Origin of the sequence: Solibacillus sp. CAU 1738, from assembly GCF_039888725.1 — a bacterium.
Classification (GTDB): domain Bacteria; phylum Bacillota; class Bacilli; order Bacillales_A; family Planococcaceae; genus Metasolibacillus.
Window position 1 is genome coordinate 1 of the sequence record NZ_JBDQQN010000011.1, and the last position, 56,145, is coordinate 56,145.

Genomic DNA, 56,145 nt, shown 5'->3' on the forward strand with positions numbered 1-56,145 from the left:
GTCGGTGCAAGCACCAACAAAACGTCCGCTCGACTTGCATGTATTAGGCACGCCGCCAGCGTTCGTCCTGAGCCAGGATCAAACTCTCCATAAAAGAGAAAATTTGATTAGCTCAAATTTTTGCTGGCATCAATTTTGATGTCCAAAATTTTTGTTTCATAATTAAATGAAACTTTATTGATTAACGTTTTGCTTGTTCAGTTTTCAAAGTTCATCGCGTCAACTAACTCGTTAGCGACAGCTTTTATATTTTAACACTTACCGAAGTTTGTGTCAACAACTTTTTTAAAGTTTTTAAGTTTCATTCAGTTGCTCGTTTTAGCAACTTTATTATCTTACCACTTGGACAAGTTCAAGTCAACAACTTTTTTAAAAGTTTTTCATTTGCGTCGTTGTGTTTCAGCGACGTTTATTAATTTAACACGAATTATTATATAACGCAAGAGTTTTTCATAAATTATTATTGTTTTTTTATTCGTAGCGCAGCAACCAATGAGAAAATCTATTTCAAACGTTGATAATCTAGTACAATTACACTTTCTCTACATTAAAGGTCCTTATCCATGCCTAATATAATCATATAATTTGCGAAAAGGCTGAGAACAACATACAACCTATTCTCTAACAACAAAAGAGTCGTACCTTTTCCTCACTCGTTGAATTCCCCGTCTACTGTTAACAATGATAATAAAGTTGTGCGGAAAACAGGTTTATTTGACGTTTCCACCCCAACATAAAAAACCGAATTTAATTCTACTCATTATAAATTCCTGTTTCATCTGGCGCCACGGCTCATTTTACAAGCTCTGACCAATTTCTGCTCAGTACGCCTAAAATGCAAAACAGGAGTCAGAGCGCTTCTTCTGCACCTTGACTCCTGCTTATTCATGATTGTCCCTTATAATGAAGCAATTCTATTTTCTATTATATAGTACCGCTTTTTTATGCCGTTATATAACGGTATGAAAAAAAGAAAATAGATTCACTAATGGGTTTTCTTTATCGTTGACGGAACTCAACATTGAAAGTATGTTTTCTCAAACTAAAATATAAAAAGCCCGCATATTAATTAATCATTTTGAGTATCAACTATACTTAGGCACCAAGAGAAATTATCCCATGCAGAATACCAGCCGCTGAATATTTCAGAAGAATCATCCCAACGGACATCGAATTTCTTCTGACCGTCTATATCGACTAAATATAAAGTAAGGGTCGCATCTTTCTTAGAAACCGCTAATTTCATACCATCTTTAAGTTCTTCTTCAGTGAATTCAACATCTGAAACTGAACGTAACTGTGCCTGCTCAAATACTTGTTTGTTAATGATTTTGTAATTCATTATAAGCCCCCAATAAAACTTCTGTTAATGTCTATTTCTATTTTATCTGCAAACATAGAACTCTAAAAGTATAACCTAAATTCATTCATCGTTTAAACAATTAACTTAATTCTTTTCAAAATTAATTTTCCCGTGCATTAAACCCCCAATCCGAAATGCTAAAATTTCATGGCTAAATATGAAGAGAATCTTAGCTCGAATAACTGAAATATATAATACTTAATGGTTTATAAAGTTTATTCTTAAAAAGCAAACTATTTTGTGCTTCGATGTTTGTAATTACAACTTACAAGCTAGCCCTGTATTGCTTAACATATATTCGCCTTAATACACTCCCCCTCTAGGTAAACACCGAAAATGTTTATCTCCGCGCTTTTCAGGTTCTTTCTGTATCAAAATAATACCTGACACTTTTCCCATACAAAAACAGGAGTCAAAGTGCACATCCTGCACCTCGACTCCTGCTCTCTTACGTATTGCTCCACGCACGAAGCAAATGTTTATTGTGTTTTCCGCACAACTTATTCTCTCCAGCAGCAATTTATTTCGCCGCACAAGACTATAAGTTATTTAGTAATATGACGCATAGTAGGGAATAATAATACGTCACGAATAGATGGTGAGTTTGTTAATAGCATAATTAAACGGTCGATACCGATACCTAAACCACCTGTTGGAGGCATACCGTATTCTAATGCTTCAATGAAGTCGTTATCCATTTCATGGGCTTCGTCATTACCAGCTGCTTTTTCAGCCATTTGTGCTTCAAAGCGCTCGCGTTGATCGATTGGATCGTTTAACTCCGTGAAAGCATTAGCATGCTCACGACGAACAATAAATAATTCGAAACGGTCAGTGAAGCGCTCGTCCTCTGGATTTTTCTTCGCTAACGGAGAGATTTCCACTGGGTGCCCTGTTACGAAAGTTGGCTGAACTAATGTTTCTTCTACTTTTTGCTCGAAGAATTCATTAATAATATGCCCTACTTCATGAGATGGTTTAATTTCTACACCATGCTCAGCAGCAAGTGCACGTGCTTCTTCTACCGTCATTGGCGCCCAGAAATCTACACCTGTTGCTTCTTTAACTGCATCAACCATGTGGATTCGTTTCCAGCCTACACCAAGCTCAATAGTATCCTCACCATATTGAACCGTTGTAGTACCTAAAACTTCTTTCGCAACGTGTGCAATTAAATTTTCCGTTAAATCCATGATGTCATTGTAATCTGCATACGCTTCATATAATTCGATCATTGTAAACTCAGGATTGTGTCGTGTTGAAATCCCTTCATTACGGAATACGCGACCGATTTCGTATACTTTTTCTAAACCACCAACGATTAAACGTTTTAAGTGTAACTCAATTGCAATACGCATATACAATTCCATGTCTAACGCATTGTGATGTGTAATAAAAGGACGTGCTGCTGCACCACCCGCGATTGTGTGTAGCATTGGTGTTTCTACTTCTAAATAACCGTGGTTATCTAAATAGTTGCGGATTGCACGAATAATTTTAGAACGAGTAATAAACGTTACTTTACTTTCTTCATTCGTCATTAAATCTAAATAACGTTGGCGGTAACGTTGTTCTACATCTTGTAAACCGTGGAATTTCTCCGGCATTGGACGTAATGCTTTCGATAAGAATGTGAATTCCGTCGCTTTAACAGATAGCTCACCTACTTGTGTACGGAATACGTTACCTGTAACACCGACGATATCCCCTAGGTCCGCTTTGTTAAATAGTTCATACGCTTCGTCACCAACAGCATCTTTACGTACATAAATTTGAATTTGGCCACCTAGGTCTTGAATATGCGCAAAGCCCGCTTTTCCTTTACCGCGCTTTGTCATAATACGTCCAGCAATCGTTACTGATTGAGGCGTTTCTTCTAATTGTTCTTTGTCGAACTCATCAAACTGTGCTACTACTTCGTTTGATAAATGCGTGCGTTCGAAACGGCTACCGAATGGGTCCATTCCGTTTTCGCGAATATCTGTCATCTTTTGGCGTCTCACCAAAAGTTGGTCGTTTAATTCTTCGATGTTTGACACGTTTTTCACTCCTTATTTAATTGGTCTGCGATTGCAGCTCACTTGTCCATAATGTTATTATTGTACACAATTTCGAACAGGGAATCATCTCTTTAAGATGAATTCGTATTGTTTTCGAAATGTTTTATTATTCTAACAATTGAGGTAGGTACAAAAAAAGGCAACACAAATTGTGATGCCCTTTCCAATTATATTACTTCAATCTTCGTTTCTTGCACCATCGCTTCGAGCTCTTCAAGTTCTGATACAATGCCGTTTAATAGCATTAACAATTCTTCCTTTGTTTCTGCTTGGTTAATGGCGTTACGAATTTTACCATTACCACGAATACCTTTTAAATACCAAGAAGCATGTTTTCGCATTTCGCGAACTGCAACTACTTCACCTTTTAATTGCATTAAGCGCTCAAAGTGAAGTATACATACATCAATTTTCTCACGCACAGATGGTTCTTCTTTTAATTCACCAGTTTCAAGATATTGTACTGTGCGATAAATCATCCATGGGTTACCTAATGCCGCGCGTCCGATCATAACAGCATCTACACCTGTTGTTTCAAGCATGCGTTTTGCGTCCTGTGGTGTTTCTACGTCACCATTACCCAGTACAGGAATATTAACATTTTGCTTCACATCGCGAATAATATCCCAGTTTGCTTTACCTTCGTACATTTGTACACGAGTACGACCATGTACAGCAACCGCTGCTGCACCGGCGCGTTCTACTGCTTGGGCATTTTCTACAGCGAAAACATGCTGATCATCCCAACCGATACGCATTTTTACTGATACCGGCTTTTTCACAGCGTCCACTACCGCCGCTACCATTTCGTATACTTTATTCGGATCTAATAGTAATCTAGCTCCTGCTTCACACTTAATAATTTTGTTTACAGGGCAGCCCATATTAATGTCGATAATATCAGCGTTTGTATTTTCGTCTACATACTTTGCTGCTTCCACTAATGTTTCTTTGTCCCCACCGAAAATTTGTAATGATAACGGATTTTCACGTTCATCGATATAGAGCATACCTAATGTTTTTTCGTTGCGTTGTACAATCCCTTTATCACTGATCATTTCTGCATATACTAAACCGGCACCGAATTCCTTTACCGTTAGACGGAAAGCCGAATTACATATACCTGCCATAGGTGCCAGTACAACACGGTTGCCCATGACAATGTCTGCAATTTGGAATGGCTTTTGCTGTACATTACCCATCGCTGTATCCTCCTTGTTAGGTTATTCACCTATTAATTCTGTTAACTCTATCTTTAGCTCATCAGCAATTTTTTGTAGCAAATCTTGTGAAGGCTCTTTCTCTCCTCGTTCAATTCGCCCTAAAATTGTAGTTGAGACATTAATACGTTTTGCGAATTCCACTTGCTGTATACGTTTTAGCTTTCGGAACGCACGAATTCGTCTACCGTAGCGATCGTCTTCCATTGTGTTATGCCTTCTTTCTCTCTATCTAATGTGTCAAGCTTTTGGCGTGCTTGAGCCAACTGCTCACATGCAAAGTTAGGTGCAATTTCAACAAGCGGCACTAATACGAAAGCGCGTTCGTACATACGTGGATGCGGAACAATTAAATTCTCCGCTTCAATATTTTCATGATTATAAAGTAAAATGTCAAGGTCAATAATTCGAGGACCCCAGCGAATATCTCGCACACGACCTAATTCATTTTCAATTGCTTGGCAAGTAAATAACGTATCAAAAGGAGACTTCGACGTTTTCACATGCACAGCGATATTTAAAAAAGATGGCTGATCTAAATAGCCAACAGGCGCCGTCTCATATATAGAAGAAACATTTATGACCTCAAACTGATGTTGCAATAATCGGACAGCCTGCTTTAAATTATTTTCGCGCTCACCTATATTTGTACCGATCGATAAAAAGACATCGTTCATGAAAATGTACCTCGCACAATTTCTACTGCTACTTCCTTATAGTGCCCCGGAATTGGTGGGTCTGGCTTAATAACTTCTACACGACAGCCAAATACAGCCCCTTCATACTGCTGTAAAATGCGTGTGGCAATTGATTCTGCTACCGCTTCAATTAATTTAAACGGCGTCCCTTCAATTATTTCTTTACAAATATCATATACGCCGACATAGCTCACTGTATTATCCAACTCATCTGTTTGTCCAGCACGCTGAATATCCACCGCTAGCGACACCGAAGCACGAAAGCGTTGACCTAACACTGTTTCTTCTTTAAGAACACCGTGGTAACCGAAAAACTGCATATCACGTAAATGTATGTAATCCATTATAATTCTCCCTCCACAGTCGATTTACCGACTAATGCATCCAGCACTTTCACCGTACGCGCTACTTCTTTCACGTCATGGACACGCATTATATGACAACCCTTTTGCACACCAAATGCACATGTAGCAGCTGTTCCTTCAACACGCTCATCTACCGGTAAATTTAAAATTGCCCCAATCATACGCTTACGAGAAGTAGCTAATAATACCGGATAACCGAATGCGACAAGCTCATCTAAACGTTGCATCGTTTCAATACTTTGTTGTAAGTCTTTCACAAAGCCTATACCAGGGTCCAAAATAATATGTTCGTTCGGTACACCTGCTGCTTTTGCAATAGCAATACTTGTTTGCATATCTGCCTTAAAATCTGACCAAAAATTATCGTATGCTTCGTCTGTACGGTTGTGCATTAAAATAATCGGTACGCCCATTTCAGCTGCTACTTTCGCAATAGCGGGTTCGCTTTTCGCACCCCAAATATCGTTAATCATATGCGCGCCTGCCTCTATAGCCGCTCGCGCAACTTTTTCTTTATACGTATCAATCGAAATAATTGCTCGCACTTCTTTTACAAGCGCTCGAATAACGGGTACAACACGCGCAATTTCTTCTTCGTTTGAAATACGTACATGCCCAGGACGCGTTGACTCTCCGCCAACATCAATAATTTTCGCTCCGTCTGCTACCATCTTTTTTGCCTGCGCTACAGCCGCATCAACCGAATTAAATTTTCCACCGTCTGAAAATGAATCTGGCGTGACATTTAAAATGCCCATAATATAAGTTTCTTTGGAATAGTCTAGTTCAATCCCGTTTAAAACAAGTGGGGTTGTGTAGTGTTCTAGCATAATTTAACTCCTTCTAACAATTTGCATAATTTCATCTACATACGCACGATGAATGCGTTGATAAACCGGGCCTTCCTCGCCAGCAAAACAAACATTACCAATTTGAGAAATCGGCACTAGTTCTTGTACAGAATTCGTAATAAAGCACTCGTGCGCATCTTCTAATTCAAAGCGATTAAAAAAGCCTTCGCGCACGTTATAACCAAGTTCCTCTGCCATCTTTAGCACCCATCCTCGTGTAATTCCCGGCAAAATGCCTGTGTCAATCGAAGGTGTATAGAGTATATCATTTCTCGCCCAAAAAATATTTGACGTAATGCCTTCTGTTACAATACCATTGTCCGTGCAAAAGAAGCCTTCATAATGCGCTAAATTCGGCAGCTCCATGCGCGCTCGCACATTATTGCCGTAATGGTGACTTTTATGCCGAATATCTGTTTCTGGAGTGTTTCTAGACGTTTGTAGCCACACCCCACTTTTTTCAGTCCCACGCGCACTAATAACTAATGGTTTTCTAAAAACAATGACGTTCGGCTTCGGATAGTGTGTCGGTGCTAGCCCTAAATCATGCACACCTGCAGAAACATTAATGCGAAAATAGCCGTCCTCGCCGCCATTACGCACATCTAACTCCTTTATTACTTCACGCAAGTCACTTAATGTATAGGGCATCTGAATCCGATACTCCGCTAAAGCCTCACTTAAACGATTGAAATGTTCTTGTAAAAATACAGGCTCCTGTTCATACGTTCTCAAAGTTTCAAAAAAACCTAAGCCATATAAAAAGCCGTGATCAAACGGTGATATAGTTAGCTCACTCGCATCCATGTAACTTCCGTTCATCCAGCAAATCATAATTCAGCCTCCTTACAATACAGCTCAATAAACTGCTTAAGTAGCTCTTTACCATCCTCTGTCATTATCGATTCCGGATGATATTGCACACCTTCTATTGGTAATTCTTTATGACGAATCCCCATAATCTCGCCTTCAGCTGTCCAAGATGTCACTTCTAAGCAATCTGGTAATGAATGCTTTTCTACAATAAGCGAATGGTAGCGTGTCGCAGAAAAAGGACTCGCATTTTTTCTGTGCAAACCAATTCCACTATGAAAAACAGGTGACGTTTTACCATGCATTAGACGCTCTGCACGAATGACATTACCGCCAAATACTTGCGCAATTGCCTGGTGTCCCAAACACACACCTAAAATCGGTATTTCCCCTGCAAAATGCGCAATAATATTTAAGCTTTCTCCCGCTTCATTCGGACTACAAGGCCCCGGTGAAATGACAATCATTTTAGGTGCAAGCCCTTCAATTTCTTGTAGCGTAATTTCATCATTGCGTCTAACTATTAGCTCTTGTCCTAGTTCCCCTAAATATTGCACCAAATTATACGTAAACGAATCATAGTTATCAATCATTAAAATCATTGTGTTACCCCCTCAGCCATGCCTTTTGCTTGCCACATCGCTTTCGCTTTATTAAGCGACTCAATATATTCATTTTCCGGAACAGAATCAATAACAATCCCTGCGCCCGCTTGAATATAGGCCATACCATCCTTAATATACGCTGTGCGAATAACGATATTGAGTTCCATATCTCCGTTAAAACCAAGCCAGCCTATAGATCCTGTATATAACCCACGTCGAACCGGTTCTAATTCTTCAATAATTTCCATCGTACGTATTTTAGGCGCACCGGTAATCGTACCGCCTGGGAACATCGCCCGAACAACATCAGCATTTGTTTTGTCCAGCGCAAGTTCACCGCGTACATTGGAAACAATATGCATCACATGGGAATAGCGTTCAATGACCATAAATTCATCCACTTCAACCGTGCCATACTTACTTACTTTCCCTAAATCATTGCGCTCCAAGTCGACAAGCATAACATGTTCTGCTCGTTCCTTTTCATTGTCAATCAATTCATTTGCTAGTCTAATATCTTCGGCTTCCGATTGACCGCGTGGACGTGTCCCTGCAATAGGACGCGTCGATAATGCTGTCCCGCTCCGTTTTACAAGTAACTCAGGTGAGCCGCTAACGACCGCAAAATCAGGCGAGGCAATAAACGCCATGTATGGTGATGGATTAAAAGAACGCACCGCTTCATACATAGTAATAGGTGATGCCTGTAACGACTTTGCTTGGCGCGTCGATAAATTCACTTGAAATACATCACCTTGCGCGATATAGTTCTGAATTTTCCGTACTGCTTGCTCAAATTCTTCCCCTAAAAACGATACAAATAGTTCACTCTCATCATTTTTCACTTCTACCGCGGCTTCTGCCTGAAATAGACGGGATGCTAATCCGCGCTCTGACGCTTCCTTCCACTGCTCAGCCCAATCAAGTAAATTAATATCACTTTCCACACGCTTCATTAATGTCACAGTATTATTTTCCATATCAAGCACTGCCCAGTAATCAAATATATAAAAATATATATCTGGCACTTGTAAATCATCTACAGCAAGCGTTGGTAGCTGTTCAATTTGTCGTGCATAGTCATACGAAACAAAACCTATCGCACCGCCTTGGAAATCTGGCAAGCTATGATCCCGCTCAATCTCAAAGTTACGTAAATAATTTTCTAGTAACATAAGCGGCTCTCCCTCTTGCCATTCAAAGCCGCCTTGCTTTTCAATATGTAACCCTGCATCTTGTGAAAAAACTGTCGCAAATGGATGCCATGCCGCAATTGAATAACGTCCACCGCGCCCACTTTCTAAAAACACATGGCGTGTTTGCTCTTTCGTTTGTTCTTTATAGCTATAAAAAAATTCATCTTTTGTCATTGAAAATGTAACCGTTTCAAGCTGCGCCATATTACAACACTCCTTTTTCTACTATTAAACTCGAAACAACCGAATAATGCGAATAATAAAGGAGGCGTCCGGAAAGCTATTTGGGACGCCTCCTTCGTGATGAGGATGGTGACATATTATGTGACCACTGCAGGAGCAATGATTTTTAGTAAATACTCATTACCAAAAAGAAAGGCTATCCAGGAAATTTTTCTTTCTGGATAGCCTCTAAAAAAATAACATTAGTCTTCAAATTGGTAAAGAGGCGTTGATAAGTAACGCTCACCGTTGGATGGTACGATCGCAAGGACGTTTGAGCCTGCACCTAAACGTTTTGCTGTTTCTATTGCTGCATGGATGGCTGCACCAGAAGAAATACCACATAAAATACCTTCTTCACGCGCCACTTTACGAGCCACATCGAATGCTGTTTCGTTTTCAACTGGGAATATTGAAGTGTAAATGTCCGTATTTAATACTTTCGGCACGAAACCAGCACCGATACCTTGGATTTTGTGTGGACCTGGGTTGCCTCCTGAAAGAACAGGTGAGTCTTTAGGCTCAACCGCAATAATTTCGATTTCCGGATATGTCTCTTTTAATACTTCTCCCGCACCCGTAATTGTACCACCTGTGCCAATACCCGCGACAAATGCATCAAGCTTTAAACCGTCAAACGCTTCAACGATTTCTGGACCTGTCGTTAAGCGGTGGATTTCTGCGTTTGCAGCATTTTCGAATTGCTGTGGCAAGAAGTAGCCGTGCTCTTTTGATAACTCCTCTGCTTTTGCGATAGCACCTTTCATTCCTTCTGGGCCAGGTGTTAACACTAAGTCCGCTCCATAAGCACGAAGTAAATTACGGCGCTCTAAGCTCATCGTTTCAGGCATAACTAAAATCGCCTTATAGCGTTTTGCAGCCGCAATCATTGCAAGACCAATGCCTGTGTTTCCGCTCGTCGGCTCAATAATTGTGCCGCCAGGTTGTAATGTACCATCTTTTTCAGCTGCTTCAATCATCGCTAACGCTAGACGGTCTTTTACTGAACTACCCGGGTTAAAGTATTCTAATTTCACATAAACTGTACCTTCGTTTTCGCCAGTTGCATTGTTTAATTTTACTATAGGTGTGCGGCCTACTAAATCCGCCACTGAATTAGCTAATTTACTCATCGTATCCATTCCCCCTAAATCCCTACTAAGTTTATAGGTTTTACTTATGTCTTATGTTACCAATTGCCGATACTCGTTGTCAACGAAAAATCTCTTATACTCCAAAATAAATTTTCAGAATATTTTTATTATCAAAAAAATCGGCAAAACAATCGTAATTGCTCTGCCGACCAGCTTATTTTGATTCGCCATAAAACCACGTTGCATGAAACTCTTCCCAAAAATTCTCTGGGGCAACTGCAGATGGTAATTGCTCTACCGCAAGCTCTCGCTCAATATGGCCTTTTACCTCTTCATATGTAAACGACTGACCTTCCAATACTTCTTCTACGTAAACAATTCCATAACGACCGTCACTTAATACAAACGGTTTACTCGTTTCTTTTACTTTTACTTTTTGTACTGCTGCTGAAATTGCCGGATCCATATTAGTTTGCTGTGATGTAATAAAACCAATATCTCCACCTAAACTAGCCGATGAAGTGTGTAGCGAGCGTTCACGTGCTAGTACTGAAAACTCCGAACCGTTTTCTAACTCCTTCAGTGCACTTTCTGCATCTTCCTTAGATTCTGTAACAATTAAGCTCGTACGGTAGGAAGTCGGGATATTGAAAAGCGATTGGTTTTCATTATAGAAGCTTTCGATCGCCTCTTCTTTGATAACAATATCTTTCGCCAGTACTTTTTCTAAAATAAGCTGCGCACGGATTTTTTGACGCAGTTCCTTATCAGATAAATTTTGAATCGTTGTATCTGTCCCATCTTGAGACGATCGCATGAAGGCTAGCTCTAAATCAACCTCTTCTTCAGCTACTTTAATTTTATATTGTGCAGCCGCCTTGTCCATCACGGCTTCATTTACTAAACCTTGCAATGTCTCTTTCCCATAACGGGTTTCCATTGCAGAAAGCCACTGCTGGCGTGTTATGACTTCACCGTCAACAGTAGCGACTATTTCGTCGCCACTTGCATGATTCTTTGACGGTAAGAGCCACAGAATAAACCAAAATAAATTCCCTACTAACAATATAGCGATCAATATGAGTACCGGCTTTGTTTTTAAACGGCGCTGTGTAATGGGCGTATTGGTTGGTGGTGTTGATGTTGTGCGAAAATTACGCGTTGATTTCATCAATGAATCCTTCAAGCTCTTCTTTGCTAAATTGATATGCTTCTAAACAGAAATGGCATTGTGCTTCTGCTGCACCATCTTCATCTATCATTTCTTGAATTTCATCTACACCTAAGCCAATAATCGCCGCACCAAAACGCTCTTTTGAACATTGACATTTAAATTGAACTGGCATTGAATCTAAAATTTGAACATTCCCTGCACCTAAAACCACTTCTAATATATGCTCTGGTGTGTAACCTTTTTCAATCATCTTCGATACAGGCTCGATTGTTGCAAGATGTGCTTCAATAGCATCAATTGTCTCTTCCTCACAGCCCGGCATTAATTGCAGAATAAAACCACCCGCAGCTAAAATAGTATTATCAGGATTTACAAGTACACCTAGTCCTACAGATGAAGGCACCTGTTCACTCGATGCAAAATAGTATGTGAAGTCTTCGGCAATTTCGCCAGACACGATTGGTGTTTGACCCGAGAACATATCACGCATTCCTAAGTCCTTAACAATCGTTAATGTTCCTTCTGTTCCGACAGCACGGCGTACATCTAATTTACCTTGCTCGTTTAAATCGAAATGTACTTGTCCATTCGTTACGTAACCGCGCACATCACCTTTTGCATCTGCATCAATAATCATTGGACCAATTGGACCGTTGCCTTCGATTTTTACCGTTATTTTGTCTTCTCCTTTTAACATTGCACCCATCATAACAGAAGCCGTCATTGAACGACCTAACGCTGCTGATACGACCGGCCATGTATTATGGCGGCGCTGTGCTTCTCCTACTGTCTCTGTCGTACGTGCAGCAAATGCTCGTACTTGCCCGTTATATCCAATCGCTCTTACTAAATAATCTGTCATATTGCTATATCCTCTTTTCTATTGATTACGTTTATATATGATGTGTAACCCTTTTAATGTTAAATACGGATCCACTACATCAATCATTTGTGTTTCGTTTGCAATTAAGCTTGCCAAACCACCTGTTGCTATAACGAGCGGCTCTAGTTTACTTTGCTTCTTCATGCGACCGACTATACCTTCTACTTGTCCGATAAAGCCGTAAAAAATGCCGGCTTGCATAGCATTGACGGTATTTTTCCCAACAATTTGCTGAGGTCGCGCAATTTCAATACGAGGTAATTTCGAAGCACGTGTATAAAGCGCTTCGGTTGAAATCGCGATACCCGGCGCAATCGCCCCGCCCATATAGTCACCTGTTTCATTTAAATAACAGTACGTAATTGCTGTACCGAAGTCGACAATAATAAGCGGCTGTCCTCCACCGCCATACTCTGCAAGCGCTGATGTCGCATTCACGATCCGGTCCGCACCGACTTCTCTTGGATTTTCGTATTTAATATTGAGACCTGTTTTTACACCTGGACCAACTACGAGTGGTTTGATGCGAAAATATTTTTCAAACATTGTTTGCAGTTCAAACATTATAGGCGGTACAACTGAGGATATAATAGCCCCTTCGATTTGTTCAAATGAAATGCCCTCGTGGTTAAAAAATGCCTTTACTTGCATTGCATACTCATCTTCGGTTTTATGGCGATCTGTTTCCATACGCCAATTATATACAAGGTTATCGTTATCATACACACCGAGTATAATATTCGAATTTCCTGCATCCATTACTAAAATCATTTGTACTCACACCTATTCACTCAAATTTCACCATTTTACCTGTACAAAATAATACCATATGAAGTGATGCCTCTACTAATAAAAAAACTGATTGCCTGCGAACAGACAATCAGTTTAAATTATTTACGATCTTCATCTAATCCTGTTGGACCTTCTGAAGATGTATCTTCTTTTGGTAAATCTCCAGTCGTTGGTGCTGGCTTTTGACCGATCACTTCTTCGTTAATCGATGCCGAACCTGTAGTTTCGATAATCGGCTGTATTTTGATAGTCTCCTCTTCAGCCTCTACCTCTTCAATCGGCTCGTCCGGTAATTTCCCGAAATCACGTAAATGTTCAATTTCTTGCGCATTTAATGTTTCTTTTTCCATTAAAGTGTTCGCAATTAAATTTAATAATTCGCGTTTTTCAGTAAGAATACGTTTTGTTCGTGCATATTGTGAATCAACAATACTTTGCATTTCTTTGTCGATTTCATAGGCGATTGAATCTGAATAGTTTTGATCAGAATTGAAATCACGACCTAGGAATACATTTCCACCTTGGCTTGAACCATATTGTACGGCACCAAGATTTTCACTCATACCATATTCTGTTACCATCGCACGTGCAATGCTTGTTACTTTTTGGAAGTCATTATGTGCACCTGTTGACACTTCACCAAGTACAATTTCTTCTGCTACACGACCACCAAGAAGACCGGCAATACGATCTAATAATTCTTGTCTTGTCGTGAAGAAACGCTCTTCCTTCGGTAACATAATCGCATAACCCCCCGCTTGACCACGAGGAACGATTGTTACTTTGTGTACTGTATCTGCTTCGTCTAGCTCTAAACCGACAACTACGTGACCCGCTTCATGGAAGGCAACAAGTTTCTTCTCTTTTGCTGAATACACGCGGCTCGCTTTTGCTGGACCCGCAATAACGCGGTCAGATGCTTCGTCAATATCTGCCATGTTAATTGTTTTTTTACTTTTACGAGCAGCAACAAGTGCCGCTTCGTTTAATAAGTTTTCAAGGTCAGCCCCTGAGAAACCTGGTGTACGTTGCGCTACCGCTCCTAAATCGACTGAATCTGATAGAGGCTTATTGCGTGCATGTACTTTAAGAATTGCTTCACGTCCTTTTACATCAGGGTGTCCCACTGTAATTTGACGGTCAAAACGACCAGGACGTAATAACGCTTTATCTAGAATATCTGGGCGGTTTGTTGCAGCGATAATAATAATCCCTTCATTTGCACCGAAACCATCCATTTCAACTAGTAATTGGTTTAATGTTTGTTCACGCTCATCGTGACCGCCACCTAGACCTGCGCCACGTTGACGACCTACCGCATCAATCTCATCAATAAAGATAATACATGGTGCGTTTTTCTTCGCGTTTTCGAATAAATCTCGAACACGTGATGCCCCGACACCAACGAACATTTCTACGAAGTCAGAACCTGAAATCGAGAAGAATGGAACGCCAGCTTCACCTGCAACAGCACGAGCAAGCAATGTTTTACCTGTACCCGGAGGACCAACAAGTAAAATACCTTTCGGGATACGAGCCCCGATTTCAGTAAACTTGCGGTGATCCTTTAAGAAATCGACTACTTCAACTAGCTCGGCTTTTTCTTCATCAGCACCAGCTACATCATTGAAGCGTACTTTTTTCTTTTCTTGATCGTACAGTTTTGCTTTGGATTTACCAAAGTTCATCACTTTATTACCGCCACCTTGAGATTGACTCAGTAGGAAGAAGAATAAAATGATAATAATGATGAATGGGATAATCCCTGTAAAGAAGCTTACCCATCCGCTTGTTTCTGGTGCTTTTTTAATGGTTACCTCTGGATAGTTATCTTTAATGTCTAACACTCGATCCAGTGATGATGGGTTATTTAAAAGGTTGACTGTAAATCTTTGACCTTCCTCTGCCCCTTTGAACGCACCTTCTACGACATTGACGCCTTTATCAGGTTGAATAGTTATCCAATCAACCTTTCCAGCATCTAATGCTTCAAAAAACTCATAATAGCTGACTTCTTTAACAGCTTGTTTGCCGCCGTTAAATGTGCCAAAAATCCCGATAATTACTAGAAAAATTAATAAATAAAATATGGTGTATCGAAATATTCGATTCATCCCCAGCCTCCTCACAACATAACAGAAAAACTATAAGTAAAATCTTAACATACGTTTATTTTTTCATACAACGAAAAGCACTGAGTAAAATGTATTCGCGAAGATTTATGTCTAAATCGTCACACATATTTAGTTAAAAAGAGTACACTTCGCGTTTTAAAATCCCGATGTAAGGTAAGTTACGATATTTTTCTGAGTAATCTAAACCATAACCAACTACAAATCCGTCTGGTACTTCGAAGCCTACAACATCCGCATTTAATTCTACTTTACGACCAGATGGTTTATCTAAAAGCGTCACGATTTTAATCGATTTTGCTTTACGATATTTGAATAAGTCTACAAGGTAGCTTAATGTTAAACCGCTATCAATAATGTCTTCAATAATAATAACATCGCGGCCCTCTACACTTGTGTTTAAATCCTTTAAAATTTTAACTTCCCCTGAAGAAACTGTTGCGTTACCATAGCTTGAAACATCCATGAAATCTACTTCGATGTATGAATCAAAGCGTTTCATTAAATCAGTCATAAATGGCATCGCGCCTTTTAATACACCAACAGCAAGTGGAAATTTATTGTCATATTCTGCTGTTAGCTGCGCACCTAGCTCTTTAACGCGCTCTTGAATTTGTTCTTCCGTAATCATAATTTTTTCAATATCATTTTGAATCATCACCGATTCCTCCTCGAGTTGTTCAAACGCTCTATTCAGTTAAACGCGTAATGAGTACATAATCGTCATCCGCACGCCGCTGTTTAGAAAATTTGTTATTTACACGCACACCGAGTACGGCCAGTATGTCATCTTCCTCATTGACAAGTAGCGGCCATATATCACGCTTTACTAAAGGAATCTTGTCATCAATAAATAATCGTGACAATCGTTTGTCATGCTCCATACCTGCAAGTTTGATACGGTCTCCCTGTTTCCTCGTACGGACATAGAGAGGAAACTTTACCTTGCTTGCATTAAAGTAATAGCAATCACCATCTAGCGGTTCGCAACATGGTCCGACGAATACATCCACATTGGCGTACTTATTCCATTTATTTAGAACAAGTGTGTAAGGTGCTTCAACTAAAGCTTGCTGCGCAGGACCAAACGTCACAACACCATATTCCCGTCTCGCTATGAACTGGGCGGGCAAATGAATTGTTGCAGTGCCGTTTTTTGTCTCAAATAAGGTGAAAATAGATGAAATCAATGACTGACTATGAAGTGTGCTTAAATCGTTATAAATATAGTTTAATAGTATTAAAATGAGCCTTCTTTGTAAAGCAAGTGGTTCCTTTTGATAAGCACATATTTCCACTGAGTATAAATTTTCTCCCTTTTTATTCACAATACGGTGAAAAGCCTGCTGTGCGAGCTCCATTAAATAATCATTATCTTGTTGTAATTGCATCGATAATTGTGATGCGTGTAGTGCAACATGTTTATTTTCTTCGACTAAAAGTGGAATCATATGATGACGAAAACGATTACGTGTGTAACTATCCTTCGTATTACTTACATCTTCTCGATAGGAACCGCCTTTATGTTCTAAATATTGCCCTATTTCAAGTTTTGTAACCTGTAAAAATGGTCGAATTAACATGCCGCGCGAAAAATTTCTACATGCGCGCATTCCTAGTATGCCATTAATCGTCGATGCCTTCGTAATCCCCATTAACATGGTTTCCAATTGATCGTCCGCATGATGTGCTGTAGCGAGCTTAGTAAAGTGTCCCTCTTTCATTACTTCGTCAAAAAAACGATAGCGCTCCCTGCGACAAATTGCTTGGGTATTGCCTCCTTCATCCTCTAATATTGTTGGAATAGAGATAGCCGTACTATAAACTTTAATGTCCCTTTTCATGCAAAATGTTTCTACGAATGCTCGGTCTTGTGCGGAAACATTTCCTCGAAGCATATGGTCGACATGTACCACTGCAAGCTCAATTTGTAAGTAATCTTTTGCAGCATCAAAAAAATGCAGAAGTGCCATCGAATCAACGCCACCAGAACAAGCGATGAGAAGACGGTCTCCTGCTATTAATAATTGTTGCTTTTTTATTTGGCGTAAGACACGTTCTTCAAATGGTTCCACCTTCCCACCTCCACTATTTCATTGTTACGGTTGTCCACTTTGGAATGACATGTTGCATGATAAAGCCAATCATCGTACAATCATCCTCTATTGTATAGCGACGTTTAAATTGTTCCATTACATCATACAATAACACATCTATCGGCATTTTTTCTGTAATTCGCTGTTTTATTAAATCCAGAAAATATGTTTCCTGCTCATCCCAATTAGCTGTACTTGAAAATAGCCCATCCGACACCATAAAAATAGCATCATCTGCGCGTAGTTTAATTTTTTGTGTTTCCACTGTAAACTGTGGCATGAAGCCAACTGGTGCACTTACACCATCAATTTTCAAGACTGTTTGCCCACGTACGATATACGTAGACATCCCACCCGCCTTCCAAGACCAAAGTGTACCTGTTTGTAAATCAACAAGTGCAAAATCAATCGTCGCATACATATCCATCTCGCGCTTCAAAGACATTACATAGTGCATCGTATGCATTGCCGTTTCTGGATTCATATTGTAGTGCAGACATTCGCGCATCATGCGAATGAGGCGTCTGCTCTCACGCTCTGCTTCCTTATTTTGCCCCATACCGTCTGACAGCATAATAGCCGTCAATCCTGCATGCAGCGGGAAAATAGCATGAGAATCTCCAGAACTAAGTGCTAGTTCCTTCGCCTGACTATAGCTATTATACGCAAGCTCATAGCGCACAGCCGAACGGAAACGTACTTGCATATGGACAAACGGCTCTTGCTTCATTTCATAATGCTCAATAAAGAGCGGCTCCTGCCAAAGCTCATAAAAAATCGGTAATATTAGGCGATCGCACAGTTGCAGCATATCGTATTCGCTGCTGTTTTTCGGCGTGAGTAAGCAAACGATTTCACGTTCTCCTGGCTTACTATGCAATATATCAATTTGAAAACACGGCACATAAGCACGTTTTAGCTCCATCATCAACTCTTCCTCCACCGATTGGAAGGAAAGCGCCTCCTCCTTTATTTCAGTCATTAACAATTCTAAATGGCGACTTAAATCGCGTAATTGTAAAGCAATCATTTTTTTGCCGTGATAAAATTGACCATTCATTTGTTCTTGGTAAAGTTGTAGCTCAAGCTCCTCTAATAATTTTGAGGATTTTACACATTTTTGTTTTAATCGGTCTTCTGCACGAAGTAGGTCTGATGATTTAGTTGCCGTTTTTGCAACTAACCACGTTTCAATTGTTGGAGCTATTTCTGCATTACTCCAGCAGCGGTCATAACGGAAACAGCTCATACACGTTGCAAGGGGTTCAATTTTTCTTGTTTGGACATTGTCATTCGTAAAACGATCAAAAACAAGCTCTTTCATAAAATCAACAAACTGTTGAAATTGCGTCAAATTTTCAGTCGCATGCTCTGTCATCCATTCTTGCCTTTTTAACAGCACTTCATCACGCTTTGGATAAAATAAATCATGCATCGTTAAAAATAACTTTTCAGGCAGTACTAAAAATACAACCGCTGCCATTATAATAGAAAAAAAGTAAACAATATCAAGTGGTAACGTTGCATCATAAAAAAAGAATATCACGCTTGGGGCAATGCTACTAAGCGCGATCCCTATTCGGCCAAGTCGTACAAAGCTACCAGCTGCAACCCCAGTAACGGCATACAGAGCAAGCATACCTGTAAATGATAATTCTGCTACACCGATTAATGTTCCGACAATTGTCGCTGTCATCGCAGCAATTGGCACTCCACCAACCCGCGCTGCTACACAGATAACGAGATGCAACATAAAAATTGTCAGCGAAAGTGAATAAACTACGACGGATTGCATTCCACCAAGCAAAGTTGCAAGTACAATAAAACCTGCGCCAATACGCTCATACGACCAATCTGCTTGCCAAAAACGGTGGGGGCGAACAAAAAACAATTGCATAAACAATGTCATGAGCACCGCAAGTAATACTTCATATCCAACATAAAGACCAACTAGAAATGGCGGAACACTACCATAGGAAATAGTTTGCCAAATAATTTGTACAAATAAAATGGATACACCTACTGCAATTGCAGCGGGCATTTTATAAAAACGAAAACGGCAAAATAGTTCAAACACGATAAGCTCTAAGCATAATATAACAGCTTGTCCAAGTCCGAACGACAGTGCCCCTAAAATACCTCCTAATATAACAGCTGAACGCATATTGTCATAGCGTAGCCGTACAATTGCCCAAAAAGGTAATAAAAACGGCAATGTAGCCTCAAAAAATACAGCTTGTGCAAAAAAATAAGCGAGTAAGAAAAAGACCACCTGTAAACTGTAGACGACTTTTTTTCGCTTTATATGCTCTTTCGTCGTTTGCCAAGTAGATGGGGCCTCGATTATTTCAATACGAGTCATGCAGTCATCTCCTCTATCTTTTTCGTCATTATATAAAAGTGCAACAGTAAAATTTGTCTGTTCATATAGTGGAGGAGAAAAAATGTTTCGACGAATTCTAATCTGATTTCCTATTAAGTTATGAAATTTGGTAATTTATGATTTAATTTTCCATTCCTGCTATGCTATTTTTAAGTGTATATGTAAATTTGGGTGACTTTTATCATTTTTTTGTTTTTAGGCTGTTGACATAGCACTCTTTCGCTTGTATTATAGGTTTTGTTGTTAAATTTGGCTGCCTAGCTCAGCTGGCTAGAGCATTCGGTTCATACCCGAAAGGTCGTGGGTTCGACTCCCTCGGCAGCCACCAACGGCCCGTTGGTCAAGTGGTTAAGACACCGCCCTTTCACGGCGGTAACACGGGTTCGAATCCCGTACGGGTCATACTAAAACCAGCACAGTTCCAAAGCGGACTGTGCTGGTTTTTTTTGGCAATTTATAAACCTTCTCTTACACCGCATTAAATCCATCATACATATGTATAAAATAACCATATTTCACACCATCTAAATTCCACTTCTTTTAACAAACTACTATAAGAGTTCATATATTTACGAGACAGTTTGTTTCTTCACAACCCCTAAATCCCTTCCTTGCCTATCAATTAAAGTTAAATAAATGTAAGTGATTTTTCATAAGTAAATGTTGTGAAAGATGGAAAATGTATTGCTTTGATTTATAATAGGTGTAAATACCATATTGGAGGCATTAATATCGTGACTCAAAATTTTACATATTTAATGATTCTTTGCACAGCAAGTATGCTCTTGATTATAGGGGGAGTATTACTCGTAAATTTACCTGTTATTATGCAAATTTTAATGATTTTAGTCGGATTAGTCGGAGGAATTGTTTGTTTTATTACGTTAATACGCATATTAGTAAAACATAATAATGAAAATGATTTAAATAAATAAAACTCGCTTTAAAATAAATCGATTTGCAGCCTTTACTTATGTAGTTTACCTTAGTAGATTTTTGCATAGAAACTCTTTAATATTATTTGATTTTTTCAAAAACGATGTATTTTCTTTCTCCTGTCTACACAAAAAAAAGATGTGACTCAACAATGAAGTCACATCTTTTTCACCTTACAATCTATATTACACTTTTTCTACGCCTGAAAACAGCCAGTAAACTAACCTCTTCTAGCTCCACGGCCGCCTCGTTTAGATTCAGTTGCACGTTTTAACGTTGTAAGACGCTCGTCGCTATCTTTTAAGAAACGTGCCATTTTTTGCTCGAAATTTTCTTTCGGTTGACGATCATTACGTTCATTTGAACGATTGTCGCGACGTGGACGCTGCGGACGCTCTGGTCGCTCTGGTTGAGGCTTTGCTTTACGAATTGAAAGACCGATCTTTCCATCCGCTTCAACATTCATCACTTTTACTTCAACTTCATCTCCAACTTTAAGATGTTCATTGATGTCTTTAACATAGTTGTCTGCCACTTCACTGATGTGTACTAAACCCGTTTTGCCGTCTGGCAGCTCAACGAATGCTCCAAAATTTGTGATTCCTGTTACTTTACCTTGTACTTTGCTGCCTACTTCAATTGACATAAAAAAAATGCTCCTCCTTAAAAATTAAGCGACTTTTAAAGTCATGTACTCAAATATAATGAAACTCTTTTGAATAAGTTTCTCTTCTATTATAGCTAACATCATAGCAGTGTCAACAACACGCTCCTTTAAAATGCATGAATATGCGCCTCTTTTTTGTACACTTCCGCAAAAAAAGGCCAATCCATTTTAATCAAGGATTTGCCTACTTTGTTAGTCTTCTTGCTCATCTTTTGCTTTTTCTTCTTTCGGAATTGTGAAGATAATTTCTCCTTCCTCCGACATAAAGTATTCCTTACGCGCTAGTTTGGCGATATAGTCATCATCCTCTAGCTTCGTAATTTGCAAGTTGAGCATTTCTTGTGTTTCTTTTACGTTTTCGAGTTCAGCTATAACAGTCTCTTTCTTTTGTTCTTTGACAGCTAGTCTTTCGTTCTGTTTCATTACCATTGTTGATAACAATACGATGACCACACTTGCCACAGCAAAGAAAGCTAACATTCTACGTCTACGGCGAATTATTTGCTGTTTTGATAGTTTTCCATTTGCTTTAGTCGCATTGGAACGGACATAGTCATTTTCTAACGTTTGTACAGTATTAGTATTTCGTTCTCCCTGCTTATGACGCTTTGCCATTCCGTTCACCTCACAATAATTGAATAGTACAAATATTATACGTTTAATTTATTGTTTTTTAAAGCGCTTTCGGATAAAAGTTGTGTACAATTTTGTAATTGGTGTAAATAGTAGTTTAATTATGTTTACACAAAAACGGAAAAGAAACAGGACGATACGAAAGACAACATGTCCGATAAACAAAAAAGGCCTAATAAATATAATTACTAATACTCGTCCTACGAAACGGAAAAATCGTCCAAAAATCATTTCGTATGCAAAAATTCCAGCTAGTTGAAATAGCGGATCCACCGCACGCCATTGTCCACCTTTAATTAAATACAAAAAATAAAATGTACACACTCCAAGGAATAGCCAAGCGATAATTTCAAAAATAGGTGTGATTTTTCGGAGCCAAAGCTTTTTCGGTAACGTATTAATAATCGTACGAGCGCAATCAATAACACAGCCGACAACTATGCCGCTTAAGAACATTACGACTGCGCTCACTAATTGCGCTGAAATCGTCATCCGAACAATTTATGGATAAAGCCTTTTGTAGAACTATCTTCTTCATCATACTGCATGAGCTTTACATTGCCTTCAAGTGTTAGGAGCCCCTTGTCCACATCTAAATGTACAATGCGCAAATCCTCGCCTCGAATAAGCAAATAGCCTTGTGAAGTTTGAATAAAAAATTCTTCTTGATCAAAACGTTCAATTGCCTTTACAGATGTCATATCCATTCTTTTTCGATTACGGATCGACACTAAATGATCGCCTGACGGAATTGTATAACGGTTACTTTCTTGATGCAATGTCATGTCCATCTCCCTCCTCCTACACTCTGTTCACTTTATGCAGCAAATAAAAAAAGCATGACAACTAATTTGCCATGCTTGCAATAAAAATATATTTACGCCTATTTATCCACTACATGTTTTAGAAATCCCACGAAAGAATAGCTCATCCTGGACAAGATTATCAAAACCAAATAGTGTATACTTTGGTAAATTTATAAGATTACTCTTCGTCGTCAATAAATTCGGGCTCAACTTTTTCAAGTCGCTCTTCTTTTACGATAGTAAACATCTTTGTAGCCTCTTCTTTACGGACATTTTCTCGTAATTCTTCCACACGCGCTGTCACAATTTTTTGCCCAAAGCGAATTGCTAATTCATCACCCACTTTTACAGTGCTACTTGCTTTCGCTATTTTTCCGTTAATAGTAATACGGCCTTGTACTGCTACTTCTTTTGCTAAAGTACGACGCTTAATGAAACGTGATACTTTTAAAAATTTATCTAATCGCATATTATTCACCCTTTTCTAATTTTTTCGCTTCATCCCAGAAGGCATCTAGTTCCTCTAATGAGAAATCATTGAACGCTTTACCGCTTGCTTTCACTTGCTGCTCCACATAGCTGAAACGACGCGCAAACTTTGCATTAGCATGCAGCATTGCCTCTTCCGGAGAAATTTTATAGAAGCGAGCAATATTCACAAGCGTAAACAATACATCCCCAAATTCATCAACCCTTGATGCGTCTGAGCCATTTGTAATTTCTTCACGGAACTCTTGCCATTCTTCAGTAAATTTATCCCACGCATCTTCAGCATTTGGCCAATCAAAGCCAACAGTTGCCGCCTTTTTCTGGTAGTTAAAAGATGTTTGAAGCGCTGACTCTGGACGGTATTCGGTACTTAATAATGTACCTTCCACTTCCCCTTTTTCCTCACGTTTAATGGCTTCCCAGTTAGCAACAACCGCATCTGCATCTTCTACTAATACATTCCCGAATACATGCGGATGGCGGCGAATCATTTTTTCGTTAATGGATGCAAGCACTTCTTCTAAATTGAAATAGCCATTATCTTCTCCAATTTGCGCATGGAGGAAAACTTGTAGTAGTACATCGCCTAACTCTTCAATCATCGCAAAATCATCTTCTGCATCGACTGCCGCTAAAAATTCATGTGCTTCTTCTAGCAAATATTTTTTTAACGATTCATGCGTTTGCTTTTGATCCCACGGGCAACCGTTTGGACCACGAAGCGTTGCAATAATACGACGGAAAGTTGTCCAGTCACGCAGTGCATCCTCATCCGATTCAACAGGTGGTACATAAACAGTCGTTAAATTATTCAATTCTGCGGCGTGGTCAAGCTCATATAGTGGAACCGTGACAAGTTTTTCCTGAGATGAACCAGCTGCTGTGACAATTGTTACTGGATAATCATCACGATATTTTTCCATGAGCGTTAATTTCACTTCCGAAGCGCTAAATGTATCGTACACTTGCGCAATTAAAATATGTTGGCGCATATTAATATCGTGCATCGACATACTTGTCCCATCTAGTAACTGAAATCCTTCGATTGGATCAATTTTTAATGCACCAAAAATGGGATCAAGGAAGCTTTGTCCGCCTTCGATTTTTAAATTAATTTCTCCTTTGAGAGATGCGGCAATTAAATGCTGCACTGTTTGCTCAGCAACAAGCGGATGACCTGGCACCGCATACATAATAGGCTCCGATTTCACTGCTTCGATTAGTAAGCTAGCAATTTCCTCATATACTGGTTGAAACGCATCGTGCTTTTCATACACCTTATCAAAGCTTTGAAATATCACGCCTTCTGTTGCTAAATCCGCTAGCACTGGATGGTCGACCGTTCGTACGTAAAGCTTTGTTGCCGCTTTTAGTTTTTTGTAAACCCCCATTTGCAGCTGATCGAAATCTGCTGCACCTAGACCGATAACTGTTAATTCGTTCATTTCTTTTCCTACTTTCTTTTATTCAACCATAATTGGTACAGTGCCATTCTGCGCCCAAATGGAATTAAAAACCACTCTTTTTCTTTCAATACACGCTTTTTCGCTATAATAGTAATAAATGTCGAAGCACCGACCATAATTAATACACCACTCATAATAGCTGCATATGTCCGACCGCTAATGCCACTTAGAACAACGTCTAATAGCACAGCACTGACACCTACAGCGAGTACCATTGCGATACTTGCTAATGCGACATGTTTATAAAAAACAAAAGGCGCTAACACAAGTTTTGCGGTGCGTTTTACATATAGCATAAGTAAAATAGCACTAACGAACAAACCCGTATTACTAGCTACAGCTACACCAGTTACACCGAATTGTGGAATTAGCATAATATTACCGAAACATTTCAATAAAAATCCAGTAATAATTATTAGCGCTGGTACTTTTAGTTTACTATAGCCTTGTAAAATGGCTGTAAAAGTTAAAATAATAGATAACGGCACTATTTGTACAACATATAACATTAATACACCCGATAAATCTTGAGAGGTAAACAACATTTCATTGACATACGGCATGACAACAATTAATCCGAGTGCCGCCGCTACACCGAATAATAGAGCTGTACGATATGTTAGCTGAATAAATGGGATAGCACCTCGGCCACTTGTTTTTGCTTTTTGAGCAATAAGTGGCACTATAGCAAGGGCTAAAGACGATGCGATAACAATCCCTAGCTGTACGAGCGGTTGGCCACGATCGTATATCCCTTTTTCCACCATCGCATCTGCTGCTGACACCCCATTTTCGACAAGCATTGTGTATACAGTAAATGAATCGACTAGCTGGAACCCTAGCAACATTAAACTACTTAAACTAACACTTATACTAAACAGGGTAATATCTTTAATAATTACCCACTTTTTTATTGTTGGCACAGTACGACTCTTGCACTTAATGGTGCGCATGAAAAATAACAAAAGGATTACGCCTGCTATTTCCCCAACGACCGTTCCGAGCACCGCCATATTTCCGGCAGCATACACAGATTTAGATGTCACCATAACAATTACTGTACCCACTAAAATAATCATCACACGAATTAGTTGTTCAAATACTTGCGCATACGCAACATACTCCATCTGGCCCTTTGATTGAAAGACGCCTTTTAACAGTGCAAGCGTCGGCATACAGAGTGTCACAAAAGCACCCGTTTGAAGTAGTGGTGCAAGTTGCATATCTCCCATCCACCCAGCTAATGTATTTGCGCCAAAAAACAACAAACTAAAAAAGAGCAGCGATAATATCGTTAAAAACGAAAAAATAACGCGAGAAATCGCTCGTTTCACGTCCTTGTCGTCCGTATCTGCCAACACCTTTGAAATGGCTACGGCAAATCCACCTGACGTCCAAACGACAAAAAAAGAAATAAACGGATACACTTGCTGGTATACGTAAAATCCTTCATCGCCAACTAAATTTTGAAAGGGTACACGGTAAACTGCGCTCAGTACTTTTACAATAAGCGCCGCAACAGTAAGTAGTAACGCGCCTTTCATATATTTTTTCATACCATAACTTTCAGCAGACATATAATAACCCTTCCTAACCTATGCAATGTCATCAGTATATCACTAAAACGTATTGCATAATGAAAGGGATTCGCTATTATACGAATCCCTTGAAAGTAATATTATGTTTTCTAGCATATACTAATGTTGCATTTGTTTTGCTAAAAATGTTGCGCCCATTTCAGCTGATTTTTGTTCCACTTCACCAATAAAATGTGCTTTCGAAAATAAATAAATCGCACCAATGACATCACCATTACTTAATATCGGTACTACACAATACGATTTTACTTGCTCGTATTGCCCTGGCACAATTTCAAGCACTGACTCCATTTTTTCAACCGTTACATTGCGGGATTTCATACAGTCTTCTGCAAAAACCGATAGTCTTCGATTAACATACTCTTTTTTCGATACACCTGCCACAGCAATTACTTCATCGCGGTCACTTAATAATGCTGGCGTACCAAATGTCTCATATAGTGATTCTACATATTCTTGTGCAAACTCACCTAAATCATTAATAGGCGAATACTTTTTTAGAATAACCTCGCCTTCACGGTCTGTGTAAATTTCAAGCGGATCGCCTTCGCGAATTCGCATAGTACGGCGAATTTCTTTCGGGATTACAACACGCCCTAAATCATCAATACGTCTTACAATTCCTGTAGCTTTCATAATAAATGCCTCACTTTCAAAGAAGTAAAACTACTTTCCTATAGTATGGTGTTAAACGGCAAAATGTATGCAATCAGTATAGATAAAATAATAATTTGTATAACAATTTTAAAATAAATAGTCATTTTTCCGCTTCATTTAGAATATATTAAATCATCTATCATTATTATGTTTCCACAAAAACATTTAACTAGTCATCTCTATAAATTTCACATTAGGGAAATAAAATTACCGATTAAAATGTTGGAGGTGCTACTTGTGAGAGTAAATGCGATTTCACACACGCCAGACGCATATAAGCAAAGTCAATTTTATGCCGGAACACATTTAGTTCCGTATGAAATTTCTTTACAACGAGCGCAAGTCATTACCGAAGTAGAAAAAGGTATTTTTACACGCTACTTAGAAAAAGCAAACGGACAACGTGATATGCTAACAACTTCATCAACGAAGGAAAAGGTCTTTTTAGCACAACGCAACGAACACCGTGACCGAGAAGAATTGATGCAACGTTTAAACTATAAGAATGGGGTACATTTTAGTGTTACAAATAAAATTCACTTCCAAGAACCTATATAAAAAATAAAAAGCTGATGTCTACAAATGACATCAGCTTTTTATTTTGCTTATTTTTTTGCCTCGGCAATAATTTTCATCATTTCTTCCAATACATCGAATGGCAATTGTTTACTACAACGTTTCATATCAATTGTAACTGCTAATTTCGAACCGTCCATACTAAAGCCGACTGCGCGTTCAAACTTCATAGATTCTGACACAATTTTTGCGCCATCTACATGCGCTGTGCCTTGTTCCGAGAACTGGATAGTAATAATACTTTGCTTCTCTTTTATCGCAACGACACCTGCTGCAAATGCCCAAACTTTCATACGTGCAATACGCATTAAGCGCTCCGTTTCGACTGGTAAATCACCAAAACGGTCCTGTAATTCATCGATGATTTCTAAATAATCTTGCTCCTGCTCCATCGATTTAATGCGCTTGTACATTTGAATTTTTTGATAACCATCTGGAATATACGCATCTGGAATATATGCATCTGTATGCAGTAAGATTTCAACTTCTGGCTTCTCTTCTGCTTTCACACCTGTACGACGTTCTTCAATCGCTTCTTCTAACATTTGAGAGTATAAATCGAAGCCGACCGAATCAATAAAGCCGTGCTGCTGTGCCCCAAGTAAATTGCCGGCACCTCGAATCGATAAATCGCGCATCGCAATTTTAAAGCCAGAACCAAGCTCTGTAAATTCTTTAATAGCTTGGAGGCGCTGCTCTGCAACATCAGTTAATATTTTATCACGTTGGTACATAAAGTATGCATATGCCACACGGTTTGAACGCCCGACACGACCACGTAATTGGTACAGCTGTGATAAGCCCATACGATCTGCATCATGTACTATGAGCGTATTCACATTCGGAATATCGACGCCTGTTTCAATAATTGTTGTCGTTACAAGCACATCATAATCGCCTTCTAAAAATGCAATAATAACTGATTCTAGTTGTGATTCAGTCATTTTGCCATGAGCATAACCAACGCGTGCATCTGGTACAAGCATTTGAATTTCTTCGACACGCCTTGCCATATCTTCGACGCGATTATATAAATAAAACGTTTGTCCACCTCGTGCCATTTCTCGCTCAATTGCCTCGCGTACTAATGCGCCGCTATGCTCCATTACATATGTTTGCACAGGGAATCGATTTTGTGGTGGTGTTTCAATAACAGATAAGTCACGCACACCTACCATAGACATATGCAATGTACGAGGAATCGGCGTCGCCGTTAGTGTTAATACGTCAACATTTGTTTTTAGCTGCTTTATTTTTTCTTTATGCGTTACGCCAAAACGCTGCTCCTCATCGACAATAAGTAGCCCTAAATCGTGGTACACAACATCCTTCGATAATATACGGTGCGTTCCAATGACGATATCAATTGTTCCGGTACGCAATCCTTTTAGCGTTTCCGTCTGTTGTTTTTTTGTACGGAAACGACTTAGTAATCCAACATTTATTGCGTGCTCCGAGAACCTTTCTTGGATCGTTTCAAAGTGCTGCTGCGCCAAAATCGTAGTGGGTACTAAAAATGCCACTTGCTTTCCATCTTGAATCGCTTTAAATGCCGCGCGAATTGCCACTTCTGTTTTACCGTAGCCTACATCACCGCACACGAGGCGGTCCATAGGTCGTTCTCGCTCCATATCTCGCTTCACTTCAATAATTGTACGCAGTTGATCTTCTGTTTCTTCATAAGGAAACGATTCTTCAAAAATACGCATTTCATCTGAATCTGGTGTGAATGCAAACCCTTTTTCCGCTTCTCGTTTGGCGTAAAGCTTAATTAAATCATCTGCAATATCTTGTACCGCAGAAGATACTTTTGCTTTCGCTTTTTTCCATTCTGTACCACCAAGCTTATGTAACTTTGGCTCTTTTTCTTCAGAAGCAACATATTTTTGAATGAGGTCAATTTGATCAACCGGCACATACAATTTATCATCTGCCCGGTAGCGAATGTGCAAATAATCTTTATGTGTACCGCCCACTTCAAGCGTTTCAATACCGATGTATTTCCCGATACCGTGGTGCACGTGTACAACATAATCACCCGGCTTAATTTCCGTGTAGCTTTTTATACGCTCGGCATTCGTCATTTTTTGCGAGCGTGATTTTTTCTTCATCTGTTGCTTGAACAGCTCATCATCAGTTACAACCGCAATTTTTTGCAGCGGCAATTCAAACCCACTGGACAGCTGAGCATCAATTAAATAAATACCCGGTACGTCTGCTAGTCCTAATTGTGCATGAATATTGTAATCTTCTAACATACGCTGTATCGCTACTAGACGCTCCTGGCCATCAGCGGTAAACAGCACCGTAAACTTTTCATGCCCCCAGCGCTCTAGCTCTGACTGCAGTAAAGCAATTTGCCCGTGGAACTGCTGCATCGGTTTACATGAGAAGTTTGTTGTTTTCGAAAAACGAATATTAGCAAATGTTCGAGAAAACAACGCAAAGTAAATTTTATTCTGGCGAATCATCGCCAAGACTTCTTTAAATTTAAACGAAGGCTTTACTTCATGTAGCATTTGTCCTTCTTCAATTAACGATAAAAACCATTCTGTTTCCTCGCGTTCCCAAGCATCCATTACTTCTTGAATACGTCCTAGCTCGTCAAAAAAGACTACGCCGTCTCGCGCAAAATAATCTCCTAAAAAAGTTTCTTTTTCAAACAACAAAGAGCCGTATTTCGTTACAGAGTCAGGTAAATTCCCCTCTTTTAACAACGCAATGTCATAGTTGATATTTTGATAAAGCAACTCTTGAATTTCTTGCTTTTTTACCTTTTTCAAGCTTTTTGCAAGCGCAGTTTCAAGTCGCTCCGCTAGACGCACGCGTGCTTCCTTGCTAAGTAAAATTTCTGTTGCTGGTAAAATGCAAACATCATTTAACTTATCAATCGAACGTTGGTCATCCGCTGAAAATGTACGAATCGAATCCACTTCCGTATCAAATAATTCAATACGAATAGGTGACTCTGCGTAGGGCGGATAAATGTCTATAATTCCTCCGCGCATTGCAAACTCACCTGGTGTTGTCACCATTTGACTACGAGAATAGCCCATCACGACTAGCTGTGTTAACCACTTTTCAATCGTAATATCCTCTCCGACCTTCGCCTGTAAAAAATTCGATTTCCATTGCTCAATTGGTGTTAGCATTTTACGCATACCAGCGATTGGGATGACATATATGCCTCTCTTGCCACTCGCTAAACGGTCTAGCGTCGCAATGCGCTGTGCTCGCAACTCTGGTGAAGCAACAGACATGTCGGCAGCAATAAATTCATCGGCAGGATAATAATGTACAGCATCTTCTCCTACAAGCGATATTAAATCATCTACTAGCTTTTGCGCCTGTAATAAATTCGGCGACAAGATGTATATTGGCTTTTCCGTTTCTTTATATATCGTCTGTAAAAATACTGGCCTCGCGCTACCCGTTAAGCCAGTTACAAGCTGATCATCAGTCTCACCACTGCCAATTTGCTGTAAGAACGCATTTATATGTTTATCTTGCGAGAATAAGTGATGGAAAACATCCATGAGTAAACCCCCTTTCCGTACTATCTATAAAAAATAGGAAAAAGGAGATGTCTGAAATATCATTGAGACAACTCCTTTTTGCGTCGATATACTTAGTCCACAGACGCAAATTTTTATTGGTAATTTCTTAACATTAAACTTCTTCTATTGTAACCATTTTTTCAGTGCATAATAATCTGGAAATTGGCGTAGCGAGTCTTCACAATGCTCACATATACAGTGCACCGTCGTATGCCCTTGTGCATCCTTTTCCACGTAATCATCTACTTCTCCAATCTCAAATTGATGAAGCTTACGAATCGTTTCATCTGCATCAAATGGTAATGTACCAATCTCTGTTTCACAATGTCTACAACGGTAACGAACAGGCACGAGTAGGTCCTCCTTTAAATATCAATGTATTCAAAGTATAGACCGTGTACTAATTATTTATGCACCGTTGTATGTATTCATCACATCTAAAAACTTTTTAGACAACGCCGCTTCTACCGCATCGCATGATTTTTTTATCGCATCCTCGACAACTGGCTGGTCATCCTTAGAAAATTTCGACAGCACATAGTCCGCTACTTTCATACCTGCTGGCGGACGACTTACACCGACACGGATACGATTGAATTCTTGTGTCCCTAAATGCTGGATTAATGATTTAATGCCGTTATGACCGCCAGCACTTCCTTTTTGACGTAGGCGTAATTTTCCTGTCTCCAAATCTAAATCATCATAAATAACGATAATATCTTCTACATCAATATCAAAATAGTCCATTAATGGGCGTACACATTCACCTGATAAATTCATGTATGTTAACGGCTTTACTAACATCACTTTACCTTCAGGGCGATGAATACTTGCATACATGCCGTTAAATTTCATTTGATTCAGTGGAGCTCCCCATTTGTCGGCTAATGCATCAATGACATCAAAGCCAATATTATGACGAGTATGCTCATACAGTTTACCTGGATTACCTAAACCGATAATTAATTTCATCAAACCTCATCCTTTTTACATCAAATAAAATATGCTTATATCAGTTTCACTCTACCTATTTGTAGCCTATTTTAACATAGAACGAGCACTGCTGTATGAAAAGTCATTTGACAATAATATTGTTCGACAATTCTGCTTTTTTGCGTTTCATATAGACGTAAAAAAATCCAACTGCTGCGCTAAATCGAACAATCGAACTAACATTCATCGCTACATCCATATTAAACGTATCTAAAACCCAAATACCGATTTGTGGCGCAATAAAGGCAATAATCGCCAGCAGTACATTATACGTTGTTATACAGTATGTACGGCTTTCTTTTGGTGAATTTTCGAGCAGTAAATTAAATAATATTAGCACCGTACCTGATACAAATACACCTGATAACATGTACATGAATGTTAAGTAATAATAATTCGTTGAAATGGCCGTTAAAAATGGCGCCGTAGACATCCCAAATGCAACCCAAACGAAAACACGCATATTGCCATATTTCTCAGACCATTTTCTCCATATTGGGAATGAGAAAATTTGTGCCACCATACTACCAACATTAAACATGCTGACCCAAAAAATTGTCGCTTCTGCATAACGGACGTTGTAAATATTAAATAATCCCCAAGCCATTTGCCAACCGAAATTAAAACATAGGGCGACAAGTAAAAATCGAACATAACCGACATCTTTAAAAATGATCCAATTCATTGCGCTCTTTTTCTCGTCTTCTAGAACACGTAGACCTTCTTCATGACGCATCAAAAAGTACACTTCTAAAAGCCCGAAGCCAAATGCGCAAACAAATAAAAATTGATACGCTGCCGCATTCGCTGTTGCATCACGCATTACAATACCAATCGTCAGTGTTGAAATAAGTCCAACAGTTGTTAGCATTCTATTACGGTCACTAAAAAACTGCGCGCGACGATGATCTTCGATAATATTACCAATTAGCGCCTGCCAACCCATAGTAGCCATTGTGTTCGGAATACTCATAAATGCTATAAGCGCAAGGAAAATCCACGAAGCCGCAGACCCAGGAATTAATACAACAAAAATAATAAATAAAAAGACCAGACGCGCAAGCAGGACAGAAAATGCCACAAGCTTTTTTTGCTCCGCGGCTTTATTAAGTAATAATGCTGCTGGAATCGTCATCAGCAAAGTAATAAGGGGCGGAATGGAACTTATCAAACCTACTTGATAATTGGTTGCGCCTAAAATAGTCATTGCAAATAGCGGTACGTAACTACTTGAAGTATTTGCAGCAAGCGTTGAAGCCATGCCGTGGTAAATACTCATTTTTTCATTATAAGTTTTCATAAATAACCAACCTTTTCTTACTAAAAATAAATTGCACGTTCTAATTAACAAAATTTAGTACTTCACTACATCGTTGTCTGTAAATACATATTTTTACTCTTCGTTTTGATTATATCGAATTTATTTAGAAAATCGAAATAAATTTTTATGCATAAAAAAGCCCTAAAAGTTTTAATAAACCTTTAGGGCTTGCATTTTCAATTATACATATTATTTATCCGAACTCTTTATCAGCTACTACTTTCCAACTTCTTCTGAATTAATTTCTTTAACATGTACTGTTGGGGCAGTAATTGCCACAAGCGTATGGTCATCGTCATTAAGAACTTCAAATGAGAGTTGATTACGCACGTCACCAAGTGACAAAGTATCACCAATTGCAACCTTTGATACATCCACTTCAATCGAATCTGGTATATCAGATGGCTTAACTTTAATTTTTAATGTGTGGTTTGACTGTGTTAAAATGCCACCCTCACGTACTCCAATAGCATCTCCTACGAGAGCAATTGGTACTTCCACTTCCAGTTCCTCAGACATATTAATCGCAAGGAAATCAACATGCTTTAATTCTCCCTTTAAAGAACATCGTTGAATGTCTGCTAGAATTACGTTTATCTTTTTACCTTCTACTTCCAGGTTAAAGACACCCGAATATCCATTTCGCTGAACTGCTTTTGCCGTTGCCTTATAATTAAGGAAGATAGGCGTTGTTTCTGTTTGATAGCCATATATGACTGCCGCTAATTGGCCATCCTTTCTAAGTTGGGTTAGTGTTGAACGATGTGCAGTTTCACGTTTTTTTGCCTGTAATGCCGTACTCATGATTCATAGTCCCCTTCCTAAAAAATGATACCTTACCTGTATACCCTAAATAAATAATTGTTAAACATAAAAAACACCATTTGGGAAAAAGATTCCCAAATGGTGTTTTAAACATTTATATATTAATCAAATAATGTACTTACTGATTTGTTTTCGTAAACGCGAGAAATTGCATCTGCCATTAATTTAGCAACAGAAAGCTCTGTAATTTTTGGTGATCTTTTCTCTTCAGGAAGTTGGATTGTATTCGTTACAACTAACTCTTTAATTGCTGAATTTTCAATACGCTCAATTGCAGGACCCGATAAAACTGGGTGTGAGCAGCAAGCATATACTTCTTTTGCACCGCATTCAAGTAACGCATTTGCACCGATTGTAATTGTACCAGCTGTATCAATAATATCATCGATTAAAATACATACTTTTCCTTCAACATTACCAACAATATTCATAACTTCTGCTACGTTTGGTTTTGGACGACGTTTGTCGATAATTGCAATCGGCGCTTTTAGACGCTCTGCCATTTTACGTGCACGTGTTACGCCACCGTGGTCTGGTGAAACAATTACCACTTCTTCCGGATTGAAACCTTTAGTACTGAAGTAATCAGCAAGTAATGGCACCGCCACTAAATGATCAATTAAAATATCGAAGAAACCTTGGATTTGCGGTGCGTGTAAATCTAATACGATAACACGAGTTGCACCAGCAGTTTCTAGTAAATTCGCTACTAACTTCGCAGTAATTGGCTCACGAGCTTTTGCTTTACGGTCTTGACGAGCATAGCCGTAGTATGGCATTACAACGTTGACTGTACGAGCAGAAGCACGCTTTACAGCATCAACCATAATTAATAATTCCATTAAATGTTCATTTACTGGTGCAGAAGTTGACTGAACGATAAATACGTCACAACCACGAATACTTTCTTCAATACTAATTTGTACTTCTCCATCACTGAAGTGTTTTACAGATGATTTACCAAGCTCAATACCCATTTCGTCTGCAATTTCTTGTGCAAGTTGATTATTTGAATTTAGTGAGAAGATTTTTAATTTTGAGTCAGCATAATGATACGGCATGATGGCCTCCTGTTTTTCAATAGATTATTTTGAATTTAGTTTATTAACATACCCTAGCTTATTTTCTTGTCTTGCACGGGCAATTGCAAGTGCTTCTTCTGGTACTTCTTTTGTGATTGTAGAGCCGGCAGCAATAAAAGCACCTTTACGAACTGTTATAGGGGCAACTAAGTTCGTATTACATCCTACAAACACATCATCTTCAATTGTTGTTTTATGTTTATTTTTTCCATCGTAATTCACAGTAATTGAGCCACAACCGATATTGACGTTACTGCCAACTTCTGCGTCCCCGATATAACTTAAATGCGATACTTTTGAGTCATCACCTAAAGTACTCTTTTTAACTTCCACAAAATTACCAATCTTAACGTGGTTACCTAGTGTTGATTCTGGGCGTAAGTGAGCAAATGGACCAATCGCTGTCACATCTCCAACCGTACTATTCAATACAACTGAGCTGTGAACTGTTGTTCCGTTGCCAATTTTACTATCCACAATATGGCTATTTGGGCCGATTGTACAGTCTTCACCAATAATCGTTTTACCCTCAATAATAACGCCTGGTAATAAAACCGTATCACTACCGATAATGGCATCGGTACTAATGTGTGTTGTTGCGGGATTAATGATTGTTACACCGTTACGCATATGACGCTCATTAATTCGTGCACGCATTAATTCCTCTGCTTGTGATAAAGCAAAGCGGTCATTTACACCTAATGTTTCATCAAAATCATTTGTTACATATGCGGAAACGATTTCGCCTTGTTTTTGTAAAATTTCAATTACATCTGGTAAATAATATTCACCTTGTGCATTGTCATTGCCTACAAGCTTTAAAGTTTCAAATAATGCTTTGTTGTCGAAGCAATATGTGCCTGTATTAATTTCTTTAACTAGCTGCTGCTCAAATGTTGCATCTTTTTGTTCAACAATTTGCGCTACTTGTCCGCCTTCATTACGGATAATACGTCCATAACCGGTCGGATTTTCTGCAACCGCTGTCAAAATAGTAGCTTTCGCTTTTTGTGCAGTATGAAAATCAAATAAAGCTTTCATCGTTTCAGGTCGGATTAATGGTGTATCTCCACAAACAACAAGCGTTGTTCCTTCTAGTGCACCTAAAATCTCTTCAGCTTGTTGAACGGCGTGTGCTGTTCCAAGCTGTTCTGCTTGTAATACATACTCGCTTTTATCACCTAGCTGTTCCTTCACTTTGTCAGCTCCGTGCCCTACTACAGTAACAATGCGCTCAACATTGAGTGTTTCAATGTGATCCACAACATGTTCAACCATAGGCTTCCCACAAACAGGATGGAGCACTTTATATAATTTGGACTTCATGCGCGTTCCTTGACCTGCTGCCAAAACAATCGCAAAAATGTTAGTCATCCTAAGTCCTCCAATTTGGCTCATTTTCTCTTATGACTATATAGTAAAATCTAATGATTTTCAAGGCATTCCGACTCGACAAAACAATGACAAGAACGACTAAATACATACTTACTTTCCTATTCACACACATTTTATCAATATTTATTTTCACATATGTAAAAAAGAAAATGCCCGAAAAGTATGATAACCATACATTTTGGGCATTTTCTAAAAAATTATTAAACATTTACTTCTTCCAATTCTAGTACATCCTCATCACTAGAATCATGATAAGCCGCTAACACGCTATCTTGTATTTTATTACGTGTGCCTGAATTAATTGGATGTGCAATATCGCGAAACTCTCCATCTGGTGTACGTTTACTTGGCATTGCGACAAATAAACCTGTATTACCATCAATAACCCGAATATCATGCACAACGAACTCATCATCTAATGTGATGGATGCGATAGCACGCATTCGTCCTTCAGTTTGCACACGACGTAATCTTACATCTGTTACTTCCATTCTTTCACTCCTCTCATCTAAGATGTCTGCTTCCAACTAAACTTAGTATTCTACAAAAGGAAATGTATTCCTTCTTTATACTACCAAAAATTATAAATAATTTAAATATTTTTACTATTTATGTAAAAATAAAAATAGACAGTTTTGTAAGTTGAACTTACGAAACTGTCTATTAAACATTTATTATTTCACTAATGCAATAACTTCGATTTCTACTTTTACATCTTTCGGTAATCTCGCTACCTCTACTGCCGAACGTGCTGGTTTATGTGCCCCGAAATGCGACGCATAAATGTCATTCATCGCAGCAAAATCATTCATATCTTTCATAAATACTGTAGTTTTCACAACTTGGTCAAGCGATGAGCCCGCCGCTGCAAGAACTGCTTTTAAATTTTCAAATACTTGGTTTGTCTGCGCTTCGATATCGCCTTCTACTAATTGTCCTTCTGCTGTTAACGGAATTTGCCCTGATGAATAAAACATGTTGTTCACAATAATCCCCTGTGCATATGGTCCGATTGCTGCTGGTGCTTTCGTTGTTGAAATTGATTTCATTTACATTCTCCCCTTTTGAAAATAGTTGCCTTCACTAAGTGCAATTGTCCGATCCTTCTCGTTTACTTCATGAAGCTTTACTAACGAATAGTAATCATCTACTAATGTTTCATCTGCATGCTCTGCTTCAACTAAGACGGCAATACCTGCTAGCTCGCAATCAAACTCTTCAAGCAAGTTTTTCATGCCATTCATCGTACCGCCTACTTTCATAAAATCATCAGTAATAAGCACACGTTGCCCACTTTTCATACTGCGCTTTGATAAAACCATCGTCTGAATACGACGAGAAGAACCAGATACATAATTAATACTTACTGTAGAGCCTTCTGTCACTTTACTGTCTCTGCGCACAACAACAACAGGCACGTTTAAATGACGCGCTATCGCATGCGCAATCGAAATACCTTTCGTTGCTACTGTCATAATGACATCTATTTGCTGCCCTGAAAACGCTGAAGCAAATACTTTTCCGACACGATTCATAAACTCAGGATTACCGAGTAAATCGGTCATAAATAAATAGCCACCTGGTAGTAAGCGATCGGATTGCCCAAGCTCAATTATTAATTCTTGTATAATACACTTTACTTCCTGCTCCGACATTTTAGGGATATATTTTACCCCGCCTGCCGCGCCCGGTACTGTCATCAACAACCCTATTCCTTTTTCTTCAAAAGTTTCTTTTACAATCGTTAAATCTTCACTAATAGAGGACTTTGCAGATTGATATAGATCCGAAAAATAAGTTAGCGGGATCAGCTGGTGTGGGTGTTCAAGTAAGTAGTGTGTCATGTCAACAAGTCGTTCACTACGCTTCCATTTCATCATATGACCCTCTCCTAATCAATTTAGTAATTCACTTATATTAATGGCATAACTGCCAACTATCAATGACGCCTCGGCATAATTTTACCTGCCCCCAAACTTTCAGAACAGATAAGCTTTGCTTCTTGATTTTCAATTAACTTACATAACTAAGAGCCTTCGAGATTAGCTGTAGCTTTAACTCGATTCAAAAGTGCTTAACTACTAAATGAATCAAATGATACAGCTGTATTCTTCTCACTATCAATAGCATTGATGGACATTCAATAAACTTAGTTAAACTTAAACACGAATATTTTATACGTAAATTAACACAATCGTACGCATTTAAGCAAGCGGATTCCTTTCGCCTAAAAGACGTACGGTATAAACCTCCTCGCAAAAACCACGTAACCCGTTATAAATTCGCGTTGCACGTATTTCACTATCAACTAGACCAAAAACAGTTGGACCGCTACCACTCATTAACACAGCATCTGCTCCGAACCGTTGCATTTGCTCTTTTATCGTAATAACTTCCGGATGTAATTTAAATGTTACCGTTTCTAAAACATTGCCAAGAGATGCACAAAGTAATTCATAATCTCCATTACGAATAGCTTGTACCATCTGCTCGGTATTCGGATGCTTAATATTATCTAATTGTAAGCCGCCGTACACATCTGCAGTCGATACACCGATTTTTGGCTTCGCTAGCACTACCCAGCAATTTGGTGGTGCCGGTAATTTCTCTATTTTCTCTCCTCGACCTGTTGCTCTTGCTGTTCCACCGTATACGCAAAACGATACGTCTGAGCCTATTTTCGATCCGTACTCAGCTAGTTCGTCTAACGTTAAATTTAATTTCCATAGCTCATTTAAGCCTCGCAAAGTTGCCGCTGCATCACTACTACCACCTGCTAGCCCTGCTGCGATTGGAATTTCCTTATCGATTGTAATCGATACGCCTTCCTCAATACCATATGTATCTTTTAGCAGTTGCGCTGCTTGGTAGGCAAAGTTGCGCTCATCATCCGGCACAAATCTATCTGTTGAAATAATTTTTATGAGCCCATCTGCACGTGGCTCTAAACCAATGCGGTCCGCTAAATCAACAGTCGTCATAATCATTTCTACTTCATGGTAATTATCTGGACGTTTAAACAATACATCAAGTGTTAAATTTATTTTTGCAGGTGCTTTTACATAAAGCATACTGAAATCCCCCCTACACGCACATAGCGCTCAATATCAATTGTCATTTATTTTACCATATAGATGTTTGTGCAATACGCTCAAACTATTTGAACATTTTGTTGCAAACTACTATTATATTTCTTTCGTACAAATGACTGTTCGATAATTTTAGCGTTTTCCGCGCTTAGGCAACAGTACTTCAACTAAAAAAAATTATTTATTTCAAGTTAATATGTTCCCAGCGGACACTTTGCCGCGGGCGAAAGGCGTATCTGACAGATGCACTCTGGCACCCTCCGTTTATTGTACACTCGTATTTATTATCAAAATAACTATATATAAAATTAATTCAGTAAAGAAAATGTGATAAAACCCGTTGCACGGATTTTATCACGACGTCAACCATTTACTTTTGTCGGTTTGCTTGTTCGGCTAAACTTTCCTTCGCCATTGCAACGGCATATTTAACCATATTTCCTGCATCACGGGCTTTAATACCACCCCAGCCCTCACGTTCGACTACATCATAAAATCCGAGTTCCTTGGCAATCTCTTCTTTCAGACGACTCGACATGACTCCTTTTTTCGCCATGCAGATAACCTCCTTTTGGAAAGTTGGTTGACGGCATTAGTTTGCACAAAATATTAAAGTGTATTCATTTTCCCACGTAGGAATGCGAAAAGGCCAACAAAAAAACACTCACAAGGAGTGCTTTTATAAATATAAATAAGTACTAGAAACTATTCACCGACTGCAATTGCGTCATCTAAAAAAGTAATCTCTACTGCTTCTGTTAAAATATCTGTGTAGCTGTAAGAAACGCGTTTACATGCGTTATCTTCTTGATCAAGTTCTACAACGAATACTGCGTGATATGTTTCACTTAGTACACCTGCACACTCAACCGTTTTCTTGCGACCACCGTTTGCTTTTAATTGCAAACGTTTACCTAAATGACAATCCAAAGCCTTTTTGATATCGGCTAACGTTTTTGGCATTTCGCATACACCTCACTATTAAAAATAATAGCACAGTTTCGTATTTAGGTCAACAAAATATAATATTTTATCACCACACAAATATTTTCGTCAACTTATTTCGCAAAAAAAATATTTATTTTTTTTATCTACGACGAGAAGCGTTCAAATTATTGACGTTTGCAAAAATAAGGGTATAATGCATCTGCTAGTTTTCCGAATTCCTGAATCGATAAAGTTTCACCTCGTCGAGTCGGTTCTATTTCACATTTTTCTAAAGCATCTATTATTTGTTCTTTGTGTTTCTTGCCATCTTGTAAACCTGCTTGTAAATTATTTAAAATCGTTTTCCTGCGTTGTACGAATGACGCACGTGTTACTTGAAATAGAAAATCCTCATCAATTACTTCCACTGGAGGCTTGTCGTGTTTAATTAATCGAATAACCGCTGAATCGACATTAGGCTGCGGCATAAACACCGTTTTAGGAACAATCATTGCAATTTCGGCTGTAACATAATATTGAATAGCGATTGATAATGAGCCGTATTCTTTTGTTCCAGGCTTAGCTGTAATACGATCTGCTACTTCCTTTTGCATCATGACTACAAAACCGCGAATTGGTAAACGGTCATTTAATAATTTCATTAAAATTGGCGTCGTTACATAATACGGCAAATTGGCTACTACCATAATATCGTCTATACCAGGCATTTCATCTGCAATTACTTTTTCAACATCGGCTTTTAAAATATCTGAATGGACTATTTTTACATTTTTATATGGGCTTAATGTATCTTCTAGCACTGGCAGTAAACGTTGATCAATTTCAAACGACACAACCTTTTTCGCGCCTCGCGCTAAATGCTCTGTTAAAGCGCCAATACCGGGGCCAACTTCAATTGCACCACTATTTTCAGTTAAATTAGCATGACTTACTATATTTCGTAAAATGTTCGGGTCAATTAAAAAATTCTGACCTAAGCTTTTCTTAAATGAAAATCCATATTTATTTAAAATTTCCTTCGTGCGAATCGGTGTTGCAATATCTTTATACATTATTTTCCTCCTGATCTAGTTGCGCAATCGCCTCTGCAAACTGCTCCACTGTAATTTGGAACATCTTTAGACGCTTATGCAATTGTTTACCATTTGTCATGCCGATATTTAATATTTCACCTAGGCGATTTCGGCGATTTTTTGACTGTGGGTAGCCAATTAACTTTGCCGTCATTAAATCTTCTAGTGTAATTTCCTCAACCTGAACGTACTCGTTTGGCGTATAAACATTTTCTAATGCTTTGCGAATATCTGCGTCACTCGCATGTTCAATGCCTAACCCTTTACCGTTTTTTGCAATAGTTTTTGCCTTCGCTAAAAATGCATGCTTCACACCTGGTACATGCTCTTCAATAATGGCACGAATACGTCTTCCAGGATAATCTGGGTCTGTAAACACAATTACTCCCCGCTTTGTTTGTGCATGCTCAATGCGCTGTAATGTCTCATCATTTATTGCTGAGCCATTTGTTTCAATTGTGTCTGCACCAACAGCACGTTTAATTGCTGTCGTATCATCTTTCCCTTCAACAACAATAATTTCTCTTATATCCAAAAAAACGCTCCTCTTTTCTTCCAACACTGTTTTAACTATTTTACCATAATTCCGCGTTTTCCTTTTATTTAATGCGATGACAACGCAATAAAAGGTTATCTGTAGGATGTTGGCTTAATGCACAGAAAATAATCTTTCATGTCTGTTCCTTGCTCATCCCTTTCCAAACTGGCTGAGAATCTCCTAATTGGCAAAAAAGCCAGTTTAGAGTGTGGAGGTAAACCTTTTGGATCCCTCTCCTTAAAGCGCGTGAACAAACTGTGTGAGACAATACAGTTCGGCTCATTTGGCACGAGTAATAGCAGGAGCAATCTCATGCAGATCGTGCGCTTAAAATGACTACATTGCACTCAAAATTAACAGGATCTTCAACATATTTTTCTATTACAATGTATGGTTTCCTCAATAAACAGTATAAAACCCAATAAAAAAGCTTTCTCGCCAGTCAAGTGCGAGAAAGCATCTATACATTTTGGGACGTACAGTGAAAACAACAACACTGACGCTAATTTAAAACTTTAATACGTACTTGTTTACGACCCCAGCTATAAGCCTGCTGTTTCGTTTGAACAAGCACATCAATTTTATTGCCCTTAATTGAACCACCAGTATCCCCTGCAACTGCATACCCATAACCTTCAACCCAAACTTTTGTGCCTAATGGGATTACGTTAGGATCTACTGCGATTAACTTTAAATTTTCATCGCTGCGTAAATTAATACCAGCAGCAGAATAGCCTGAACATCCATTACAATACGGTGTATACGCTGTTGCTGTAACATAAAACTCTTTTCCGTTTGCAGGGGCTTCCGTATTGCTACGAGAAACGCTTGCCGTTACAACTTTTGTACCTACAGCGACTACTTTTGTCGTTGGCTCTTTTACAACTTCTTCAGACTTTAAAGTTTTTTCAATAACTTTACCGTTTTCTTTTACTACTTCGTATGTGCGCGAAACTTTACCGTCTGCACCTTTAGTTACAACTTTTTCTTTCCCTTTTAGCAAAGAAGAATCATTTTTCTTTTCGACTGCAAAATCTACTGATTCTTCAACTACATCGGTAACCTTTTCTACGCGAACAACTGCGATTTTATCTTCTGGAGTGATAACGTCCTCCAGCTCTTTCTCGACCCGATCAAATTCACCTAGTTGAATTTCTTGTTGTTTTAAAAAGTTAGCGACCGTAGTCGAAGTGGACCATACTTGTCTCTCTTCTAACCCATCGACAAGCGTTACCTGAAACGCTTTTTGAATATCGATTTTGTTATCTGCTCCTACTTCTGTATCTAAGCCCTGTAATACTTGATCGTGCTCTGTTACTTCAATATTAGCCTCTTCCAAAATGTTCTTCACTAGACTTTCAGTTGTCCATACACTTGACTGATTTCCGTCAACTGAAATTATTACTTCTTTTGCCTGTTCCCATTCTATCGTCATTCTACTAACAATTTTGGTGTTCAGTGAGGGTGTTACTTTATCATATTCTGATATGTTGATATCGCGCGCTTGTAATAGCTCGCCAACTGTGTTTGCGTGTGTAAATACTTGTTGCTCTTCTCCGTTTACTTTAATGACAACTGGAGATTTCGTCCCTTGATACAGAACGAATGAAATGACAGCTGCAAACAGGACAAGTGAAAAAAATCTCACCCTTGTTTGCGGACTCCTCAATGATCCTAAGAACCGGCTTTTCATGGATTTTTTTGACATGAAATACGCCTCCTTAATACTCGCTGAATTATACGGACTAGTTTTTGTGCTGTCAACCTTAATGTATTTAGTAGTAAATTTACATTTAGAGGAAAAGTCCGTTAACCATAGTATTGGAGGCATTTTCTCAGTCTAAACGTCTAGTTTTAAAAATTTAATAGCATTTTCAGTTGTCGCTTTGGCTACTTCCTCAATTGACAGCTCTTTTTGGCGTGCAATTTCCTCTGCTACTAAGGGCACTAAAGAAGGCTCATTTCGTTTCCCTCGATATGGGTGTGGCGCTAAATAAGGCGCATCTGTTTCGATCAGCAAATATTCTAACGGAATTTCCTTCGCCACTTCTTTTGGCTGACGGGCATTTTTAAATGTTACCGGACCACCAAGACTAATCATAAAATTCATCTCGATGCATTCACGCGCTGTTTCTACACTGCCTCCGTAGCAATGCATAATGCCGCCAACTGATGCTGCATTTTCTTCACGTAAAATGCGTACAACATCCCCCGTTGCATCACGATTATGAATGATGATTGGTAAATTTAATTTCTGCGCTAAATGTATTTGCTTACGGAACCAAAATTGCTGTACATCCTTTGGTGATTTATCCCAATAATAATCCAGACCTGTCTCACCGATGCCAACAACTTTCGGATGGGCCGCTAGTTCTTCAATCCACTGCAAATCTTGTTCTGTACAGTCAATTGCGTCTACCGGATGCCACCCAATCACTGCATAAATAAAATCATATTCATCAGCTAGCTTCATCGCGCGTTCGATTGTTTTGCGATCAAAGCCAATTACAACCATTTTTTCTACATTCGCTGCTAATGCACGTTCAATGACTTGTTGCAAATCTTCATCGTACTGATCTGCATTCAAATGGACATGTGTATCTATAAATGTTGCCATATATTTTTCTCCTAACGCTTATTGTATTGGAAAGTAATATTTCTTAGTTTTCAGTTTTATTACAGTTTTATTACAAAAAGTGCACTTATATATCATTATTCATATATAAAGATACCTACAAGGGATATAAAGCCTATGTAAATGACTTTTTTTGTAATTATATATTATTGTGATATATCTTATTTGAAGTATTATTGAATAAATAACTAAAAGTCTGTTGAGTTATTATTTATCAACAGACTTCCAGTACATTATTTTACTTTTGCACCATTTTCAAGTTTCGGATCAACTGTTGCAAGCGTTAGTATACCATCATGTGAACCTGCTAAAATCATTCCCTGAGATAGTTCTCCACGCAGCTTTACAGGCTTTAAATTTACGACAACAATTACTTTTTGACCGACTAATTGTTCGGCTGTATAATGCTCAGCAATTCCTGATACGACTTGGCGTTGCTCATATCCTAGATCCACTTGTAGCTTCAACAATTTATTTGCTTTCGGCACTGGCTCACAAGCTGTAACAGTCGCTACACGTAAATCTATTTTCATGAAATCATCGATAGAAATTTCTTCTACCTCTTCTATTTCTGCTGGCGCTACTTTTTTCGGTTCTTCCTCTTGTACTGTTTGAACAGAACCTAGCATTTGCTCACGAATATAAGCAATTTCCACTTCATTCTCTAAACGTGGGAAAATAGGAGTACCTTTTTCTACCATTTTTATGTTTCCTGGAATAACATTGCCGAATGTTTCAATCGTTTCCCATGCTAATAATTTGTTGTCTAATCCTAGTTGTTCAAAAATACGTTTTGGTGTTTCTGTCATAAATGGCTGTAACATGACGGCAATATGACGTAAACTCTCGGCTAAATTAGCCATAACTGCTGCTAATTTCGGTTTATCTACCTCGTCCTTCGCTAAAACCCATGGAGAGGTTTCGTCAATATACTTATTTGTGCGCGAAACAAGCGACCAAATTTCCGATAAAACGACGCTAAATTGCATTTTTTCCATACTTTCTTCATATTTAAGACGCGTTTCATGTGCTTGTGCTTTTAATGCTGCATCAAATTCCGTTTCTTGTAAGTTTTCTGTCGGAATAATACCGTCAAAATACTTGTTCACCATCGATACAGTACGGTTTAATAAGTTTCCTAAATCATTAGCTAAATCGAAATTTGTACGCTCAACAAAAGATTCTGGTGAAAATACCCCATCCGAACCGAATGGTAACTCACGTAATAAGAAATAACGTGTCGCATCTAATCCATAACGCTCTACTAACATTTCAGGGTACACAACATTGCCTTTTGATTTCGACATTTTACCATCTTTCATCATAATAAAACCATGCGCGAATACTTTTTTCGGTAATGGTAATTCTAATGCCATCAGGAAAATTGGCCAGTAGATTGTATGGAAACGTACTATATCTTTCCCTACAACATGGACATCCGCCGGCCAGTATTTATTGAAAAGTTCTTCATTATCAGATCCGTAGCCAAGTGCCGTAATATAGTTGGATAATGCATCTACCCATACGTAAATAACGTGCTTTGGATCACCAGGAACTTTAATGCCCCAGTCAAACGATGTACGTGAAACCGATAAATCTTCTAACCCTGGCTTAATGAAGTTATTAATCATCTCATTTTTGCGCGATTCTGGCTCAATAAATTCTACATTATTTTGGTAATATTCTAGTAATCGATCTGCATATTTTTTCATATTAAAGAAGTAAGACTCTTCTTTAACAGTTTGCACAGCACGACCACAGTCAGGGCATTTACTATCGACTAATTGCGTTTCCGTATAATAAGATTCACACGGCACACAATAAAGACCTTCATATTCACCTTTATAGATGTCGCCGTTATCTAGAAACTTTTGAAAAATCTTGTCGACGCTTTTTTTATGCCGTTCTTCCGTTGTTTGAATAAAGTCATCATAGGAAATATCCATTAATGACCAAAGTTTTTTCGCCGCATCTGCAATTTCATTCACATAATCTTGTGGATGCTTGCCGGCTTCTGCTGCTTTTTCCTGAATTTTTTGTCCGTGCTCGTCCATACCTGTTAAAAAGCGTACGTCATAGCCACGCAAGCGTTTATATCGTGCGATTGTATCTGATGCAACCGTCGTATATGCTGTCCCGATATGGAACTTTCCGCTTGGGTAATAAATAGGGGTTGTTATATAAAATGTTTTTTGTTCGTTCACACAAGCTGCCTCCAATAATTTCACAGTATAGTACTTATTCTAACGAAGTAACAATTTCGTTTCAACGAAAGAATATTAAGAAAGGATTTTGTCGAATAATAACCATGTAAAAGATGGTAATTTGATTGAACTTTTAGACTATTGCGTTCAAATTTTAGTAACAATCTTTAATTTATCTAATAAATACTCGTATTATGGCAAAAAAATTCCCTAAGATGTATCATAATGAGTGCTAATTTATTGACGTATATGTCATTACTTGGTATGATTCATAATAGACAAGGAACAAATGTCGAAATTTGACGAATTATTATAACTATAACTAGGAGGAAATATATCATGAAATCAACAGGTATCGTTCGTAAAGTCGATGAATTAGGTCGTGTAGTTATCCCGATCGAGCTTCGTCGCACACTAGGCATTGCAGAAAAAGATGCATTAGAAATTTATGTAGATGACGATAAAATCATCTTAAAAAAATACATGCCAAATATGACATGTGCTGTAACTGGTGAAGTATCTGATGACAACTTCCGTCTTGTTGGGGGCAAATTAATTTTAAGCCCAGAAGGCGCGGAAATGTTAATGAATGAAATTCAATCAAACCTTAAAAAATAATACTTCCACATGTTAAAAGCGTATCCTACTCTTAATGAGTAGATACGCTTTTTTTACTTCTTATTGGTGATACGCTTGATATACATCACGCTTCGGTAAATCCCGCATTTTTGCAACTTCTTTAATCGCCTCTTTAGAAGATGCACCTGTTTCTTCTATTAAATAATTTACATGCTCTACTAGCGTCATGTTTGTCCAATAGTTATTTTCTTCCTCTATTTCACCAGATGTATTGCCTTCAAGCACAATACAAAATTCACCACGAATTTCATTTTCAGTTGCCCATTCAATAGCTTCTACAATTGTGCCACGTAAAAATTCCTCAAACTTCTTCGTTAATTCCCGCGCGAGCGTTATACGACGATCGCCAAGCACAAGCTCTAAATCTTTTAACGATTCTTTTAAACGGTGTGGCGCTTCATAAAACACTATTGTTTCCTCACGCTTTGCTAGCTTTTCCAACTGCATGCGACGTTCTTTTTTATTGCGATGTAAAAAGCCAAAAAAGTAAAATGGCTGTGGTACTAAACCAGATGCAATAAGTGCAGTTAGTGCTGCATTCGCACCCGGAATTGGAACAACTGCAAAATCTTCATCTATTGCTTTGACGACAATATCTGCCCCTGGATCTGAAATACAAGGCAGTCCAGCATCACTAACAAGCGCGACCGATTTGCCATCGCGTAAATAGCTTAGCAGCTTCTCGCCTCCTGCTTCAATATTATGCTCATGATAACTAATGAGCGGCGTGGTAATTTCAAAATAATTACATAACTTTTTCGTATTACGTGTATCTTCTGCCGCAATGACATTAACTTCTTTTAAAATACGCAATGCGCGCACGGTCATATCTTCTAAATTACCAATCGGTGTGGCTACTAAATATAAACATGCTCCTGCTTCGTGTTGGCTACTTTTCTGTGACTTCATTGCTAGCCCCCCTTATATATTTTTCTTTCGTTTCACGTGTTAATTGCTTAAACGCATATTCCATCCGCATCGCCTCTTGCTTCGTTTCGTATATTTCAAAATGGATGCATATGACGGGTAGCCTTGCCCGTGTATATTTTGCCCCTTTACCTGCATTATGGGTTGCAATACGACGCTCTAAATTATTCGTATAACCGGCATAAAGCGAGTTATCACGACATTTTACTACATAAAAATAATGCTTATTTTCGTTCTCCATATAGAAGCTCACTCACTTCAGCTGTATATTCATTATTGTCATTATACACATATAATGGCGGCAGTACTTTTAAATCAGGTTTGCCATCTTTAATCCCTTCTATTAAAAGCGTATTCGCCTCTTTTCCCATTTTCGGATAAACAAAGCGAATACGTTTTGGCTCTAAACGATTGGCGCGCATCGCTGTTACGATATCAAGTAGCCGGCCAGGTCTATGAACGAATGCCGCCTTACCACCTTGCTTTAATAAACGGCTTGATGCAAAAATAGCCTCTTCTAATGATAAATGAATTTCATGACGGGCAATTGCATAGTGCTCGCTAACGTTTTTATCACTTAATTCATGGGCTAAAAAATACGGCGGATTACACGTTACGACATCATATTTTTCTATACCTAATGCATTCGGGGCATCCTTCACATCGCCTAATTTCATTGTAATTTGCTCTTCCAATTTATTAAAACGCACACTTCGACACGCCATATCATATAATCTTGGCTGCAATTCGACACCCGTAATGTTTGCCTTTGTACGCGCGCTTAAAAATAGTGGTATTACCCCGTTACCTGAACAGAGGTCAACAATATCACCTTTTTGCTTTGGCACATTCACAAAACGTGATAATAATACTGCATCTAATGAAAATGAAAAAACGGATGGGCTTTGAATAATACGTAAATCCTCCGCTAATAAATAATCTAGTCGCTCATCATTTTGTAACCATTGTTCCATAATAGAATCTCCCATCATCCAAAATAAAAGACTGACATCCACAAATAGTGGAATCAGCCTTTTCTCACTTTATAAGAAAATGTATACTTTCTAAGTTGAAGTATTTGTCTACTCATTCGCGCCAATGTTCTTTCAAAAAAAGCGAAACCGACAGTAATAACATCACATAAATGCAACATTTTACTGACCGGGAATTAATGCGCGCGAATTCACTTTCCTAACTAAACATTTTGTTTGTTTAAAAATGATAGACAAAACAAGCAATCCTCACCTTTACGCGAGCTTCCGAAATGAACATGACACACATGGAACCCTTCATGATAAAGGCGTGCCAAATTATCATATCCTTCCCCTATATCTAACGTGCTATCTTTTTTCTCTTCATGTGAGACTACATGTTCGTTAGATAGTAGCTCTTCGAGACGCGTACGTAGGTGAAGGTTTTCCGTTTGAATTGTCTGATGTTCTTCCATCATATGCGCAACATATTGTTTTAAAGCCACAAATTGTTGCTGCATTGATTCAAGCTGTTGTTCGAACTCCATAATAGTATCTAAGAAATTATGGTCCTTCACTCAAGCCACCTCATTAAATCTTTTATCTATATAAGATTTTTTTCACATTGTAATAGTTCTTCAAGCGTATATTCAACCGCTCGTTCTTGCTCTTGTAAATATACTTGAATTACACGTTCTAATACATTTAAGCCGATTACTTTTCCCTTCCCGTCTGGCGTCATGACCATGTCGCCCATATCAGGCATACCTTTTTTAGCAATTTCATAATCATCATTTTCATATTTTAAGCAACACATTAAACGCCCACATAATCCGGAAATTTTGGTCGGATTTAATGATAAATTTTGATCTTTCGCCATTTTAATTGACACCGGATCGAAATCACCTAAAAACGTTGAACAGCATAGCATACGTCCACATGGGCCAATCCCACCTAATAGCTTTGCTTCATCACGCACACCGATTTGACGTAATTCAATGCGTGTACGGAATACCGATGCTAAATCCTTAACAAGTTCACGGAAATCGACACGCCCTTCCGCGGTAAAATAAAAAATGATTTTATTACGATCAAACGTATATTCTACATCAACAAGCTTCATGTCTAAGCTATGCTCGATAATTTTCGTATTCGCTAATTCAAAAGCACGTCTCGATTCAATTAGATTTTCATCCACTTGAATACGATCTCGTTCATCAGCAGGACGGACAACTTGCTTTAGTGGCAAAACAACATCATTTTCACCGACTTGTTTTATCGGGACTACTACTTTGCCGTACTCAATGCCTCGCGCCGTTTCCACAATAACATACTCGTTTTCTTCTAGTATATACGCTGCTGGATCAAAATAATATATTTTACCCGCCTTTTTAAAGCGGATTCCGACTACATTATACAAATGTATACCCCTCCTGCAGATTCAGCATAAGCTGCTCCATCAACAATGTTCTATTCATATTACGTTGCAGCTGCTGTCTCGCTTGTAAAATTGCCTGCATTTGAGCAGATAATCGCTCATACGTAGTGTGCAGTGCTATTTCTTTAAAAGTTTGTAACATGTCTGGATACGCACACGCTGCCTCTTGATTTGCTTTTATTGCGACAATATCACGATATGCAAAAAGCAATAAATCAAGTGCTTGCTCCATGTCACTTTTCTCTTTAAAAGTAGATAGCCAGTCTTCATGTACAACGAGCATTGCTTCATGTACATTTTTTCTAACAATCTCTACTAATTTTAACACTGTTTTTCTCGCATGTGCAAACTGCTCATCATTTGCTAGAAAGCAAGCTGTTTCAAGCTCATTTGTCACCATACTTACGGTAGAAGCCATCGTATGTGTCACACCTTTTTCAACTAACGCCTCAATGAGCATCAAACGAGGTATTTTAGCAAATTTTATATGCTGGCAACGGGAGCGAATCGTCGGCAAAATGGATTGAATTTGCTCTGTTAATAATATCGCTGTTACTTCTCCATCCGGCTCTTCTAAAAACTTTAATAACATATTAGCAGATGCGGTATTTAATTTATCTGCATGATGCAGCACATAAATTTTTCTACCTTCCTCTACTGCTTTCATCGTCATTTCTGTCATAAGATCGCGTACTTGGTCGATTTTAATGAATTGTCCATCTGGCTCAATTTGACGAATGTTCGGATGATTACCCGAATCGATTCTCAAACAATTTCGACATGTTTCACATGGAACATTTTCCGACACATTTTCACATAAAAGGAGCTTAATAAAAAACGTCATTACATCTTTTTTTCCTGTTCCTTTTTCGCCATCGAAAATATAGGCATGTGCCATTCTATTCTTTTCATAAATTGTTTGAATTTGCTTCATTACTACAGGCTGTAGCTTTTTTAGCTCGTCCATATTGCGTACCATTTGTTTCACCACTTCACTTCATTAATTACAACACCTTTAGAAAAAAGCCCGTGTCATGTGACAAAGACACGGGTTTTACATATAAAGATTGATTAACAATCCTTTAATCTCACCTATTTTAGCTAATAAGTCGATTGTTTCTTTTTCTTCATCTAACAAGTCTTGTGCTAGTTCGACAAGACGCTCATCAATTGTTTCGATAATTTTTAAACGACGACCTTCACCGAAGCGATTCCATGTATGAGATTGCTTCATTTCAAGCCCGTAATCAACCGTTTCTTGTAAAAAACGCTTTATAAGCATTTTATAGCGTGTTAATTCTCGTAAATTCCTTGACCTCGCTACTCGCTCACCTGCTGCAGATATATCCCCGAGTAATCGTGTCAATTGCTCTGTTTGCATTTTAGACCCTTGCTTTACAACCATATCACCGAAACGATTATTGTTTTGTGTGGTTGGCCTTAGATCGTTGCGATTTGTATTCAACATACGTATATCTTGATTTATCTTCAACTAATTTGCCTCCATTTTATAAGAAATGTCCATTTGTGCCACCCTATCCCAACAATACGCTCCTGCCGCTACACTATCTTCGTAATGACAATTATTGTTGGCAGTTGCGCTTTTCGCACATAAAATATCGGCACTAATGCTTAGAAATTTTCCTAGCTAGAAAAAATCTAATTTCTTATTTTTAAAAATGGTGGAATTGCTCAATTGGTAGTACAAATACTGTTGCTCCCCCGACTTCTACTTCTACAGGATACGGAACATAAGAATCTGCATTGCCACCCATTGGTGAAACTGGCGCTACCATTTGCTCACGCGCTCGGCAGTTCTCACGTATAATTTCTAAAAGCTTTGGAATTAACGTATCATCCGTACCGATTAAAAACGTTGTATTACCTGAACGTAAAAAACCGCCCGTACTCGCCAATTTTGTTGCTCTAAAATTATTCTTTGTTAAAGCGTTCGATAAACGATTGCTATCTTGATCTTGCACAACTGCTACTACTAACTTCATCCGTAATCACCCCTTCGTTAGGTTCGGTACTACCATTATATCACAATGTAGTCGCTTACTTCATTTACTTTTACCCTATTACTTCATTTATAATTGTCCACACATCTTCAATCACTTCTTCCATTGACTTTGATGCATCAACAATACGAATGCGCTCCGGATAACGTTTCACAACTTCTAAATAACCCTCATATACTAGCTTATGAAACGCTAAGCCTTCTTCGTCTAAACGGTTCACTTCATTCGCTCTGCTAGCTTGTATTCGTGCTAATCCAACTGCTGGTGGCAAATCAAAAAGAATTGTTAAATCAGGCATACGTTTACCAATCGCAAACTCATTAATACTAAGTACCTCTTCCATTCCAAGTCCTCGTGCATATCCTTGATAAGCAAGTGATGAATCAATAAAACGGTCACATAACACATGCTTCCCTGCATCTAATGCAGGAATGACTTTTTCATAAAAATGCTGACTACGTGCTGAAGCGTACAATAATGCTTCAGTATGAGGATCCATTTCCTTATGTGTAGGATTCAAGATTATTTCACGAATTTTTTCGGCAATGCGGATTCCTCCTGGTTCTCGTGTTGCTAAAAAATCCACATCTTGCTTTTCAAAACGTTCAATTATTGCTTTTAAAACAGATGTTTTACCAGCCCCGTCTGGACCTTCAAACGTAATAAATAAGTTTCCTACCATGTTGTTATATTCCTCCAACTACTGCTTTATGACATAAATACATTTTTCGACTAATTTATGTTGTCCTTGAAATGTTGCTCCGATTGCAAGTAACTCCTCTAATTGACTCAACTTTGCAACCGTAATTTTTTCACCTGGCAAAAAGAGTGGTATACCCGGTGGATACGGAATGAGCATACTTGCAGCGACACGACCGACAGCACGCATATATGGTACCCATTCCTTATCAAGTTGCTCAAGTTCTTCAAATGTATAATACGGTATGTCGACTGTTGTCATTTCGAATTGATTATTTGATTTTTGTATTGTTTCACCTTGTTTTTTAGCAAGCGCATTAACCCCATCCTTAATGCGAATGCGCGCCTCCGCAAATGGATATGTTTCTCCTCTTTTTATGAGAGGCAAAATGACAAGCACTTGATATTTGTCTGCCAATTCCACATATAAATTATTATCTTCTAGTGCTTCTTTTAATTGAAAGCCAGTATAGCCTGGAAAACGTAATAATATTTTTAACGGATCATCAACTTCAATAACTTCAAGCTCTTTAATTGCACGCAAAGCTTCGATCCACTGACTACGCTTTTCAAGTAGAAAGTGCGCATCCAATTCTAAATATGTGCTTACATAGCGTCTCGCATCATCTAAAGATGCTAGTAATAAATAGGAGGGGCTACTTGATTGTAGCATGCGTAAATAACGGTTTATTTTTTGTACGGAAATTAAAGATGATTTCACATGTAAAAATGACGCCATTGTCATTGCAGGTAATGTTTTATGCGCTGATTGCACGACAACATCTGCTCCTAAATCAAGTGCTGAAGGAGGAAATGCTTTACTCGCAGTAAAATGTGCCCCGTGTGCTTCATCAACTAATACCGGTATATTTCGCGTATGGCATAATGCGATTTGTGCTTCTAGCTCTTGTGATACCATACCATAATAAGTCGGATACGTTAATACAACCGCTTTTACATTTTTAAAACGTTGTAATGCTTCCTCTAATGTCGAGAGTCGGACAGACGTTGCTGTACACGTAGTCTCATCCCATTCAGGAGCTAAATACACCGGCTTTGCTCCAACAAGTTCGATTGCGTGGAAAACAGATTTATGCGCATTCCTCTGGACAAGAACGGTATCTCCTCGTCCACATGCTGCATAAATCATTGCTAAATTGCCAACAGTCGAACCATTCACTAAAAAGAAGCTGGCATCAGCTCCGTATGTTGCTTTCAGTAACTCCTGTGCTTCCGCAATAGCTTCTTCGGGATGGTGAAAATCATCTAATCCTGATAACTCAGTCACATCATATGTAAGTGCCTGCTCAAGTTCTTTTGGTAATGTCGAAAGCAGACCATTTTTATGTCCCGGTACATGTAAAGATTGCGGTTTCTTTGCTACAAACCTTTGCAATGCTTCTACAATTGGTCTTTCACTTTTCATCGTCTCACTCCGTTTAAGTATTGTCATTATTATTATAACGATATTCCTATCTGTAATGAATGAAATTTACTGTTTACATAGAAACACATAAAATAATGTTACTTCGATTTTGAAGCGCTGTCTCACAGTCATTATTTTTATTTGCTCTGTATCATTTTATTAATGTTCTTTGACAATAAAACTTGCGTGTATTTCTATTTAAACAATAAGATAGCCACACCCATTCCTTTCATACTATTACTATAATTAAATTAATAACTATCATCACCACAATTCGATTATTTAATTGCTTTGCGTACAGATATATAATAATGTCCATTATACGGTAGTTGTTTATAGTGAAATTTACCATTATTCAAAAAGGCCAGCTATATACATCAATTGATTGTTTGTTTTTCTTTTCTTATTCTATTCCTTCACGTGAAATCAATTTTAGCATCTCGATTATAAGCATTGGTTTTAAAACAAACAAAAAACCCGCTGAAAAATCAGCGGGTTTACATTGCTTAGCGATGTCCTACTCTCACAGGGGGAAGCCCCCAACTACCATCGGCGCTAAAGAGCTTAACTTCCGTGTTCGGTATGGGAA

The 56,145-nt window shown here is 38.5% G+C and carries 57 protein-coding genes, 2 tRNA genes and 2 rRNA genes; 5 read left to right on the forward strand and 56 right to left on the reverse strand.

All coding sequences use genetic code 11. The features are described from left to right. The 19 genes from AAFN87_RS19075 to AAFN87_RS19165 form a co-directional block, all read right to left on the reverse strand. Window positions 1-94: ribosomal RNA gene (locus tag AAFN87_RS19075) — 16S ribosomal RNA — on the reverse strand; the annotation flags it as partial. A gap of 975 nt (window positions 95-1,069) precedes the next feature. Then, window positions 1,070-1,342 carry a hypothetical protein gene (locus AAFN87_RS19080; protein ID WP_347792653.1) on the reverse strand — a complete coding sequence of 91 codons (273 nt, stop codon included), beginning with the start codon at window positions 1,340-1,342 and terminating at the stop codon, window positions 1,070-1,072. Window positions 1,343-1,908: 566 nt separating this feature from the next. Next, window positions 1,909-3,411, reverse strand: coding sequence for a lysine--tRNA ligase (gene lysS / locus AAFN87_RS19085; protein ID WP_347792654.1), 1,503 nt, complete (start codon window positions 3,409-3,411; stop codon window positions 1,909-1,911). 179 nt (window positions 3,412-3,590) lie between these two features. After that, on the reverse strand, window positions 3,591-4,625 hold the full coding sequence (dusB, locus tag AAFN87_RS19090; protein ID WP_347792655.1) for a tRNA dihydrouridine synthase DusB: 1,035 nt from the start codon (window positions 4,623-4,625) through the stop codon (window positions 3,591-3,593). A 21-nt stretch (window positions 4,626-4,646) separates the two neighbouring features. Next, complete coding sequence (locus tag AAFN87_RS19095; protein WP_347792656.1) at window positions 4,647-4,850, reverse strand: helix-turn-helix domain-containing protein; 204 nt, start codon at window positions 4,848-4,850, stop codon at window positions 4,647-4,649. Next, window positions 4,802-5,320, reverse strand: coding sequence for a 2-amino-4-hydroxy-6-hydroxymethyldihydropteridine diphosphokinase (folK, locus tag AAFN87_RS19100; RefSeq protein ID WP_347792657.1), 519 nt, complete (start codon window positions 5,318-5,320; stop codon window positions 4,802-4,804). The genes AAFN87_RS19095 and folK overlap by 49 nt, the downstream gene beginning before the upstream one ends. Next, on the reverse strand, window positions 5,317-5,685 hold the full coding sequence (gene folB / locus AAFN87_RS19105; RefSeq protein ID WP_347792658.1) for a dihydroneopterin aldolase: 369 nt from the start codon (window positions 5,683-5,685) through the stop codon (window positions 5,317-5,319). Before folB ends, folK begins: the two co-directional genes overlap by 4 nt. After that, entirely contained in the window at window positions 5,685-6,536 is an 852-nt protein-coding gene (gene folP, locus AAFN87_RS19110) for a dihydropteroate synthase (protein ID WP_347792659.1), read from the reverse strand. Before folP ends, folB begins: the two co-directional genes overlap by 1 nt. A 3-nt stretch (window positions 6,537-6,539) precedes the next feature. Next, window positions 6,540-7,391, reverse strand: coding sequence for an aminodeoxychorismate lyase (pabC, locus tag AAFN87_RS19115; RefSeq protein WP_347792660.1), 852 nt, complete (start codon window positions 7,389-7,391; stop codon window positions 6,540-6,542). Beyond that, a complete protein-coding gene (pabA, locus tag AAFN87_RS19120) occupies window positions 7,388-7,972 on the reverse strand; it encodes an aminodeoxychorismate/anthranilate synthase component II (RefSeq protein WP_347792661.1) in 585 nt (194 codons plus the stop codon). The genes pabC and pabA overlap by 4 nt, the downstream gene beginning before the upstream one ends. Next, window positions 7,969-9,375 carry an anthranilate synthase component I family protein gene (locus tag AAFN87_RS19125; RefSeq protein WP_347792662.1) on the reverse strand — a complete coding sequence of 469 codons (1,407 nt, stop codon included), beginning with the start codon at window positions 9,373-9,375 and terminating at the stop codon, window positions 7,969-7,971. The genes pabA and AAFN87_RS19125 overlap by 4 nt, the downstream gene beginning before the upstream one ends. A gap of 221 nt (window positions 9,376-9,596) precedes the next feature. After that, the gene (gene cysK / locus AAFN87_RS19130) at window positions 9,597-10,526 is read right to left on the reverse strand and encodes a cysteine synthase A (RefSeq protein WP_347792663.1); all 930 of its coding nucleotides are present in this window, start codon (window positions 10,524-10,526) and stop codon (window positions 9,597-9,599) included. A gap of 175 nt (window positions 10,527-10,701) precedes the next feature. Then, window positions 10,702-11,658: a peptidyl-prolyl cis-trans isomerase gene (locus AAFN87_RS19135; protein ID WP_347792708.1), complete on the reverse strand. Its 957-nt coding sequence runs from the start codon at window positions 11,656-11,658 to the stop codon at window positions 10,702-10,704. Further along, window positions 11,642-12,523: an Hsp33 family molecular chaperone HslO gene (hslO, locus tag AAFN87_RS19140; protein ID WP_347792664.1), complete on the reverse strand. Its 882-nt coding sequence runs from the start codon at window positions 12,521-12,523 to the stop codon at window positions 11,642-11,644. Before hslO ends, AAFN87_RS19135 begins: the two co-directional genes overlap by 17 nt. A gap of 18 nt (window positions 12,524-12,541) precedes the next feature. Next, a complete protein-coding gene (locus AAFN87_RS19145) occupies window positions 12,542-13,315 on the reverse strand; it encodes a type III pantothenate kinase (RefSeq protein WP_347792665.1) in 774 nt (257 codons plus the stop codon). A gap of 119 nt (window positions 13,316-13,434) precedes the next feature. Then, window positions 13,435-15,450: an ATP-dependent zinc metalloprotease FtsH gene (gene ftsH, locus AAFN87_RS19150; protein WP_347792666.1), complete on the reverse strand. Its 2,016-nt coding sequence runs from the start codon at window positions 15,448-15,450 to the stop codon at window positions 13,435-13,437. 133 nt (window positions 15,451-15,583) lie between these two features. Next, a complete protein-coding gene (hpt, locus tag AAFN87_RS19155) occupies window positions 15,584-16,126 on the reverse strand; it encodes a hypoxanthine phosphoribosyltransferase (protein ID WP_347792667.1) in 543 nt (180 codons plus the stop codon). A 31-nt stretch (window positions 16,127-16,157) separates the two neighbouring features. Further along, window positions 16,158-17,543 carry a tRNA lysidine(34) synthetase TilS gene (tilS, locus tag AAFN87_RS19160; protein WP_347792668.1) on the reverse strand — a complete coding sequence of 462 codons (1,386 nt, stop codon included), beginning with the start codon at window positions 17,541-17,543 and terminating at the stop codon, window positions 16,158-16,160. Window positions 17,544-17,556: 13 nt separating this feature from the next. Beyond that, window positions 17,557-19,926, reverse strand: coding sequence for a SpoIIE family protein phosphatase (locus tag AAFN87_RS19165; RefSeq protein ID WP_347792669.1), 2,370 nt, complete (start codon window positions 19,924-19,926; stop codon window positions 17,557-17,559). Window positions 19,927-20,198: 272 nt separating this feature from the next. Here AAFN87_RS19165 and AAFN87_RS19170 point away from each other — a divergent pair. The 3 genes from AAFN87_RS19170 to AAFN87_RS19180 all read left to right on the forward strand — a co-directional run bounded on the left by AAFN87_RS19170 (window position 20,199) and on the right by AAFN87_RS19180 (window position 20,882). Then, window positions 20,199-20,275, forward strand: a tRNA-Met gene (locus tag AAFN87_RS19170). 2 nt (window positions 20,276-20,277) lie between these two features. Continuing rightward, window positions 20,278-20,349: transfer RNA gene (locus AAFN87_RS19175), tRNA-Glu, on the forward strand. 332 nt (window positions 20,350-20,681) lie between these two features. Further along, a complete protein-coding gene (locus AAFN87_RS19180) occupies window positions 20,682-20,882 on the forward strand; it encodes a sodium:potassium antiporter (protein ID WP_347792670.1) in 201 nt (66 codons plus the stop codon). 221 nt (window positions 20,883-21,103) lie between these two features. Here the strand turns inward: AAFN87_RS19180 and AAFN87_RS19185 are convergent, their stop codons facing one another. From AAFN87_RS19185 to spoVT, 8 genes are all read right to left on the reverse strand, one after another. Then, window positions 21,104-21,529: a S1 domain-containing RNA-binding protein gene (locus AAFN87_RS19185; RefSeq protein WP_347792671.1), complete on the reverse strand. Its 426-nt coding sequence runs from the start codon at window positions 21,527-21,529 to the stop codon at window positions 21,104-21,106. A gap of 213 nt (window positions 21,530-21,742) precedes the next feature. Then, the gene (locus AAFN87_RS19190) at window positions 21,743-22,165 is read right to left on the reverse strand and encodes an FtsB family cell division protein (protein ID WP_347792672.1); all 423 of its coding nucleotides are present in this window, start codon (window positions 22,163-22,165) and stop codon (window positions 21,743-21,745) included. A gap of 48 nt (window positions 22,166-22,213) precedes the next feature. Then, a complete protein-coding gene (gene yabQ, locus AAFN87_RS19195) occupies window positions 22,214-22,675 on the reverse strand; it encodes a spore cortex biosynthesis protein YabQ (protein WP_347792673.1) in 462 nt (153 codons plus the stop codon). Next, complete coding sequence (yabP, locus tag AAFN87_RS19200; RefSeq protein ID WP_347792674.1) at window positions 22,672-22,968, reverse strand: sporulation protein YabP; 297 nt, start codon at window positions 22,966-22,968, stop codon at window positions 22,672-22,674. The genes yabQ and yabP overlap by 4 nt, the downstream gene beginning before the upstream one ends. Window positions 22,969-23,167: 199 nt before the next feature. Continuing rightward, window positions 23,168-23,458, reverse strand: a complete 291-nt coding sequence (locus AAFN87_RS19205) for an RNA-binding S4 domain-containing protein (protein ID WP_347792675.1) — start codon at window positions 23,456-23,458, stop codon at window positions 23,168-23,170. A gap of 1 nt (window position 23,459) precedes the next feature. Beyond that, the gene (gene yabN / locus AAFN87_RS19210; protein ID WP_347792676.1) at window positions 23,460-24,923 is read right to left on the reverse strand and encodes a bifunctional methyltransferase/pyrophosphohydrolase YabN; all 1,464 of its coding nucleotides are present in this window, start codon (window positions 24,921-24,923) and stop codon (window positions 23,460-23,462) included. Window positions 24,924-24,931: 8 nt separating this feature from the next. Next, the gene (locus AAFN87_RS19215; protein ID WP_347792677.1) at window positions 24,932-26,521 is read right to left on the reverse strand and encodes a putative polysaccharide biosynthesis protein; all 1,590 of its coding nucleotides are present in this window, start codon (window positions 26,519-26,521) and stop codon (window positions 24,932-24,934) included. Window positions 26,522-26,641: 120 nt separating this feature from the next. Continuing rightward, complete coding sequence (spoVT, locus tag AAFN87_RS19220; protein WP_347792678.1) at window positions 26,642-27,178, reverse strand: stage V sporulation protein T; 537 nt, start codon at window positions 27,176-27,178, stop codon at window positions 26,642-26,644. Between the two features lie 258 nt (window positions 27,179-27,436). Here spoVT and AAFN87_RS19225 point away from each other — a divergent pair, with 258 nt between their 5' ends. Next, window positions 27,437-27,757, forward strand: a complete 321-nt coding sequence (locus AAFN87_RS19225; protein WP_347792679.1) for a hypothetical protein — start codon at window positions 27,437-27,439, stop codon at window positions 27,755-27,757. 47 nt (window positions 27,758-27,804) lie between these two features. Here AAFN87_RS19225 and mfd read toward each other — a convergent pair whose 3' ends face one another. The 18 genes from mfd to metG all read right to left on the reverse strand — a co-directional run bounded on the left by mfd (window position 27,805) and on the right by metG (window position 47,435). Continuing rightward, window positions 27,805-31,311, reverse strand: coding sequence for a transcription-repair coupling factor (mfd, locus tag AAFN87_RS19230; RefSeq protein WP_347792680.1), 3,507 nt, complete (start codon window positions 31,309-31,311; stop codon window positions 27,805-27,807). Between the two features lie 144 nt (window positions 31,312-31,455). Beyond that, window positions 31,456-31,683 (reverse strand): anti-sigma-F factor Fin, encoded by a 228-nt coding sequence (locus tag AAFN87_RS19235; RefSeq protein WP_347792681.1) that lies wholly within the window; start codon window positions 31,681-31,683, stop codon window positions 31,456-31,458. 57 nt (window positions 31,684-31,740) lie between these two features. Further along, complete coding sequence (gene pth / locus AAFN87_RS19240) at window positions 31,741-32,304, reverse strand: aminoacyl-tRNA hydrolase (RefSeq protein WP_347792682.1); 564 nt, start codon at window positions 32,302-32,304, stop codon at window positions 31,741-31,743. 103 nt (window positions 32,305-32,407) lie between these two features. Then, window positions 32,408-33,625, reverse strand: coding sequence for an MFS transporter (locus AAFN87_RS19245; RefSeq protein WP_347792683.1), 1,218 nt, complete (start codon window positions 33,623-33,625; stop codon window positions 32,408-32,410). 237 nt (window positions 33,626-33,862) lie between these two features. Further along, a complete protein-coding gene (locus tag AAFN87_RS19250) occupies window positions 33,863-34,450 on the reverse strand; it encodes a 50S ribosomal protein L25/general stress protein Ctc (RefSeq protein WP_347792684.1) in 588 nt (195 codons plus the stop codon). A 122-nt stretch (window positions 34,451-34,572) separates the two neighbouring features. Further along, on the reverse strand, window positions 34,573-35,532 hold the full coding sequence (locus AAFN87_RS19255; protein WP_347792685.1) for a ribose-phosphate diphosphokinase: 960 nt from the start codon (window positions 35,530-35,532) through the stop codon (window positions 34,573-34,575). 24 nt (window positions 35,533-35,556) lie between these two features. After that, on the reverse strand, window positions 35,557-36,927 hold the full coding sequence (gene glmU, locus AAFN87_RS19260) for a bifunctional UDP-N-acetylglucosamine diphosphorylase/glucosamine-1-phosphate N-acetyltransferase GlmU (RefSeq protein WP_347792686.1): 1,371 nt from the start codon (window positions 36,925-36,927) through the stop codon (window positions 35,557-35,559). Window positions 36,928-37,148: 221 nt separating this feature from the next. Continuing rightward, entirely contained in the window at window positions 37,149-37,439 is a 291-nt protein-coding gene (spoVG, locus tag AAFN87_RS19265) for a septation regulator SpoVG (protein WP_347792687.1), read from the reverse strand. A gap of 183 nt (window positions 37,440-37,622) precedes the next feature. Continuing rightward, window positions 37,623-37,997, reverse strand: a complete 375-nt coding sequence (locus tag AAFN87_RS19270; RefSeq protein ID WP_347792688.1) for a RidA family protein — start codon at window positions 37,995-37,997, stop codon at window positions 37,623-37,625. Beyond that, complete coding sequence (gene purR, locus AAFN87_RS19275) at window positions 37,998-38,825, reverse strand: pur operon repressor (RefSeq protein ID WP_347792709.1); 828 nt, start codon at window positions 38,823-38,825, stop codon at window positions 37,998-38,000. Window positions 38,826-39,152: 327 nt separating this feature from the next. Beyond that, window positions 39,153-40,019: a 4-(cytidine 5'-diphospho)-2-C-methyl-D-erythritol kinase gene (gene ispE / locus AAFN87_RS19280; protein ID WP_347792689.1), complete on the reverse strand. Its 867-nt coding sequence runs from the start codon at window positions 40,017-40,019 to the stop codon at window positions 39,153-39,155. 388 nt (window positions 40,020-40,407) lie between these two features. After that, entirely contained in the window at window positions 40,408-40,593 is a 186-nt protein-coding gene (locus AAFN87_RS19285; protein ID WP_347792690.1) for a small, acid-soluble spore protein, alpha/beta type, read from the reverse strand. 149 nt (window positions 40,594-40,742) lie between these two features. Next, the gene (gene veg, locus AAFN87_RS19290) at window positions 40,743-41,000 is read right to left on the reverse strand and encodes a biofilm formation stimulator Veg (RefSeq protein WP_347792691.1); all 258 of its coding nucleotides are present in this window, start codon (window positions 40,998-41,000) and stop codon (window positions 40,743-40,745) included. 149 nt (window positions 41,001-41,149) lie between these two features. Continuing rightward, window positions 41,150-42,037: a 16S rRNA (adenine(1518)-N(6)/adenine(1519)-N(6))-dimethyltransferase RsmA gene (gene rsmA / locus AAFN87_RS19295; protein ID WP_347792692.1), complete on the reverse strand. Its 888-nt coding sequence runs from the start codon at window positions 42,035-42,037 to the stop codon at window positions 41,150-41,152. After that, window positions 42,030-42,593 carry a ribonuclease M5 gene (rnmV, locus tag AAFN87_RS19300; RefSeq protein ID WP_347792693.1) on the reverse strand — a complete coding sequence of 188 codons (564 nt, stop codon included), beginning with the start codon at window positions 42,591-42,593 and terminating at the stop codon, window positions 42,030-42,032. Before rnmV ends, rsmA begins: the two co-directional genes overlap by 8 nt. Before the next feature lie 505 nt (window positions 42,594-43,098). Beyond that, on the reverse strand, window positions 43,099-44,304 hold the full coding sequence (locus AAFN87_RS19305) for a ubiquitin-like domain-containing protein (protein WP_347792694.1): 1,206 nt from the start codon (window positions 44,302-44,304) through the stop codon (window positions 43,099-43,101). Window positions 44,305-44,436: 132 nt separating this feature from the next. Beyond that, complete coding sequence (locus AAFN87_RS19310) at window positions 44,437-45,213, reverse strand: TatD family hydrolase (RefSeq protein ID WP_347792695.1); 777 nt, start codon at window positions 45,211-45,213, stop codon at window positions 44,437-44,439. A 251-nt stretch (window positions 45,214-45,464) separates the two neighbouring features. After that, window positions 45,465-47,435, reverse strand: coding sequence for a methionine--tRNA ligase (metG, locus tag AAFN87_RS19315; RefSeq protein WP_347792696.1), 1,971 nt, complete (start codon window positions 47,433-47,435; stop codon window positions 45,465-45,467). Window positions 47,436-47,774: 339 nt separating this feature from the next. Between metG and AAFN87_RS19320 the strand changes: the two genes are divergently transcribed. Then, entirely contained in the window at window positions 47,775-48,053 is a 279-nt protein-coding gene (locus AAFN87_RS19320) for an AbrB/MazE/SpoVT family DNA-binding domain-containing protein (RefSeq protein WP_347792697.1), read from the forward strand. Window positions 48,054-48,113: 60 nt separating this feature from the next. Here AAFN87_RS19320 and rsmI read toward each other — a convergent pair whose 3' ends face one another. The 11 genes from rsmI to rrf form a co-directional block, all read right to left on the reverse strand. Next, window positions 48,114-48,983 carry a 16S rRNA (cytidine(1402)-2'-O)-methyltransferase gene (gene rsmI / locus AAFN87_RS19325; RefSeq protein WP_347792698.1) on the reverse strand — a complete coding sequence of 290 codons (870 nt, stop codon included), beginning with the start codon at window positions 48,981-48,983 and terminating at the stop codon, window positions 48,114-48,116. Next, window positions 48,964-49,242, reverse strand: coding sequence for a GIY-YIG nuclease family protein (locus tag AAFN87_RS19330; RefSeq protein WP_347792699.1), 279 nt, complete (start codon window positions 49,240-49,242; stop codon window positions 48,964-48,966). The genes rsmI and AAFN87_RS19330 overlap by 20 nt, the downstream gene beginning before the upstream one ends. Further along, on the reverse strand, window positions 49,226-49,975 hold the full coding sequence (locus tag AAFN87_RS19335) for a tRNA1(Val) (adenine(37)-N6)-methyltransferase (RefSeq protein WP_347792700.1): 750 nt from the start codon (window positions 49,973-49,975) through the stop codon (window positions 49,226-49,228). The genes AAFN87_RS19330 and AAFN87_RS19335 overlap by 17 nt, the downstream gene beginning before the upstream one ends. Window positions 49,976-50,196: 221 nt before the next feature. Then, window positions 50,197-50,550 (reverse strand): DNA replication initiation control protein YabA, encoded by a 354-nt coding sequence (gene yabA / locus AAFN87_RS19340; protein ID WP_347792701.1) that lies wholly within the window; start codon window positions 50,548-50,550, stop codon window positions 50,197-50,199. 26 nt (window positions 50,551-50,576) lie between these two features. Continuing rightward, entirely contained in the window at window positions 50,577-51,392 is an 816-nt protein-coding gene (locus AAFN87_RS19345) for a PSP1 domain-containing protein (RefSeq protein ID WP_347792702.1), read from the reverse strand. Next, a complete protein-coding gene (gene holB, locus AAFN87_RS19350; protein WP_347792703.1) occupies window positions 51,385-52,389 on the reverse strand; it encodes a DNA polymerase III subunit delta' in 1,005 nt (334 codons plus the stop codon). The genes AAFN87_RS19345 and holB overlap by 8 nt, the downstream gene beginning before the upstream one ends. A gap of 75 nt (window positions 52,390-52,464) precedes the next feature. Further along, window positions 52,465-52,902 (reverse strand): YaaR family protein, encoded by a 438-nt coding sequence (locus tag AAFN87_RS19355; protein ID WP_347792704.1) that lies wholly within the window; start codon window positions 52,900-52,902, stop codon window positions 52,465-52,467. 181 nt (window positions 52,903-53,083) lie between these two features. Next, the gene (locus AAFN87_RS19360) at window positions 53,084-53,413 is read right to left on the reverse strand and encodes a cyclic-di-AMP receptor (RefSeq protein WP_347792705.1); all 330 of its coding nucleotides are present in this window, start codon (window positions 53,411-53,413) and stop codon (window positions 53,084-53,086) included. A gap of 70 nt (window positions 53,414-53,483) precedes the next feature. Continuing rightward, window positions 53,484-54,113, reverse strand: a complete 630-nt coding sequence (gene tmk, locus AAFN87_RS19365) for a dTMP kinase (RefSeq protein WP_347792706.1) — start codon at window positions 54,111-54,113, stop codon at window positions 53,484-53,486. Window positions 54,114-54,131: 18 nt separating this feature from the next. Continuing rightward, on the reverse strand, window positions 54,132-55,556 hold the full coding sequence (locus AAFN87_RS19370; RefSeq protein WP_347792707.1) for an aminotransferase class I/II-fold pyridoxal phosphate-dependent enzyme: 1,425 nt from the start codon (window positions 55,554-55,556) through the stop codon (window positions 54,132-54,134). A 504-nt stretch (window positions 55,557-56,060) separates the two neighbouring features. Continuing rightward, window positions 56,061-56,145: ribosomal RNA gene (rrf, locus tag AAFN87_RS19375) — 5S ribosomal RNA — on the reverse strand; the annotation flags it as partial.

What these genes read in the sequence shown, in the direction of transcription:
- hslO (WP_347792664.1), bottom strand. Translation starts at nt 12,523, where the DNA reads ATGACAGATTATTTAGTAAGAGCGATTGGATATAACGGGCAAGTACGA.
- spoVT (WP_347792678.1), bottom strand. Translation starts at nt 27,178, where the DNA reads ATGAAAGCTACAGGAATTGTAAGACGTATTGATGATTTAGGGCGTGTT.
- AAFN87_RS19185 (WP_347792671.1), bottom strand. Translation starts at nt 21,529, where the DNA reads ATGTCAATTGAAGTAGGCAGCAAAGTACAAGGTAAAGTAACAGGAATC.
- AAFN87_RS19080 (WP_347792653.1), bottom strand. Translation starts at nt 1,342, where the DNA reads ATGAATTACAAAATCATTAACAAACAAGTATTTGAGCAGGCACAGTTA.
- pabC (WP_347792660.1), bottom strand. Translation starts at nt 7,391, where the DNA reads ATGATTTGCTGGATGAACGGAAGTTACATGGATGCGAGTGAGCTAACT.
- yabN (WP_347792676.1), bottom strand. Translation starts at nt 24,923, where the DNA reads ATGAACGAATTAACAGTTATCGGTCTAGGTGCAGCAGATTTCGATCAG.
- rsmI (WP_347792698.1), bottom strand. Translation starts at nt 48,983, where the DNA reads ATGAAGTCACAGAAAAGTAGCCAACACGAAGCAGGAGCATGTTTATAT.
- folB (WP_347792658.1), bottom strand. Translation starts at nt 5,685, where the DNA reads ATGGATTACATACATTTACGTGATATGCAGTTTTTCGGTTACCACGGT.
- spoVG (WP_347792687.1), bottom strand. Translation starts at nt 37,439, where the DNA reads ATGGAAGTAACAGATGTAAGATTACGTCGTGTGCAAACTGAAGGACGA.
- dusB (WP_347792655.1), bottom strand. Translation starts at nt 4,625, where the DNA reads ATGGGTAATGTACAGCAAAAGCCATTCCAAATTGCAGACATTGTCATG.
- AAFN87_RS19245 (WP_347792683.1), bottom strand. Translation starts at nt 33,625, where the DNA reads ATGAAAACTTATAATGAAAAAATGAGTATTTACCACGGCATGGCTTCA.
- AAFN87_RS19145 (WP_347792665.1), bottom strand. Translation starts at nt 13,315, where the DNA reads ATGATTTTAGTAATGGATGCAGGAAATTCGAATATTATACTCGGTGTG.
- AAFN87_RS19310 (WP_347792695.1), bottom strand. Translation starts at nt 45,213, where the DNA reads ATGGCAACATTTATAGATACACATGTCCATTTGAATGCAGATCAGTAC.
- AAFN87_RS19095 (WP_347792656.1), bottom strand. Translation starts at nt 4,850, where the DNA reads ATGGAAGACGATCGCTACGGTAGACGAATTCGTGCGTTCCGAAAGCTA.
- tmk (WP_347792706.1), bottom strand. Translation starts at nt 54,113, where the DNA reads ATGGTAGGAAACTTATTTATTACGTTTGAAGGTCCAGACGGGGCTGGT.
- AAFN87_RS19335 (WP_347792700.1), bottom strand. Translation starts at nt 49,975, where the DNA reads ATGGAACAATGGTTACAAAATGATGAGCGACTAGATTATTTATTAGCG.
- cysK (WP_347792663.1), bottom strand. Translation starts at nt 10,526, where the DNA reads ATGAGTAAATTAGCTAATTCAGTGGCGGATTTAGTAGGCCGCACACCT.
- AAFN87_RS19135 (WP_347792708.1), bottom strand. Translation starts at nt 11,658, where the DNA reads ATGAAATCAACGCGTAATTTTCGCACAACATCAACACCACCAACCAAT.
- yabP (WP_347792674.1), bottom strand. Translation starts at nt 22,968, where the DNA reads ATGACATTGCATCAAGAAAGTAACCGTTATACAATTCCGTCAGGCGAT.
- AAFN87_RS19255 (WP_347792685.1), bottom strand. Translation starts at nt 35,532, where the DNA reads ATGCCGTATCATTATGCTGACTCAAAATTAAAAATCTTCTCACTAAAT.
- hpt (WP_347792667.1), bottom strand. Translation starts at nt 16,126, where the DNA reads ATGATTCAAAATGATATTGAAAAAATTATGATTACGGAAGAACAAATT.
- AAFN87_RS19190 (WP_347792672.1), bottom strand. Translation starts at nt 22,165, where the DNA reads ATGGCAAAGCGTCATAAGCAGGGAGAACGAAATACTAATACTGTACAA.
- folP (WP_347792659.1), bottom strand. Translation starts at nt 6,536, where the DNA reads ATGCTAGAACACTACACAACCCCACTTGTTTTAAACGGGATTGAACTA.
- AAFN87_RS19205 (WP_347792675.1), bottom strand. Translation starts at nt 23,458, where the DNA reads ATGCGATTAGATAAATTTTTAAAAGTATCACGTTTCATTAAGCGTCGT.
- pabA (WP_347792661.1), bottom strand. Translation starts at nt 7,972, where the DNA reads ATGATTTTAATGATTGATAACTATGATTCGTTTACGTATAATTTGGTG.
- ftsH (WP_347792666.1), bottom strand. Translation starts at nt 15,450, where the DNA reads ATGAATCGAATATTTCGATACACCATATTTTATTTATTAATTTTTCTA.
- AAFN87_RS19320 (WP_347792697.1), top strand. Translation starts at nt 47,775, where the DNA reads ATGAAATCAACAGGTATCGTTCGTAAAGTCGATGAATTAGGTCGTGTA.
- AAFN87_RS19360 (WP_347792705.1), bottom strand. Translation starts at nt 53,413, where the DNA reads ATGAAGTTAGTAGTAGCAGTTGTGCAAGATCAAGATAGCAATCGTTTA.
- AAFN87_RS19370 (WP_347792707.1), bottom strand. Translation starts at nt 55,556, where the DNA reads ATGAAAAGTGAAAGACCAATTGTAGAAGCATTGCAAAGGTTTGTAGCA.
- pth (WP_347792682.1), bottom strand. Translation starts at nt 32,304, where the DNA reads ATGAAATTAATTATCGGTTTAGGTAATCCAGGTAAACTGTATGAGCAT.
- AAFN87_RS19125 (WP_347792662.1), bottom strand. Translation starts at nt 9,375, where the DNA reads ATGGCGCAGCTTGAAACGGTTACATTTTCAATGACAAAAGATGAATTT.
- AAFN87_RS19215 (WP_347792677.1), bottom strand. Translation starts at nt 26,521, where the DNA reads ATGTCTGCTGAAAGTTATGGTATGAAAAAATATATGAAAGGCGCGTTA.
- AAFN87_RS19330 (WP_347792699.1), bottom strand. Translation starts at nt 49,242, where the DNA reads ATGGAGAACGAAAATAAGCATTATTTTTATGTAGTAAAATGTCGTGAT.
- ispE (WP_347792689.1), bottom strand. Translation starts at nt 40,019, where the DNA reads ATGCTTTATGTAAAAGCACCTGCAAAAATAAATTTAACACTTGATGTA.
- glmU (WP_347792686.1), bottom strand. Translation starts at nt 36,927, where the DNA reads ATGACTAACATTTTTGCGATTGTTTTGGCAGCAGGTCAAGGAACGCGC.
- holB (WP_347792703.1), bottom strand. Translation starts at nt 52,389, where the DNA reads ATGGTACGCAATATGGACGAGCTAAAAAAGCTACAGCCTGTAGTAATG.
- veg (WP_347792691.1), bottom strand. Translation starts at nt 41,000, where the DNA reads ATGCCAAAAACGTTAGCCGATATCAAAAAGGCTTTGGATTGTCATTTA.
- AAFN87_RS19285 (WP_347792690.1), bottom strand. Translation starts at nt 40,593, where the DNA reads ATGGCGAAAAAAGGAGTCATGTCGAGTCGTCTGAAAGAAGAGATTGCC.
- AAFN87_RS19250 (WP_347792684.1), bottom strand. Translation starts at nt 34,450, where the DNA reads ATGAGTACGGCATTACAGGCAAAAAAACGTGAAACTGCACATCGTTCA.
- AAFN87_RS19270 (WP_347792688.1), bottom strand. Translation starts at nt 37,997, where the DNA reads ATGAAATCAATTTCAACAACGAAAGCACCAGCAGCAATCGGACCATAT.
- rsmA (WP_347792692.1), bottom strand. Translation starts at nt 42,037, where the DNA reads ATGTATAAAGATATTGCAACACCGATTCGCACGAAGGAAATTTTAAAT.
- purR (WP_347792709.1), bottom strand. Translation starts at nt 38,825, where the DNA reads ATGAAATGGAAGCGTAGTGAACGACTTGTTGACATGACACACTACTTA.
- mfd (WP_347792680.1), bottom strand. Translation starts at nt 31,311, where the DNA reads ATGGATGTTTTCCATCACTTATTCTCGCAAGATAAACATATAAATGCG.
- AAFN87_RS19305 (WP_347792694.1), bottom strand. Translation starts at nt 44,304, where the DNA reads ATGTCAAAAAAATCCATGAAAAGCCGGTTCTTAGGATCATTGAGGAGT.
- yabQ (WP_347792673.1), bottom strand. Translation starts at nt 22,675, where the DNA reads ATGACGATTTCAGCGCAATTAGTGAGCGCAGTCGTAATGTTCTTAAGC.
- AAFN87_RS19165 (WP_347792669.1), bottom strand. Translation starts at nt 19,926, where the DNA reads ATGACTCGTATTGAAATAATCGAGGCCCCATCTACTTGGCAAACGACG.
- folK (WP_347792657.1), bottom strand. Translation starts at nt 5,320, where the DNA reads ATGAACGATGTCTTTTTATCGATCGGTACAAATATAGGTGAGCGCGAA.